The following is a 55,199-nucleotide window of genomic DNA, read 5'->3' on the forward strand; positions in this document are numbered from 1 at the left end:
CCTCGCCGAGGATATCCGCTATGCGCTCAATCATTGGCAGGGGCTGACCCGCTTCCTCGAAGACGGGCGTCTCGAGCTCGACACCAACCCGGTCGAGAACGCCATCCGGCCAGTCTGCTTGACCAGAAAAAACGCTCTCTTCGCCGGTCATGAAACCGGGGCAGAAAACTGGGCCTTGCTCGCGTCGATCGTCGCCACCTGCAAGCTCAACGACGTCAATCCGGCCGCCTACATCGCCGAAACACTCGAGGCGATCCTCGACGGCCATCCCCATAGCAGAATCGGCGACCTCATGCCGTGGCGCTTCCGCAAGGCGTCAAGCCAGGCTCAATAGGGCCCCGGCTGAGCGCTTACTTCCGAGACGATGTCGCCCACCTTTCCGATTTGATCTCGCCCAGCGGCGAGGCGTTCTGGCCGGCTGGTTCTCTGGCATCGGTCAAGCCGCGTGGTCAATCTGGAATCGCGACTTCGACCTGTTTTCTTCTTCTGCGGTTGCTGTGGGCATGTGGGCAACGCGATTGCGTTGCCCAAGCGCAGCGGCATGTCCACAGCGCCACGGGCTCAGGTCTTTCGGGCGGATTGTTCGCCGCAGGCTCTCACCGGTGAGGTCGAGCCGATGGGCATTGTGGACGAGACGATCGAGCACGGCGTCGGCATAGGTGGGATCTCCAATGAGCAGATGCCACTGGTCCACGGGGAGCTGGCTGGTGACGATGGTGGAGCGATGACCGTAGCGATCTTCGAGGATTTCCAGGAGGTCGTGACGGGCACCGGCGTCGAGCGGCTCGAGTCCCCAATCATCGAGGATCAGCAGATCGACACGGCCAAGGCCGCGCAACAGGCGTGGATGGCGGCCGTCGCCGCGGGCGAGCGCCAGATCGTCGAACAGTCGCGGGACGCGCTGATAGAGCACAGAGCGATTGTCGCGACAGGCCTTGTGGCCGAGCGCCGAGGCGAGCCAACTCTTGCCGACGCCGGCCGGGCCGCAGATCAGGAGATTGACGTGGTTGTCGATCCAACGGCCCTCGACAAGCTTAGCGAACAGCGGGCGGTCGAGACCGCGCGGGGTGCGGTAGTCGATGTCCTCGACGCACGCTTGCTGGCGCAGCTTGGCGTAGCGCAGGCGGGTGGCGAGCCGTTTGTCGTGCCGCAGCGAGGCTTCACGTTCGAGCAGCAGCGCGAGCCATTTGGCGTGACCGAGGCTTGCGGCCTCACCGGTGGCTTCGATGTCGGCGAAGGCCTTGGCCATGCCATGGAGGCCGAGGGCGTTGAGGCGGTCGAGGGTCGGATGGGTGAGCAAGGGATGATCTCCTAATTGTAGTAGCGCGGTCCGCGGATGTTGGCATGCAGGATCGGCGCATCGTCCGCGGAGCGCTGGTGAGCAGGACGCCGATCGAGATTGTTGGCGAGGATCGACTTGACCGAGCCATAGGTGCGCGCGCCGATGTCGATCGCCCGCGCAGCCGCAGCGTCCAGCCGTTCGCGTCCATAGGAGGCGGCGAGCCTGAGGATGCCGAGACAGGCGCGGAAGCCTTGCTCGGGGTGCGAGCGCTCGTCGAGAATGAGGTCGCACAACGCGCTGGTCGCCGGCCCGATCGCGGCGGCGTCCTGGCGGATACGCGCGATGGTCCAGCCGGCGTAGCGCCGATGGCTGGAGGCCATGTGCTCCGGCACCGGTGGTGTGTTTGTGATTGCCGCTCATGCGCTGATGCGCGGCGATCCGCTCGCCCTTGTGGAAGATCTCGACGGTGCGGGCCGTGAACCGCACCTCGACCTCGGCGCGGGCGAAGCGATGCGGAACGCTGTAGTAATGCTTCTCCACCTCGACGTGGTAATCGAGACTGACGCGGCGGATCCGCCACTCGGCGAGGACATAGGGGGACGCCGGCAATGGCTTGAGCGCCGGCCGGTCGACCTCCTCGAGCAACCGGCGGCGTGTCACGCCGATCCGCCGGATCGGCCGTTCCTCGTTCAGCCTCGTGAGCAGTTCGCCGATCGCCGCATTGACCTCGGCCAGGCTGTAGAAGGTGCGATGACGCAGGCGGCCGAGCAGCCAGCGCTCGACGATGAGGACGGCCTGCTCGACCTTGGCCTTGTCGCGCGGCTTGCGCGGCCGCGCCGGCAAGATGGCGGTGCCGTAATGCGCCGCCATCTCCGCGTAGGTACGATTGATCTGCGGGTCGTACAGGCTCGCCTTAATGACCGCAACCTTGGTGTTGTCGGGCACCAGCAGCGCCGGTATGCCGCCGATCGCCGCGAAGGCGCCAACATGGGCGCTGATCCAGTCGGCGAGCCCCTGCGTCCACGTCGCCTGCGCGTAGGTGAAGCTCGATGCGCCGAGCACGGCGACGAAGATCTGCGCCGTTCTGCGCTCACCGGTCAGGCGGTCGACCACCACCGGCACGCCATCGCCGGCATAGTCGACGAACAACTTGTCGCCGGCCGCATGGGCCTGGCGCATCGTCACCGACAGACGGCCTTCCCAGGCGCGGTAGAGCTCACAGAAGCGCGAGTACCGGTATCCGCCAGGCTCCGCGGCGATATATTCCTCCCACAGGATCGACAGCGTCACGTGCTTGCGTTTGAGCTCGCGGTGCACGCTCGCCCAGTCGGGCTCGGCGATGCGGCGGTGACCCTGACGGTTGCCATTGCCGGTCTTCGCGAACAGGCGAAGTTCCAGAACCGTGTCGGTGACGTCGTCTGGCAACGGCCAGCTCAAGCCCGCGGCCTCGAACCGCCGGAGCGCCAGTCGCACCGTCGAGGGCGCCGCGCCCACCCGTCGCGCAATCTCGCGGCTCGGCAGCCCCGCCGCCTTCATTCTGATCACATCGCGCACACGGCGCATCGCAAGCCTCTCTGTCGGCATCCAGGGTCCCCTTCGCAAAGCCGAAAGGGTTCATCCTATGGGAGTCAGAAGAGGCCTCGTCACCCGGGCGACATCATCCCGGAATGGTGGGCGACATCATCTCGGAACGGGTGGGCGACTTCAAATCGGAATGGTGGGCGAGATCATCTCGGAATCCTGGGCGACATCGATCGGAATCCGCAAGCGTTGGTCGAAACTCACCCGGCGGCGGGTTACGATGTGCTGAAAGGGCACGTGGACATCTCACCCGAAGTCCTCGATGCGGTCCGGCACCACCACGAATATCTCGACGGCAGCGGCTATCCTGACCGCCTCTGCGCCGAGAACATCACCGACATCGTTCGCATTCTCACCATTTCGGATATCTTTGCGGCGCACCAACTCACTGATGGGCATTTGCTTATTCCTATAGGTGAAAGCCGTCCCGCCCGATCACGAATGCATCGAGCATTTGCGCGAGGCCGGTCGTCAGATCGGTCGTAATGCCGTCGGCGAAATAGTCCTGCTCTGCGTCGTTGTTGACGTTTGCGAATGGCGGGACAACGAGAGACAAACGGGGAGCAACAAGTTCGGCGTCTCGCCAATGACCGTCTGCTCTTGAGCTGAACCTTCGCCGATCAAATCGCCCACGACCACCATACCGGTAGCGATGCCAACGCGAACCTGCAGCTCGGTGGCGGGGTCTGTCCGGAGGCTAGCCACGGCAATTCAGCAAGCAGCAGCTTTACGGGATACTGGCTGAGGCGGTCAAAAATACTGGCTAAGAGGTCACCGCGAATGCCGTTGCGCTGCGCTCAGTACCGGCTCGGCTCGACGGTTGGGGGTCGTGTACCCCCCAACCAAGCCTTCGTCCGAGGCTCTGAGGCGGCTGAGTCTTTGCGACGGTGCGGCGTTTGGAACGCTTCGCCGATTACCGAGTGTTCCCGGCACGCGTCCACTCGGCGCGCATGCGGAGCGTCCGCCAGAGCGCATCCTCTATTTCACATACTCCGCTGGCTACCGGCATGATGTCATACCGCTTTCCAAGGTAATCCTGACCCAGCTCGGAAGCAATTCGGGTGTCTTTGAAGTCATTGCAACGGAAGACACGTCCGAAATTTCTACCGAAAACCTCGAGCGCTACGCGGCGGTGATGTTCTACACAACCGGAGAACTTCCAATGAGCGACGCGCAAAAGAGAGCTCTTCTCAACTTTGTGCGCTCGGGCCGCGGGTTCCTCGGCGTTCATTCGGCGACGGACACATTCTACACTTGGCCGGACTATCTCGATCTGGTCGGCGGCTACTTCAATGATCATCCTTGGCATCAGGCCGTGAAGATCGAGGTGGTTGATCCTGGCGATCCCCTGGTGGCTTTTCTCGGGAATTCGTTGCAAGTCGAGGACGAGATCTACCAAATCAGCGACTTCGACTATCGTGGTTCACGCGTGCTCCTGCGCCTCGACCCAAGCTCGGTGGACCTTGGCAAGACCGGCGTGCATCAACGATTCTATGGCTGGCCTCTCACCTGGACCCGATTCTATGGCGAGGGACGACTATTTTATTCGGCGCTAGGCCACGAGCCGTCAGTTTGGCAGGACGCCCGCTACCAGCGAATCCTCACGAACGCTATCCTCTGGTCTGTGCGAAGATCGCCCTAGGAGATGCCGCCGCACTTCGCATTTGCGCCACCGCCGGATTCGTCGGGTGGTCTCCGTGCCAGAGGGTTGGCCAGAAACCGAAGAGCGGTTCAACCGCCCCAATGTCTGCAGTCGCTGGGATTGTGTTGCAAAAGTCGAAAGTTGCAGAGGTCAGGATTTTTCGCGAAAACGCCACGCAGCGAGCGCCCGCTGATTCGTATGATGCAAGAATGGCCTCAGCTCCAAGGGATTGGGGGAGCTGGGGCCCGACTGCATTACGCCACCAGCTTAATTGATCAAGTTATTTCAACGAGCGCGAATGCGCATATAACCAAAGGAAACATTTTTACTCTATGGAGATCCCGAGGCGGCATTACCTGAATTCGACGCCGCTCCGGAAGCCGACCCAAATCGCCGATTGCATACGCAACAAAGGGAATTGCACTTGTCACAGCGGGACGCGCGCACGAATCTTCGACCAGTTCAGATTGCTTTGCGCCTAAGCCCCAAAGAGGCGTGTAGCACCTGGCATTTCTTCCTGTGCCATGCTCACGTCCGTGTGCAGCAATACAACGAAGCCTTTGAAAAATGCAGGCGCTCTATCAATCTGAACAAATTATACTGGATGCCGTATGTGGATCTGATTTCAGCTTATGGAGCCACCGGCCAATTTGAAATGAACTCCCAAGTGAGGATCGAATTGGATGCAATCCTGCCGGACTTCACGGTCCAGTGGTTCCGCCAAATTGGCTACGCACGTTCGAGCAATGCGCAGTTCCGTCGTGAGTACGACAACATCCTTGATGGACTTAGAAAGGCTGGCGTACGCGAACAGTGAGGTCGCCAGAATCTTCGTTGCTTGCTCACCAGAAGAGTCTCTTCTGGCCCTAAGCCGAAAAGCGCTTGAGGCGCGGTAACGTCCGCTGTCGCTGAGGGCCAGACGCCTCAACAAGCACCTGTCCCCGAAAACCCACATCCGTGCCGCGTCGACAGTATTCACCAATGTCCCTTACCCACTCGCGCCAGGGCTATGTGCAAGCTGGCAGGGGGTTGTGCGAGTGTGGTGCTTTGCTCGCCGATAGCGTTCCCACATCGCCTTTCCGTCCAGATTTTCAACCAGCTCAAGTCCAGCAGAGGCGAGATCGTTGACGATGTCATCCTGATAGAATCCCGAAATCCAAGGTTCGCCGGTCTGCGCTACCAGATTGGCATTCTCGTTGTGTGGTGCTTGAGATGTGTTCTGGGCGAACTCCGCTTGGTCAATATAAGTGAATACAAGTTCGCTTCCCGGGGCACCGCAAGTTGCCACTGCACGCAAGGTTGCCAGATTGGCTTGACGTGTCAGGTACACCGAAACGCCGAGCCACGAGAAGAATGTTTTCTTGTCTTTCCCGGAAGCAAGAGCAAGCCAAAGCAGACACCAAATCCTCGTTCGTGAGGTCGGCAGCGATGAAATGCACCGACGGCGGAAGCGATATGCCGCATTCTTTAATAGGCTGGATCTTCATCGTTTGCATCGCCGGATGGTCTATCTCGAAGATCGTCAGGGCGTCGGAAAAAGCAGGGCCGCGAAGCACGAAGCTATCCAGCCCGCACCGATAAGAACGTACTTACTTATGCCCCTGATTGTCGCCGCGCGCAACGCGTCCTCCGCATAACGAGAGCGGATTACCACTCCTGGCAGTGCGGTATTGGTCAGCAGGAAGTCGTCCAACACTGAACCGGGTCCCTGCAGGGCACGGGCACGCGCGTCCTTATCCATGCGGGCCAATACCCGCTCAGTCATCCTTTCGCGTTCAGCTTCGGGAACGAGTCGATCACCCCAGGGATCGTCGAAAAGGGGAGACGGGTCGAACCGCGAATGCAGCTCTCTCATCAGCGACGTTGTCAGTGCGGTGCGGCTGGGCAATGACTCCATCATCCCGATCCTTCCTGGGACGGCTTGTCTCGCTGAGTACTAGGGCGATCTGGCGCGTACGGACAATAGACTAGAATAGGCGATGAAAGCTGGCCATCGACTGAACAGAGCGCCAACAACTTACGCCAGCCGCACTGACACAAGGCTTCGGAAGGAAACGCGATTTAGAGCGCACACGCGGGGACAACGCCATCATCGCGGTGAGCGGACCGACCGACGGTCTCAGCCCCGCCGACGTCGATGCGGCGGCGGACGCGATCCGCACTAGCCGCGTCTTCGTGACCCAGCTCGAGCAACCCGTCGCAGCTGCGCAGCTCGGCCTCGAGATCGCGCGCGCCGCGGACAGCATCACCGTGTTCAACCCGGCACCCGCGGGCGCATTCGACGACAGCCTGTTTGCCTTATGCGACTACGTCGTTCCCAACGAGACTGAGGCCGAGGCGCTGACTGGAATCCCGGTGAGCGATCTTGCCGGCGCCCGCCGCGCCGGAGATGCGCTGCTGGGCAAAGGAGCGGGTACCGTGCTGATCACGCTCGCGAAGCCTGAGCATTGTTTCACGGGCAGGATCGCTCGCTACACGTGCCGTCGTTTGCCGCCGGCAAGGGTGGTCGAAACCGCCGGCGCGGGCGATGCATTCGTCGGCGGCTTCGCAAGCGCGCTCGCGGGTGGCGCCGGTCCACTGGAAGCGGCGCGCTTCGGTTCGGCGACAGCGCGGATTTCCGTGACACGCGCGGGCGCTGCGCCTGCCATGCCGCGGCGCGCTGAGATTGAAACTTTGTTGAAGGGATGACCTGCTCATGATGCGGAACGATCCGATCAAGCATGTCTCTATCTGGTCGGCGGTGCGGCGAAGGGCGGATGCGGGCGGTCGGGTCCGGTGAGCTGACGATGCGCTCCCGTCGCGACGTTCGCGCAAGCGAGGTCGGTACCCAGCGTGCCGCATGCCCGAGCATGCTGGCTACAATGGGAAAGGCAGCATGCGCCAAGACATGAGAATAAGCTGCTGAAGGTTGGCGACGGCGCATCCTGCCGTATTCACGCGGCGCCGATCGACAAGCTAAGTCGTTGATCGGCTGAGTGGTGAAGGGAGCAAGTCAGATTGTTCGCTCGCGTCTTCTGCCCAAGAGCTGTGACGGTCAACCCCGCCCATCCGGCCGCGGCCTCCGTTCTGCATGGCCGGTGCTGAGGAACTCGCTGGCAGCTGTCCAGCAAATCCGCCATCAATGTGCTGTCCATTTCGACTCCGGTAGCGCGCGCGGAACATCGCCGACATCGTCAAGGTCAGGCGCCTGGCCGTATCCCATGCGTTTCATCTGCTCATGTACCTGCGCCATTTCAGCGTCGCTGAGGCGCGGCGGCTCGCCGATAGCCAACGCATGGACATACATCTTCGCCAGCGTCTCCACCTCAAAGGCGAGCCAAAGCGCCTTTTCAAAGGTCTGGGCCGTCACGATCAAGCCATGATGGCCAAGGAGGCAAGCGTCGCGATCTTCGAGGGCCTTGAGGGCGTAGTCCGATAGTGCCTGCGTGCCGAAACAAGCATATGGCGTACACCGGACATCGTTGCCACCCGCAACTGCGACCATATAGTGGAAGCAGGGAATGTCACGTTCGTGAACGGCGAGAATCGTGCTGAAGGTGGAATGCGTATGCAGCACGACGTTGACGTCTTCGCGTGCTCGCAGAATATCGCGATGAAAGCGCCATTCGGATGAAGGCCGATGGTTGCCCTGGTAGTTCGCGGCAAAATCCATCGCGACAATGTCCTCTGGCTGCATCCGATCATAGGGCAGACTGGTAGGCGTGATCAGCATGCCGTTTGGAATCCGGTGCGAAAGATTGCCGGATGTGCCCTGATTGAGACCGTTTCGATTCATCTCCCTGCAGGTATCGACAATGCCTTGGCGGAGATCGGCATGATTACGGTCTGTCATGAAGCGGGCTCCGAGAAAGCGATCCAGGACTGGTAAGCGGTGGAAAGGTCGCGCGGTTCGAACCTATCGTTGCTGAGTGATGTGACGGCTTCAAGGATCACGCTTGAAACCGGCAGCGTACGCGAGAACCGCCGCCACAGCAGCGCAGCGCCAAGCGCCGTTCCGTCGGGAGATCGACTCACCCAGACACTCTGCGAGGATCGCAAAGTCGCAAGACAACGGGCGAAGGGCAGGTTTGCGGCAAAGCCACCATCGATGACTATGCGTTTTGAGCTCTCGAGCGCATCAAGGCAGCGGTTTGCGCTGAACGCTGCGTAGAGCACCGCCAATGCCTGCCATTCGGCAGGCGTTTCGGGGGGCGGCCCGATGACCCGTCCGCGGCGAGCAGCGCCCGGAAACAATCCATCATCGCCGACGAATGAGGGGAGCGCCAGGGTTCCTCTCGACAGCAGGGTGGGCAATGCGGCAAGGACGGCTGCATCAGAAGCAAAATGTTCCCCGCGGATGAGGTCGTATTCGCGGCCGGCAGCGATCAACGTCGAAGGTGCATTCTCCCCATCGACATCGATATTGAGAACCATCGCGCGCGCGCAATCGAGTTTGTCCAGGGGGAGGCCGCGCTGAAAGCCAATCATCCAAGTACCGGTCGATAGGATCGAGGCATCGGCCATGCCGGCGGCCTTGTAGCGAAACAGGTTGGCGTTGGAATCATGCACTCCGCAGAGGATCTCGGTCGATTGCGCCAGGCCAGTGCGCCTGGCTACAGATTCCGAAACCGTCCCCAGCACCTCACCGGCGGGTACGCATTCGGGCAACAGATGGCTCCAACCGCGCTTACGCATAAGAGAAGAAGGCTGACGGTGGATGAGGTCCCAGATATGGCTCTGAGCCGCGAGCTGCGAGATTTCACTGGCCGCACGTCCACCAAGCCGCAGGGCGAAAAACTGCGCGGTGGTCAGATAGGCTTTTGCGCGAGCGAATTCGACGGGAAACGCGCTTTCCTGCCAAAGCAGCTGTTTTCCGAGCCGCATCGCCCCTCCGATTCCGCAAAACACCTCATCGTAACCAGGCGCGATCCGGGCATATGCTTCATCGATTGCGGGCGGAGAGACGGCATCATAGTCCATCATCGGTAGCACTGGCGTATCACCGTCGACGAGAACCGCGCCGCATCCATGCGCAGCCACGATCACGGCGCCAATGGCATGGCGTTGAGACACGTCGGCAAGGGTATCGAGAAACCACTCTTCTAACCCGGCAAGGTCATAGGCGAGGTACGAGCCCTGAGTCATAGGCACATTTGGAAGCCCATGTGCTTCGAGCGGCCAGCCGTCGTCGCTCGCCACGACCAGTTTGAGATTGGTCTTGCCGATGTCGAGAACTGCAATAGGGTTCGAGACGATCGAGCGCATCATCGCCGGCTACCGCGGCGCTTTGCCGGCGACATGAGGAACCGCCGCGACGGCAATCAAGATTCCACCCCAGATCGCCAGAGTGAGGAATTGGCTGAGGTTCAGAAGGTTGAATGCCGAGGAGATCACCTGAAGGATGATCAACGCAAGCAATAGCCCGCCGACTTTGCCGAAGCCGCCAAACGGATCGATGCCGCCGAGCACGGCCGCGAGAATGGTGACCAGCAGATAGCTCTCGCCGTATGCCGCGTTGGCCGAATTGAAACGTGCCAACATGACGACCGCCGCCACGCCCGCGAGCAAGCTGGAAAATACATAGAGTTTGAGGAGGACGGCGCGGGTATTGACGCCGGAGTAACGGGTCGCCTTCTCGTTCGAGCCGATCATGTAAACCTTTGCACCGAACGGCGTCGCGTTCAGCATGAGCGCGACGGGCAAGGCGCAGAACGCAAGTACGATCAGAGCAAAGGGTACCCCGAAAACCGTTCCGTTGCCGATAAACACAATCGGCTCCGGGAACCCGGAGATGACGTTACCGCGCGACAGGCCGATCGCGAGACCCTTGCAGAGCGTCATCGTGCCGAGCGTGGCCAGGATCGGCGAAACGCCGAGATAGGCGATGACAAAACCATTGAGGAGGCCGACCAATGCAGCCACTGCAAATCCTGCAGCGATCGCAAACACCTGAATGCCGACCCAGGCAAGGCCCTGGCTCCCCGGGATGTAGCGCGTCAGCAGGAAGGCGATGGTCAGTCCGGACAGATTGGCGGTCGCGATGATGGAAAGGTTGAGTCCACCAGATAGCAGGGCCAGCATCATCGCCAGTGAGAGGATGCCAAGTTCGGGCATCTGGAAAGCCATGGATTGCAGCGTGTTGACCGAGAAGAACCGGTCGCCGATCGTGATCGCGAACACGACCCAGAGTGCGAACAACAGGAGGATGAGGGTGGCGACTGTGCCGCTGCTGGCGAGACCGACCATGCGCCGGCGAAGCGAGAGGGCAGGGGCGTTGCTCATCGGGGCGCGCTCCGGGTTCGCCGCTCGCGCTGCGACCAGGCGGTCGCAGAGACCGAAATGAGAATAACCAAGCCGACGAAGAACGGCGACCAGTAGGACGAAACGCCCAGCAAAATGATACCATTTTGGAGTACCGCGAGCAGTGTCAGGCCCAAAAACGTGCCGAAGACCGTGCCGACGCCGCCCATCAGGCTGGCGCCGCCGAGCACGACGGCAGCGACCACATCGAGTTCCTTGCCCACCAGCACCGTCGGGGCAACGGACTGCGCGAGTTGTGCCTGAATCAGGGAGGCGATTCCGGCCATGACACCCATGTAGCAATAGACCAGTATATTGAGGCCGAAAATGTGGAAGCCGAGCCGCTGTGCGGCGTCGGTATTGCCTCCCATGGCATAGATTTGCCGGCCGATATTGGTTCGGTTAAGCAGGAGCCAGGTGACGAGAAATGCCAGCACGAGCGCGAGGATCTGCAGATTGACACCGTACGAGCTATCCTTGCCCCATTCGAACTCGAACCAGAATATTCCGGTCGCAAACCAGTCGGGCAACGAATAGATGTATTTGCCGCCGGTGAAGAAGATCAGAAGCCCATAGAAGATGTTCAGCGTCGCGACCGAAACGATGATCGATGGTATTCGAAGTTTCTGGATGAAAATCGCGTTGAGGGCACCGAGCGCACCGCCAATTCCAATCGCGATGGCGAAGACGCCGATCCAGTTCGCCCCGTAAGCATTGGCAAGCGAAAGTGTGACATATTGCGCCACCGACGCGGTCGCGGTGAATGAGATGTCGATTCCTCCGGCGATCAGGACGACCAGCAGCCCGAGCGCTAGGATGCCGACAAATGCATAGGAGGTCAGCAGATCAAACAGATTCTGCATGGTCAGGAATTGGGCGTTCGCGAAGCCCAAGCTGGCGCAGAGCCCAAGGATGACTATCAGCAGCCAGAACTCATGGCTGCGACGAAACCTGCCGAATGATGCCATGTGCGATTCAGGCATTGACGGCCTGCCGAAGCGCATCTTCGGAAGTGGCTGCGGCAGGCACGTCGGTTGTCAAACGACCTTCCCGCATCACCAGGACGCGATGACTATGATAAAGGACCTCGGGGATTTCGTCCGATATCATCAAGACCGCGACGCCGTCGCGGGCCAACCGCCGGATGATTTCGTAAATGCCGTCCTTGGCGCTGATGTCGACGCCCACCGTGGGGCTATCGAGGATAAGCACCCGCGGATTGGTCGCCATCCATTTGGCGAGCACGACCCGCTGCTGGTTGCCCCCGGAGAGCGTCTTCACCGGGTTGGCGGGATTGGAGACCTTGATCCCGAGTTCAGCAACCCACCGAGCGACATGGGTCTGTCGCGCGCGTGTGGCAATCAGGCCGAACGCGCCAGCCAGACGATCCAGCACCGTAAGTGTGACGTTCGCCGTGACGGACTGATTCAGGATGAGACCAAGCGTAAGCCTATCTTCGGATACGTAGGCGATCCCTCGATCGATCGCCTCTGCATTTGTACGGAGGGCGATGGGCCGCCCGTCAAGTGCGATAGTGCCGCGATCGGGCGGCTTCATGCCGAACAGGGATAGCGCCAATTCGGTTCGCCCTGAGCCGAGCAGACCGGTGAGACCCACTACTTCGCCCGCGCGCAACTGCAAGCTTACATCCTCATACTCGCCCTCGCGGCCCAGGCCCTTAACTTCCAGCACAACCGGGCCAGCGGCAAGCTCAGGCGCCTGTATCTGATACTCGAAGGACTTGCCAGTCATCAGCTGGCTGAGTTTCCGCCCATCGATTGTGTCTGCAGCAAAAGTACCGACTTTGGCGCCATCCCGCAGCACCGTTACGCGTTGGGCGATTTCAAGCACCTCATCGAGACGGTGGCTGACGAAAACGACGCAGATGCCGGCACGCTTCAGCTCGCTTACGAGCGCGATCAGGGCGTTAACCTCGTGGCGGGTCAACGATGCCGTCGGCTCATCCATAATCAGGAGTTTGGCATCCGCAGCCAAGGCGCGGCAGATCGCGACCAGCTGGCGTCCGGCAATGCTGAGCTCTGACACTTTCGCGTCCGGGTCGAACTCAACGCCGATCTTTGCCATTGTGGCCTTCGCGGTGGCGCGCATTGAGGCCCAGTTCACCGAATGGAGGCCGCCAAGATGGTGCGCCATCGCGATATTCTCGGCGACGTTGAGGTTGGGGAATAGCGAAAGATCCTGGTAGATGACCTGAATGCCGCAATGCGTGGAGTAGACCGGGTTCAGTTTAGGATATTCCTTGCCGGAAATTGCGATACGGCCGCCAGGCTCCGCTGCCTCGACGCCCGAAATGATCTTGATCAGGGTGGACTTGCCGGAGCCGTTTTCACCGACCAGGCAATGCACCTCGCCGACTTCCAGAGTGAGATCGACGTCGCGGAGCGCGTGCACGCCGCCGAAGCGCTTCGATATGCCGGACATCTCAAGGAAAGTCACCAAAGGTTCGCCTGCAATGGAGTCGTGCGATCACTCGAGTGGTACCGCATTCCCGACCGGAAGGGCCGGGAATGCAGCGCGATGAGGCGACTAAACCGGTCCGGCCTAGAGCCCTCCGGCGATCAGACCCTCGATGGTTTCCTTGTTGATGCGCATGATCTTGTCCACCTTGATCTGCTTTCCTGCAACGTCGACGGCTGCCTTGCCAAGGCCGGGTACATCGACGCCATCCGTGATCGGCTTGCCATCGAGCACGAGTTTGGCCACCGCGACCATCGCGTAACCCGCATCGGTGGGATTCCACAGAAAACCCTCGCGGATCGTATCATCCGCGATAAGCGACTTCGCCTGGCTTGGCAGCACGGTGCCGACAACGGCGATCTTCTTGCCAAGACGTTGCTGACGCACAGCATTTCCGGCCCCGATTGGTCCGTTCGAACCGAAGCCGAGAATACCACGCAGGTTGGGATAGGCCTTGATCACGTCAAGCGTCGTGCGCTGGCTGGTGTCGATCTCGTCGGCGCCAGGGAAGCGGTCGGCGACGAGCTTCATTTTCGGAAAATTCTTCTGCTGGTAGGCAATCGCGGCATCGGCCCATTTGTTGTGAAGTGGCGTCGTAAGAGTCCCGACATAGACCACATAATCACCTTCGCCGCCCATGTCCTTGGCGAGACGTTCCATCTGCACCTCGCCGAAGCGAACGGAGTCGATCAATTCCACATTCCAGTCGCGGCCTTCCTGTTCCGGACCCTCATGCGTGATGACCTTGATTCCGGCGGCCTGGGCGCGCTTCAGCACGGGCTCGCAGACTTTTACATCAAGCGGCACCAAGCCGATCACGTTGACCTTCTTGGCAATCAGATCCTCAAGGAGCTTTACTTGCTGTGCCGGATCGACGTTCGCCGGGCCAATCATAGTGGCATTAATGCTGAAATCCTTCGCCCCCTTCTGGATTCCCTTTTCAAGTGCGTTGAACCACGGAATTCCCGCGATCTTCACGACCGTGACCATTTCCTTTTGGGCTTGCGCAAAGGCAAAGCCCGGAAAACCGGCACCGGCCAACGCGGCCGTACCACCGATCAGCTTGAGCGTCTGGCGTCTGTCCATTGTTCCCTCCCAGGAAACGATCTTGGATTCCGCACCCTTGACCTGACAGTCGCTGGGTGGGGCAGTCGAGCCTGTTCTTGCTTGGGGGCAGAAAGTGTTGCCTGTCCAACCGCAGGACCTTGAAGGACATTAGAGACCGGCTTCAGAACGTGTCAAGCAAGTGACATGTTCGCCAGCCACCGTCGCGGTGTGATACCTGATCCCGCCATCGAGTTGCTGAGTGAGGAGCTGCGAGCGATCGGCGTTACTACAGCCATTATCTTAGCGGAGGAGCGCCAGGCCGCCGGACGAAAGCAAGTAGTCCCAGCCTCTGGTTTCAAAACCCGGCTTCAGCAAGCGGGCTTCGTTCGGCTTCGCCTAGCGATTCACACTTTTCCCTGAGTGTCATTTTTTTCGTCACGCGCGTGGATGCCACCATGAAAGCCCGGCCATCGCCAGCTTCGCCGCTGCACAATCCCTTGCCGCCCACGAACATCCGACTGTCATTGTTACGTTTTCTGCTTCCACATTTGCCGTCGGTTTGGCCGTGCGTTCAGATCGTGTCTCGCGCCGGAGCGTCCGCCCTCGGCTTGTCAGCAGCGCAAGTTGCGTGCCATCCTAGCGCGACACGCGCACGGGAAGGTCAATTCCCGGCATGGCTACGCGCCGCGTTAGGGTGGAACACAAACGCTCAGGGAGACACGACATGGTGTGGACGCTTCGTCTGGCGGGGCTGGCTTGCGCCGGCTTGCTGTTGTCATCGGTGAGTGCTCTGGCAGGTCCCAAGGTCGTCTCCGGCCCCGGCGCCGACCCCGCCTGCTTCAAGCCGTGGTCGTCCGAGACCAAATTCTTTCAGTGGCCCAAGAAGGCGGGCCCCTACAGGATCGCGCTGGTGAACGGTTTTGTCGGCAACACCTGGCGCATCCAGATGGTGAAGACTGCCAAGGCTTTCGCCGATCAGCCGGGTATCAAGGAGAACATCAAGGAGTTCAAGGTTGTTTCCACCGGGACCGATGTGGCGGCGCAACTTGGCGCGATGGAGGACTTCATCAACCAAGGCTTCGACGCAATCGTTACTATTGCGGTCGCTCCCGACGGTTTTGATCGCATCATCCGTCTTGCCGACAAGAACAACGTCGTGGTGGTGCCGTTCGACAACGTCCTCGACACCGACAAGGTGATGATGGTCAACGAGGACCAGAAGGAAATGGGCCGCATGTCGGCCAAATGGCTGATCGACGAGAGTGGCAAGAAATCCGGCGACATCCTCGAAGTCCGTGGCCTTCCGGGAAACTCCGTTGACCGCGACCGTCATCTCGGTTTCCGCGAGGTAATAGAATCGCCCGGCAACAGCTTCAAAATCACCGAGGTGGTTGGTAATTGGGACACCGGCACCTCGCAGAAGGTGACTGCGGATGCGTTAGCTGTGCATGGTCATTTCGACGGAGTATTCACCCAAGGCGGATCCGACGGCACCGTGCAGGCACTGATGGCTGCCAAGCATCCCTTTGTGCCGATGTCGGGAGAGGGCGAAAACGAGTACCGCAAACAGATTGCCGATCACGCCAAGGACGGACTAAAGGGAATGTCCTACGGCCAGTCGCCGGCGCTGGTGGCGATCGCGACCAAGGCGGCGATCTCGGCGCTGCAGGGCAACATTATGCCGCAGCTGATCTCGATCCCGATTCCAGTGGCGACCTACAAGGATCTCAAGCCGGGCACGAATTACTGGCCCGAGCTCAATGCCAACTTCTTTGCGCCGAACCAGTTCACACCGTGCGGCGTGAACTTCACTGCACCGGAGATCATGTCGCAGAGCGAGAAGAACACCCAGTGAGGCCTGTAGCGATGTCCCAGTCACGGCCCGGCATTCGCCGGGCCGTCGTTGCGTGAAGGCCCGGCGATGCCGGCTGCCGATCCGACGCAATCCGCCTTCCTGGAGCTTGCCGGCATCTCCAAGCGCTATGCCGGCGTTCGCGCGCTGGAAGGCGTCGATTTCGCCTGCGAACCCGGCAAGATTCATGCCGTGCTGGGTGAGAACGGCGCCGGCAAGTCGACCTTGATCAAGATCATTGCCGGTGTGGTGCAGCCCGACAGCGGTCGCATGCGCCTCGCGGGGAGCGAAGTCAGCTTCGCCACGCCGTCGGCGGCTAATGCGGCCGGTGTCGTCTGCATCTTTCAGGAACTATCGCTGATGCCCGACCTCTCGGTCGCGGACAACATCTCTATTGCATCACCGCCGCGGCGGTTCGGCCTGATCGATGCGAAGGCCCAGCGCCGCCGCGCCGAAGAGCTTTTGTCCGAGATCGGCTGTGAGGACGTCAACCCCCTGAGGCGCGTGCGCGATCTGCCCCTATCGAGGCGCCAGGTGGTCGAGATCGCGAAGGCGCTCGGCAAGCGGCCGCAGTTGCTGATCCTCGACGAGGCGACATCGGCACTGACGAGCGCCGATGTGGAGAAGGTTTATGCGATGCTGGCGCGGCTCAAGGCCGAGGGCGTCGCAATCCTGTACATCTCGCACCGCATGCACGAGGTCGAGGCGCTCGCCGACCGGGCCTCGGTGTTTCGCAACGGCCGCCATATCGAGACCTTCGACAAGGGGAGGCGTTCGACCGCCGATATCATCCAGCTCATGATTGGGCGTGACATCGCGGCCCAGTATCCGCCCAAGCCGGCGCGAAATGCCGCGAAGCCGGTGCTGGCGCTAGAGAACCTGTGCTGGGAGAGGCAGCTCGATCGCATTTCACTGAGCATCGGCGCCGGCGAGATCGTCGGGCTCGGCGGTCTCGACGGGCAGGGCCAGAAATCCCTGTTGCTTGCGCTGTTCGGTGTTTTGCGCGGCGTCACTGGTCGCCTCACGGTGGCAGATCGCGAGGTACGTCCCGGCTCCCCGGCGGCGGCAAAATCGGTCGGCATCGCACTCGTGCCTGAGGACCGCAAGACCGAAGGACTGATGCTGCCGATGTCGATCGCAGACAATCTTGCGATCGCATCGCTCGACGCGCTTTCCACTGGCCCATTCATCGATACCGGGAAGGAACGCACCGCGATCCAGCGAGCCATCGCGAGGCTGCAGATCAAGTTGGACGCAGCGAGTGATGCGGTCTCGACGCTGTCGGGTGGAAACCAGCAGAAGGTCGTGCTCGCCAAATGGCTGATGACCGATCCGCGCATCATCCTGCTCAACGATCCCACGCGCGGAATCGACGTAGGCACCAAGCAGGAGCTCTACCGGCTGATGCGCGAACTCGCCGACCAGGGCGCCGCAATCCTGTTCTACTCAACCGACTATGACGAGCTGATCGGCTGCTGCGACCGCGTCGTCATCATGTATGACGGCCGCATCGTGCGCGAGCTCGAGGGCGACGACCTCACCGAGACCAACATTGTCGCAAGCTCCCTGAATGTCGACACCGATACCGCAGCGGGGGCGGCGCATGCTTGACGATCTCGCGATCAGGATCCGCCAGAACATAGGTCTGGTCACCGCCATCCTGTTGTTCTGTGCCCTCTACATTTTCTACAACGCCGCGCATCCCCGCGGTTTCTCCTCCGCCGTGCTGGTGCAGAATGGCGACGAAATCTTTGCGCTCGCCATGCTGGCGATGGCGCAGACAGTGCCGGTCTTAATGTCGGGCCTTGATCTCTCCGTCGGAGCGGTCATGACCATGGTCGGCTGCTTTGCGAGCTACCTCCTGACCGGCGCGGCAGGTGGTGCGCCGCTGCATCTCGACCTGTTCGGCGTGCATCTCGGCCTCGGCACCTTTCCGGGCGGCGTGAGCGGCATTCTGCTCGGGATCGCCGTGTGCCTTGTGATCGGCGCGGCTGCCGGCTTTATCAATGGTTGCGTCGTCGTCTATGGGCGCATCCAGCCGATCATCGCGACGCTTGCGACCGGTGCGGTCTACATCGGCATCGCGCTTTTCCTGCGTCCGACCCCGGGCGGCAAGATCGATGTTGATCTGAACTGGGCGCTGACTAACTCGCTCGGCGATTTCGCCTCGACCGTGCACATCTTCGACGATGGCGCGGCTGCCTGGTTTGCGCCGTTCGCCTGGATCCCGGTGCCCTTCGTGCTTCTCGTTCTCATTCCGCTGCTGGTATGGGTGCCGTTCCGCCGCTCCGTTCTCGGCCGCGCCGTCTATGCGATCGGCTCGGCCGAGGGCGCAGCCTATATGTCCGGCCTTCCGATCGAGCGCGCCAAGATCGCCGCCTTCACGCTCGCGGGCTTCTTCGCCGGCTGCGGCGGTCTCTTCCTTGCTATCCAGACTTCGTCTGGGAATGCGGACATTCCGCAGGCCGGCGCCTATACGCTCAACTCGATCGCCTCCGTGGTGATCGGCGGCACTTCGCTGCTTGGCGGAACCGGCAGTGCGATCGGGTCGATCTTCGGCGCCATGGTCTTGCGCGTGATTTCCTTCTTCTTCCGCATCTTCGACATTGCCCCTCTTCTGCAGCCGCTGTTCGAGGGCGTGATCCTGCTCGCTGCCGTCAGCATCGGCGCGTTGGGTATGCTGCGCGTCAAGAACACGTTGGAGCTGTTTCGATGACGGCGGCCTCATTCAGCCTCTCGCGCGACGATCGCCCGATCCTGATTGCGGCGGTGTTCATCGTCGTCATTCTCGTCGCGGGTACGGTTTACACATTCGCCCGTTTCGGCAGCGCTCCCCTGTTGTCTCCGACCTATCTTCTGCAGCAATTGCAGATCGGTGCGTTCCTCGGGATCGTCTCGGCCGGCATGATGATCGTGATCCTGATAGCGCAGATCGATCTGTCGGTGCCGTGGACGCTCGCGGCCGCGGCCATGATGGCGACCTCGGTCGGCGGTCCTCTCGCAATTCCGGTCGGGCTCGGGGTCGGCGTTCTTGTCGGGCTCGTCAACGGCGTCGGGGTCGCGTATCTGCGGGTCCCCTCGATGATCTTTACGCTGGGCGTGAATGCCGTGATGCGCGGCCTGATGGTCGCGCATACTGGCGGCTACGCACCTCAGACCGGGGCGACCGACCTGATGCGGATGCTGGCGGGCGATCGTACGCTCGGCATTCCCAACGCGCTGTTCGTCTGGGCCGGGGTGTCCGTGCTGGTGGTCGTGATCCTGCAGCGCATGTCGCTCGGCCGCTACATCTACGCCATCGGCAACAAGGAGGCGGCGGCCTATCTCGCCGGCGTCAACACGCGCCGCGTCACGGTGGTCTGCTTCGTCCTCTGCGGCCTTGCTGCCGCGCTCGCGGGCGTGCTGCTCGCCGGCTATTCCACCAAGGCCTACCAAGGCATGGGAGACGCCTATCTGCTGCCCTCGATCGCCGCCGTCGTGATTGGAGGCACCAACATCCTCGGCGGCCGCGGCCGCTATCTCGGCACGCTGATCGGCGTCGTCCTGATCGTGCTCCTGAACAGTGTATTGTCGATCATGGAGATGCCGGAGGCGGGCCGCCAAGTGATCTATGGTCTCGTTATCATCTTCATGCTGCTCGTCTACGGGCGGGGCGAACGCGTCACGAGCTAGATGGCCGGCCTAAAGGTGGCCCACCTTCTTTACAAATTGGAAATCATCGTAAATCAAAATTTTAGCGAAACGAACTGCCTTGCTCGACACCGTATCAGCGAGCTCGGAGACCGGCAAGTTCGGATCGCGCGCTATCGAGGAACTTGAATCCGATCTGCAGGGCGACGAGGGCACCGACGGCCGGCGAAAGCGCGGTCAGAACGGCTGAGGATGGCGCCGCACGCCGCCCGCGCCGCCTTTTCCCTTACACGGCCGCGCGCGTATTGAGGAAGATCGAATACAGCGATGTCTGTCCGCAAATGTAGAGACGGTTGCGCTGCGGACCGCCGTAACAGACATTCGCCACGATCTCGCCGATGGGAATGGTGCCGATATGTGTCCCGTCGGCTGCGTAGCAGAACACGCTCCGTCCCGCCGACGTCCAAACGTTGCCATGGATGTCGCAGCGAAATCCGTCGTAGAGGCCGTCGGGGCAGGTGGAAAACAGCGAGGGCCCAGCGACCTTGTTTCCCTGGACCTTGTAGGACCAGATCGTCGCGGGCAGCCCGTCGACGTGGGTCGCGCCGGTATCGGCGACATAAAGCAGCTTCTCGTCTGGCGAGAACGCCAGCCCGTTCGGCTGCACGCGGTCAGAGACGACGAGGCTGATCTCGCCGCCCGCTGGATCGATCCGATACACGTTGGAGGCGCCAATCTCGGATTTGGTCTGCTGGCCCTCGTAATCGCTGTCGATGCCGTATGTCGGATCCGAAAACCAGATCGAGCCGTCCGATTTCACCACGGCATCGTTGGGCGAGTTCAGCCGACGCCCTTCGAACTGCTCGGCAAGCACCGTGATGGAGCCGTCATGCTCGGTCCGGGTGACGCGGCGCATGAAGTGCTCGCAAGTGACCAGCCGCCCCTCGTGATCGGTCGTGTTGCCGTTCGAGTTGAAGCTCGGCGAGCGGAACACCGACACCGACGAATCCGTCTCGTCGAAGCGCATCATCCGGTTGTTCGGAATGTCGGACCAGATCAAATAGCGGCCGGCCGGAAAGTAAGCGGGTCCTTCGGCCCAGCGGCAGCCGCTGGTGAGTTTTTCGAGATTGGCGTGACCAAAGACCAGGCGGGCAAAGCGTGCGTCGTGCGTAACATAGGGGAGCATCGTTCCTCCTCGTTGCCGCAGGCCGTGAAGTGCCCGCGTGCCGGTTCCGCTTTTCTTAGCAACCCGAATGTATGAGCGGAATAGTCTTGTACGAGACCCGTAATCCTCGCGTTGACACCTGACGGCAAATACATACGCTGCGCGTCGCTGCAATGAGACTAGCGCGGATCGAGGCGCGGAGAAGGGAGAGCAATCCACCATGGTTTCGCAATCAGCTCTGCCGCGCCGCACACTTGGCCGGACCGGTCTCGAAGTTTCCATCCTCGGGTTCGGAACCGCACCGCTCGGCGATCTCTTTCTCGAGCTCGACGACCACACTGCAATTGCCGCGGCGAGCCGTGCCTTCGAGCTCGGCATCAATCTGCTCGATACATCGCCGCACTATGGCAACGGCCTGTCGGAGCATCGCTGCGGAACGGCGCTCCGGCGCGTGCCGCGCAAGGATGTGGTGCTTTGCACAAAAACTGGTCGCTGGATGGATCCATTTCACCAGCCGGAGACTCGGTCCGGATTTATTGGTGGACAGCCGCACCGAGCCGTCGTCGACTATTCCTATGACGGCACCATGCGCTCGGTCGAGCAGTCGCTGTTGCGGCTTGGCACCGACCGGATCGACCTGTTGCTGATCCATGATGTCGATGTGTGGACCCACGGTAAGGACGCGATCGAGGATCGGTTTCGCGAAGCGATGTCCGGGGCCTATGTAGCGCTGGACAAACTTCGTTCCGAAGGTGTGGTCGCGGGCATCGGGATCGGCGTCAACGAGGCGGAGATGTGCGTGCGCTTTGCGCAGGCCGGGTCCTTCGAGGTGATGCTGCTCGCCGGGCGTTATTCGCTGCTGGAGCAGCCAGCACTCGAGGAGTTCATGCCGCTGGCGCTGAAGCAGGGCATCGCGGTGCTGCTTGGCGGCGTGTTCAATTCGGGGATTCTGGCGACGGGCGCCATCAAGGGCGCCAAGTACAATTATCAAGACGCACCGCCGCAGATCCTTTCGAAGGTTGCTGAGATCCAGCGTATCTGCGCAGCTCATGACGTAGCGCTGCCGACGGCCGCTCTACATTTTGCGCTGGGTCATCCCGCGGTCGCGAGCGTGGTTCTCGGGGCGCATAATGCGCAGGAGGTCGAGCGCAATGTGGCAGCGCTGACCACCACAGTGCCGGGCGCGCTCTGGAGCGATCTCAAGGCCGCGTCCCTGCTGGAATCGGAAGCGCCTGTTCCGAGATAGACCGGATAAACACGCTTGAATCGGTTCAAGCCGAGGACTCGGATTACCGGGAAAACACCTCCCCACCGCTCGAGCTCGCCCCGTAGGTGTGCGGCACGTGGGACTGGCTCAGTGCCGATTGCGGCGCGGATTGTCGGCCGTGCGTTGAAGTCCGCGATCGATCTGAGCAAGGGGGTCTATGTTGTCCGCTAGGTTTGGCCAAGGCGTTCGAAATCTGCGCGGGCGTCGCGGGCCGTGTGGATCAGACCGCCATACCTGTCCGCGATTGGCTTAAACGATCCAGGCAATCGATCATCGATGACGAGATGGTGGCAGTCGTCGAGGTGGCCGCCCCGGACCGTCGCATTGCGACCGAACTTGGTGATGTCGGCCACTAGCACGGACGTTCGCGAATTGGCCGCAATGGATTGACGCGCCGTGACTTCATCGGCATGGAAATCGAGCAGCGTGCCGTCCTCATCAATCCCCCCGACGCCGAATATACCAAAGTCGGCGCGGAAACCTGCGAAGAAGCGTGCAGCCGACTCGCCAATGATATCGCGATCGAGTTGCCGCAGCGTGCCGCCCGCGATGCTGATCTCCACGTCCGGATTGTGCGCGAATGCTGCGGCCACGTTCAGGCTGTTGGTGATCACCCGCAGATCCCGACGGCGGGAGAGCGCCTGCGCGACGTATTCGGGCGTCGTGCCAAGTCCGATCATCAGTGACGTCCCGTCAGGGATGAGGTTGGCGGTTGCGTGCGCGATCCGCCGTTTCGCGCTGGCGTTCAACCTGTGCCTGCTGCCATAGGCGAGGTTCTGGTTCTGGACCGGGAGGCCGACCCCGCCATGCACCCGCCGGAGCAGGCCCTGGTCGCAGAGTGCATTCACGAGGCGGCGAATGGTCTGCTGAGTGACGTCGAAACGCACCGCGAGCTGCTCGATGGAGGCGAAGCCTTGCTCGCGCACGATCTCTAGTATGTAGGTCTGACGGGTCGTGGCGGTCCTGAGCATAGGCCCTCCGTTCTAAACGAAAGTATCATTTGAACTCCAAGGACGCAATTTTCTGTTTCATATGGTGTTACGCTATGTTCAAATGAACATCGTAGTGGCTACGCCGACGAATGCGCGTGGCACGAGGGAGGGCGCATGGACCGGTCTGTCTGCGGTGAGCGGCGTTGCATTGGTCCGTTGCAGCGAGCCGTCGCCAGCGGCGTGGCTGCATCACGGTGAGAGCGAACAGGCCATGTCAGCGATCACGCTGAGTCATGTCTCCAAGTTCTGGGGCGCGATGCGCGCCGTCGATGACGTCAGTCTGACGGCGAACGAGGGCTCGCTGCTTGTGCTGCTGGGACCGTCCGGCTGCGGTAAGTCGACCACGCTGCGGCTGATCGCCGGCCTTGAGGATGCTGATGCGGGTACGATCGCCATCGGCGGCGTCGACGTGACCCATCTGACCCCGGCGCAGCGGAATATCTCCATGGTCTTCCAGTCCTATGCGCTGTTTCCGCATTTGAGCGTAGCCGAGAACATCGTCTTCGGACTGCGTGTGCGTCGCGTGTCGCGCGCGGAACGAGACGAGCGGCTCCGGCGTGTGGCCGAGATTGTTGGCCTTGCGCATCTGCTTGAACGCAAGCCGTCGCAGCTATCTGGCGGCCAGCGCCAGCGGGTTGCACTGGGACGAGCCATCATTGCGGAAGCGCGGGTCTGCCTCATGGACGAGCCGCTTTCAAATCTGGACGCCAAGCTGCGGCATGAGATGCGGACGGAGATCCGCGCCCTGCAACAGCGGCTCGGAATGACGATGGTCTACGTGACCCACGATCAGACCGAAGCCATGACGATGGCGGATCGCGTCGTGCTGATGCGCGATGGTCGTATCGAGCAGAATGGCACACCAGAGGAGCTATATAACCGGCCGGCGACGGCATTCACGGCGCGGTTCATCGGCACGCCGCCGATGAACCTGTTGCGCCAGGGTGATCATCTCATCGGCATCCGGCCGGAGCATATCCGCATCGTGTCGGGCGGGGACCGTTTTGCGCGCGTCAGGGCGATCGAGCATCTTGGGGCCGACAGCATCGTTCTGTGCGAGGTCGACGGTCAGCCCATCTCGGTGCGGCTCGAAGGTTTCAGCAAGGTTCGGCCAGGCGAGGATGTCCGGATCGCGTGGGAACCCGGGCTCGAGCATCGGTTCGATTCAAGTTCGGAAACTCGCTTGGAGACCATCGTCACAGAGGGCCAGCGGGCGATATCCGGTCGATAGCAGCGGCTGTTTCAAACGCAGTAACGAAGGAGATTGTCCCATGTTTGCGCGACGAACGATGTTGATGGCAGCGGCGTTTGCCGTACTCTCGATGGCTGCACGCCCGGCCGCCGCGGTGGATCTGACCATGTACTATCCGGTCGCGGTCGGCGGTCCCGTCACCAAGATCATCGACGACATGGTCTCGCGCTTCGAGAAGGACAATCCCGACGTCAAGATGACGGCGGTCTATGCCGGCAACTACACGGATACGATGACTAAGGCGATGACCGCCATGAAGGGCGGGCAGCCGCCGCAACTGTCGGTGTTGCTGTCGACCGACGTGTTCACGCTGATGGACGAGAACGCGATCGTGCCGTTTGACGATCTCGTCGGCGACAAGGCCTGGTTCAAGGAGTTCTATCCGGCGTTCATGGCGAACGGGCAGATCGACGGCAAGACCTGGAGCGTGCCGTTCCAGCGTTCGACCATCGTGCTGTACTGGAACAAGGACGCCTTCAAGGAGGCGGGCCTTGATCCCGAGAAGGCGCCGGCGTCCTGGGACGAAATGGTCGAGATGTCGAAGAATCTGGTCAAGAAGGATGGCGGCAACACGACGCGCTGGGGCATCGAAATTCCCTCGACCGGATATGCCTACTGGATGCTGCAGGCGCTGGCAATCGAGAACGGGCAGAAGATGATGAACGAGCCCGGCAACGAGGTCTATCTGACCGCTCCGAAGACGGTCGCCGCCCTCGAGTACTGGGTCGACCTGTCGCGCAAGCACAACGTCGCCCCGGCCGGCAGCATCGATTGGGCGACGCTGCGCAACGATTTCCTCGAAGGCAAGACGGCGATGATGTGGCACACCACCGGCAATCTGACGGCGGTCAAGGACGCCGCGAAATTCCAGTTCGGTGTGGCCATGCTGCCGGCCAGAGAGCGGCGCGGATCACCGACCGGCGGCGGCAATTTCTACATCTTCAAGAGTGCGTCTCCCGAACAGCAGAAGGCGGCCGTCAAGTTCATTCAATGGATGACGGCTCCGGATCGCGCGGCCGAATGGAGCATGAAGACCGGCTACGTGGCAGTGTCGCCGGCCGCCTACAAGACGCCGACGATGGAGGCCTACGCAAAGGCCTTCCCGCAGGCCACAGTTGCGCGCGATCAGCTGGAGCACGCGGTGCCGGAGCTCTCCGTTCATGAGAACGGCCGCATCTACAAGTTCATCGGGGATGCCGTGCAGGCCGCGATCACGGGCGCGCAGAAGCCGCAGGAAGCGCTGGCCGCCGCGCAACAGCAGTCCGACCGCGTCTTGCGCGCCTACAAATAGGGACGTGGCGGGATGGCGCGCCACCGCCATCCCGCCGGCTCACAGATGTCCGACTCCATGGTCTCATCGCCAATAGCCCCGCGCCGTGCCCGATCGCAAGCGTGGTGGAACACCGTGAATGCCTGGCTGCTGCTGCTGCCAGCGGCCGTCCTGCTACTCGCATTCACGCACTTTCCGATTCTGGCGACGATCCGGCATTCGCTGTTCGTCACGCGCCGCAATGGCACGGAGGCCTTCGTCGGGCTTGACAGCTATCGGTCCATGGCGGCCGATCCGATCTTCTGGAAGGCGCTGGTCAATAATTTCTGGTTCGCGCTCGGCACGATCCCGACCTCGATTGCCCTGGCCCTGGTGATGGCGATCTGGGTCAATCGCAACATACGCGGCCGCGGCTTTCTGCGACTGGCCTATTTCACGCCGACCGTGCTGCCGATGATCGCCGTCGCCAATATCTGGCTGTTCTTCTACACGCCGGATTACGGGTTGCTGGATCAGTTGCGCGGCCTTTTCGGTTTCGGCGGCTGGAATTGGCTGGGCGATCCCTCGACGGTGATGAGCTGTCTGGTCGTGATGGTGATCTGGAAGGAGGCCGGCTTCTTCATGATCTTCTACCTGGCGGCGCTGCAGCAGCTCTCGCCGGACCTCGAGGAGGCCGCTTCCATCGAAGGCGCGAGCCGGTGGTACACGTTCCGCCGGATCACGTTCCCATTGCTGATGCCGACCACGTTGTTCGTGGCGATCAACGCAGTCATCAACTCCTTCAAGTTGGTGGACCATCTGGTCATCATGACCAAGGGCGGTCCGAACAACGCCAGCACGCTGCTGCTCTACTACATTTATGAAGTTGCCTTCACCTTCCAAGATTCCTCTTACGCGGCAACGCTGACGGTTGTGCTTCTGATGCTGCTGAGCTCGGTTGCGCTGATCAAGTTCGGTTATCTCGATCGCAGGATCCACTATCAATGAGAGGCCGGACACGCCCCATTGAGGCCGTCGCAGCATGGCTCCTGGCTTTGATCTGGCTTGCCCCATTGGCCTATGCCTTTTGGAGCGCGCTGCATCCGGCCGCTTACGCCACGTCGTTCAGCCTGTCCGCGCCGTGGACGCTGGAGAATTTTGCCCGGGCCTGGAACCAGGCGCCGTTCGCTCGGTACTATCTCAACACGGTGGTGCTGGTGACGCTGATCCTGGTTGGTCAGCTCATCCTGTCGACGCTGGCCGCCTATGCCTTTGCGCGCTTCAGGTTCAGGGGCAGCGGCATCGCTTTCGCCCTCGTTCTGCTCCAGCTGATGATCATGCCCGACGTCCTGATCGTCGAGAACTACCGCGCGATCGCCAAGCTGGGATTGCTCGATACGATCCCTGCGATCGCGCTGCCCTATCTCGCGAGCGCCTTCGGCATCTTCCTGCTGCGGCAGACCTTCAAGGGTGTGCCCCAGGAGTTGGTTGAAGCCGCCCGGGTCGAGGGAGCGGGTCCGCTCGGAATCCTGTGGCGGGTCTATGTCCCGCTGGCTCGCCCGACCTACGTCGCCTTTGGCCTCGTCTCCGTCAGCTATCACTGGAACAATTTCCTGTGGCCGTTGATCGTCACAAATTCGGTGGAAGCGCGGCCGCTCACCGTGGGGCTGGCCGTGTTCGGCGCGCCTGAGACCGGCGTGGATTGGTCAGTGATCACGGCGGCAACCGTGATGACGATGGCGCCGCTGCTGATCGCGTTTCTGCTGTTCCAGCGTCAGTTCGTCCAGTCATTCATGCGTGCAGGCATCCGTTAATGAGACTTCTCACCTGGAACATACAGTGCGGAAAGGGCTGCGACGGCGTGACCGATCTGGCAAGGATCGTTGCCGTCGCCCGACAGACGCTCGATGCGGACGTGTTCTGCTTCCAGGAGGTGAGCGCGAACTTCTCGAGATTTGGTGATGGAGCGGATCAGAGCGAACAGCTGGCAGCCCTTTTGCCCGGCTACTCCGCAATATTCCGGCCCGCGATCGAAACTGTCGATCCTGATGGCAATCTCCATCGCTTCGGTAACATGACGCTGTCGAGGTTGCCGGTGCTGCAGATTGCAAACCATCTGCTGCCATGGCCCGCCGCAGCCGCGGTGCGGAGCATGCGCCGTCACGCCCTGGAGGTGACGGTTCAGGCCTCGTTTGGCGTGGTCCGCGTCGTCAACACGCATCTCGAGTTCCATTCGGCCGGCCAGCGCGAGGCACAGATCGCTCGCCTGCTGGATTTGCAGGAGGACGCGTCAATGAGTCCGAAGCAGGCCGGCTCCCGGCACGATGAGCCGTATGAAAGTCAGACCGTCGCGGCGTCGAGCCTGCTGTGTGGTGATTTCAATTTTGACGTTGCCGACCCTCAGCACGCATTGATTGCCCGATCTGGCCGGCCTGGTCTGGCGTATCGGGATGCATGGACCGCCGATCGTCCCGGCCGCGCGCGTGCGCCGACTTGCGGAATCTACGACCGCGCGCAGTGGGCCGAGGGGCCCGACTGCCGCGACTTCATTTTCGTGACGGAAGATTTGACCGGCTACGTTCGCAGCATCGAGGTCAACGAAGCGACGGACGCATCCGATCACCAACCCATTGCAATCGAAGTTTCGGAATAGAGGAGCTAGTAAAAAGTTGTCGTTGCAAGGGGGGCTTCTTCGGTCTAGGGGGCCATTACGTGGCGATACGTCCGAACTCGGTCAAACAAAAGAATGGCACGCCACGATGAACGCGACGGCGGCTGACCTCAAAGCAGCGCCTGAATTTATTTACTCTGGCAGGTGGGCCGACAACACGTGATTGATTCAGAAGGCGTCCAATGCCCTTTTACGTTTGGCCGAGATTAGAAAGCGCGAAGGCGGCAAGCAAGCCGACAATAACAAGCACGCCGGCCAGCTTCTGTTCGCCTTCGACAGCTTCCGGCACCTGCCGAGGCGTGCGCGCAGGCATCGAGGAGGACGCGGGCGTCCGGAGACTGGTACGCGAGGCTAGGCGGGCGCCTTCAGAGAATTGAGACGCTTGCGGAGAAATGCCAGCACCACGATCTCGTCGGGAGTGAGCTTGGCGTACTGGCGCTTGAACTTCTGCGCGATCTTGGCATCAATCATCTTCACGAGGTCACCAGACATGTAGGCGTTCAGGACTTCCGGGTGCACGTAGCACTTGCGGCAGATCGCCGGTGTGTTGCCGAGTTGCTTCGAGACGCTTTCGATGGCGGCGACGACGTTGCGCTTCGCCTCGGCCTGGTTATCGTACTTCTTGAATTCGGTCAGGGCCAACGCCGCCAGAACCGTTCCCGCCCAAGTCCGAAAATCCTTCGCACTGAAGTCCTCGCCCGTGATATCCTTGATGTAGGCGTTGACGTCGCCGGAATCGACGGTGCGGGGCTGTCCGTCGTCGTCCAGGTACTTGAAGAGCTCGTGTCCGGGGATCTCCGCGCAGCGCTTCACGATCGCGGCTATCCGCTTGTCCTCGACGCGAAGCTTCCACTGTTTGCCCGACTTGCCCGTAAAGTCGAACCGAAGGACGCCGCGCCCGACCGCGACGTGCTTGCGACGCATAGTGGTGAGCCCGTAGGACTTGTTTTTCTCGGCATACTCGGCGTTGCCGACCCGGATCAACGTCTTCTCCAGAAGACTGACGATCGTGGCCAGCACCTTCTCGCGGGGCAGTCCGTCCCGCTTCATGTCGGCGGCGACCCGCTCCCGCAGCGCTGGCAGCGCGGCTGCGAACTGGATGATGTGCTCGTACTTGTTCTGGTCGCGCAACTCGCGCCATTTTGCGTGGTAGCGGTACTGCTTGCGGCCCCGCGCATCGAGCCCGGTTGCCTGGATGTGGCCGTTCGAAGACGGGCAGATCCACACGGATTCGTAGGCCGGCGGGATGCCGATTGATTTGATGCGTCGGATGACGGCGGCATCGGTGATGCGCTTGCCGTCCTTGTCGTAGTAGCTGAAAGTGGTTCCAGTCCGCTTGCGCGTGTACCCCGGCGCGGAGTCGCTGACGTACCGGAGGCCTTCTTCCGCGATGGTGGCCGCGACCTCGGCGGTGCGGTCCAGAACCTCTTCTTCGTTGCTGGTTTGTCGGAGCATGGGCCGGTCCCCTCGGAAGCACCCTGGGATCGAGGCTCCACTCATTCTAAAGGGATGAAGACACCGGTTGGTTCCGCTCGGAGGTCGGTGGACGCGAGGCGGGATCAGTGGCCTCCAGAACAGCGGGACCTCAGATGGAGAGCCGGTCCGGTTCTTTCGACAAGGCGCTGCGCAGTCGATGACGGCATGGTCTAGCTTCAGACAATCGCCACAAATTTCACCGACACGCTTCTCGCAGTCAATCTTCAGGAAGGCCGCCATGTCCCAGTATTCACTCGATGAATTGCGGCGGCGCTATGTCGTCGAGAAAAGACCCCTCGAGGCCAGCGTCGAGCAGGTCTTACGGGCCGACGCCCGCGCGGGAGCCCGTGCCATCCTGGCTTCCATCGATAAACGGCGCTCCGAAAACAGGTCCGAAGGGCAGCGCCTGCGAAAGATGCTCCGCTTCGAGACCTCTCTCTGGGCAAGCGGCCATCATATTGTGGCAGGCGTGGACGAGGCGGGAATGAGCCCTCTCGCCGGGCCAGTCTCCGCCGGCGCCGTGATCCTGAAACCCGGCACGCGGATAATCGGAATTGACGACTCGAAAAAACTCGATGCCGCCGCTCGCGAAGAACTCGCGAAGGAGATCAAGGAAAAGGCAGAGAGTTGGTGTGTGGCATTCGTCGAGGTCGAGGAGATCGACGCGATCAACATCTATTGGGCAGGCATCCAGGCGATGCAGCGTGCGGTCCGGGGGCTAGGGTTGGCGCCGCAGCACTTGCTGATTGACGCGAAGCGGTTGAAGGAAATCGAGATCCCTCAGCAGTCCATCATTAAAGGCGACGCCAAGTCCGCCAGCATCGCCGCCGCCTCCATCCTCGCGAAAGTCGAGCGCGACCGCATAATGCGGACGCTCGATGTGCGTCACCCCGGCTACGGATTCGCGGATCACAAGGGCTACCCGGTGCCGGCTCATTATCAGGCGCTCGCCAGGCTTGGTGCATGCGCAGCTCACCGGAGGTCGTTCGGACCAGTACGTAAGGCCCTCGGACTGCCGCCCCTGCCGCCGTGGCCTTCGGCATCCGAGCGCACCGCTGGTTGAACTCCTGGGGTCCACGTTTCGTCTCGGCATACTATTTTCGCGGCCATTTCTTTTCGCGAACGACGTCCTTGGCCAATTTGTCCGACCTCAGGCCGAGATAGACTTGCTGGCGCAGCTCGCCCTTGCTGGTCCACTCCGCTAATTTCACTTCCGCGACCAACGAAGGATGCACCCAGGTCGTGACCCGCTCATCCTTTACTTTGGCCGGGGAAGGGCGACTTGGCTGTCTTGAGCCTCACGAGCTTGCGGTGAAGCTCTTCGAGAACTTGGTGGCTGAAGCCGGTGCCGACGTGGCCGATGTACCGCCATGCATCGTCGTCGCGTACCGCCAGCACGAGGGCGCCGAAGAAGGGCCGGGTTCGCCTCGGCGCCGTGAAGCCGGCGATCACTACCTCCTGCCGCTGTGCGGTCTTTACCTCAGCCAATCGGCGGTCCGGCGTCCGGACGCGTATGGGCTGTCGGCGCGCTTGGCCATGACGCCTTCGAGATGTCTCAGATCGGCTTCTCTGCAAAGAATTTTGTGCCGCTGCCCTTGCGGTGCTTGCTGAACGCGGTCAGCTTGTGGCGTGGCAGGAGGGCCTTGAGCCGCTTCTTGCGCTCGAGAAGCGGCAGCGCCCATTCTCGCCTACAGTTCGGCCGACATCGTCAGCCCGCAGGTCCGTCAGGGCAACATTGAGGCGTGCACCTATAATCGTCAGCAGGCCAAAGGTCAGCGCGGGGCGAGAACAATGAAGGCAGGGGCGATGAAAGCGCAGCTGCAACATTCGTTTGCGGCCGCGCCTGTTCGAAACGTACAGACGTCACGTTTTCGGACTTGGCTGAGGCATAGGTGCGGCTTGAGGAGTTTGAGGAGGTGTCGGATTGCTCTGCTGCTGAAGCGCCGCGGGGTCGCCGCCCGCATGAGGAACGCACGTACCGATGTTGCTGAGCAGGCGTTTGGCCTGGAGGTCGCGGACCTTTGAGTATTCGCGTCGTCGCTCGATATTGGCCGCGGCCCATCGGTCCCAGGCCTCGAAAGCGTCCGTATAGTGCTTTCGCATCTGCTCCTCGGCGGCAAGGCAATCGGCGAACTTGTCGAAAACCAGGTCGGTGTTGACCGGGGTCATGCCTCCCACCAGGACAACGAGCATCCATTTCATCTTGCCGATCGCCTTTCACACCGGGCGAATTCTCCGCTAACGCGCAGAATTCCGTTCACTGTGGTTAGATGGCCCGACGGCTGCGACCGGCTACAAAACCGTAGACGAAAAGCACGATGATGGCGCCTACCACTGCCCCCACTAGTCCTGCGCCTTCTCCTGGCCGGTACCAGCCGAGAGATTGGCCAAGATAGGTCGCAACGAACGCGCCCACTATTCCCAGGATGGCGGTCAGGATGAAACCCGAGGGCTCGTTGTCGCCGGGCATGATGAACTTCGCGATGACGCCTGCGATGAAACCGATGATGATCGTCCAGATAATGCTCATGTCTCTCCCTCGATCGCTGTGGTGTTATCCCGCCGATGAAGCCGGAAGACGTCCATCAGGCGTGTATTTGTCCACGGCAGTCGGAAGCTCTCGGGACAAACGGTCGAGAATCTCCTGCTGCGACAAGCCGGTCTGCTGCTCCAGTTTTTGAAGGACGTCCGGACCGATAGCCTGCTGGAGTTCGGGCGGGGTGACTTCGCGGTTCGGCCCCTGATTGATCCAGGATTGAGCCGTATCGCCTTGCCCGTTCTGCCTGAAGTGCTCGAGCAATTCGCCGATCCCGCCGTTCAGCAGCGAACCCACGCCTCCGGTGCCCGCTAGGCCGCCAAGCATGCCGCTCAGGGAATCCTTGGCACCCGCCGGCTGGCCGGAGGTCGCATTGCGAAACATGTCCGCCAGCTTGTCCCGATTTTGATACCCCGCGATTGCGAGCATACCCAAGAGGGCGGTCATCGATGGCATTCCGCGGCTCATTTTCGGCTCCTGAGTTCAACGATCGGCAACCAACCTACGCTGGGCTGAGAAGTTCCAAGTTTTCCCGAGCCGTGGGTTTTGGAAAGGAGGATCTAGAGAAGCATCTGCAAGAAAATGGGAGCGGGCTCCGGGCGAAAGTCCGGAGCAAACCAGCTCGCGCGACGTGCGCCAAATGGCCGCTTTGCTCATGCGGCGCGACGAAGCCTTCGTGCAGGCGGTCGAGGAAATGAAAATGGAAAAGCCCACCAAGTTGGAGCCGCGATGCTGCGTCGCTCGCGTTCGTTCGGCCTCGCGCTCGCAACAGCTTCTTTGAAGGAACTCGCGATTCCTTGAAGCGTCGCACCGCGATGAGTTTCGCGGACGGAGGAGCAGATGGCAGCGAAGAAGAAGACCGCACGGGGACGCAAACAAGATCGCGCCCGCGTGGCTAACGGGCCAGGACTACGAAGTGCGATACGATTCCTCCTGACTTGAACGCGCCAGCTGCCCGACTTGAGCTTCTTAAAGGTCGGCACCGCGTGTGCGCTCCACCCGGATTTCATGTGCGCTAGTGTGCACCGGGAGATCAAACGCGGTACAAACGTGTGCAATTTTGGCTAGTTTGGAGTGCACACGTGTGCACTTGTTCCTGCTCTAGTCCATTGTAAGGATAGGATAACTACTTGGAATATCAAGAATATCGCTTTTCCGTGGCGCCCATGATGGATTGGACCGACCGGCATTGCCGGGTGTTCCACCGTCACCTGACGAGGCGGGCGCTGCTCTATACGGAGATGCTGACCACTGGCGCCATCATTCATGGTGACCGGAAGCGGCTGCTTGGGTTCGACCTGGTCGAGCACCCGGTCGCGCTTCAGCTCGGCGGGTCGGATCCACGCGAGCTGGCGCTGGTGGCGCGGATCGGCGAGGAGTTCGGTTATGACGAAATCAACCTCAACGTCGGCTGCCCCTCCGACCGCGTGAAGGACGGCCGTTTCGGCGCTTGCCTGATGGCAGAGCCTGATCTCGTGGCGAGGTGCGTCGAGGCGATGAAGGGTGCGGTGGCCGTGCCCGTGACCGTGAAGTGCCGCATCGGGATCGACGACCAGGATCCCGAAGTCGCGCTCGACAACCTTGCGCACGCAGTCGTTGACTCCGGCTGCGATGCGCTGATCGTACATGCCCGGAAAGCATGGCTCAGCGGTTTGTCACCAAAGGAGAATCGCGACATCCCGCCGCTCGACTATGATCGCGTCTATCGCCTCAAGCGCGCGATGCCGGATGTGCCTGTCATCATCAACGGCGGCATCCCCGGTGTCGACGAGGCAAGGGCACATCTCGATCACGTTGACGGCGCGATGCTTGGACGAGCCGCCTATCAGGAGCCGTGGCGGCTGCTCTCGGTCGATACTGGCATTTTCGGCGAGGCGGCGCCGCATGCCTCGATGCAGGATGCGCTCGAAGCGATGATGCCCTACATCGAACAGCAGCTCGCGCGCGGCACGAGGCTGCACTCCATGACGAGGCATTTCGTCGGCGCATTCCACGCCGTCCCCGGCGCGCGCGCCTTCCGCCGGCATCTTGCCGAGCAGGGGGTGAAGCCGGGCGCTGGCCTCGAGGTGCTACGCGAAGCGATTGCGCGTGTCGGTGCGCGCGCACTGGCGGAGGCGGCGGCCTAGCCGTAATCGCATGACGAGCCGGATTGCAAGAGTCTAGTCGACTGCCAGGCGCGAGCGGCGGCGACTGGTCTGGAGCTCCGGATAACCCGTGAGCATCAGCCTGTCGGCGCGCACGCCCCAGCTCTCCAGGCGATCGAGGAAGCTCATGCCGAGCAGATTGGTCTTCATCTGTCCGCGCTGCACGACGAGGGCCGGCACCGACTTCTCGACGAGGTTGCCGACGGAGAGGCGGTCGATCGTGAGGCGGGCCGCCTTGGTGTGACCGCCCGCGGTTTCGAGATCGACATCGTATTCGAGCATCTCGAGCGGCAGCCCGATCGCCTTCGCGGTTTCCCAGGTCAGCACCACCGAGGTCGCGCCGGTGTCAATGACCATCGGTGCGGCCACGCCGTTGATCTTCGCGCGCAGCGCGAATTCGCCGCCCTGGCCGCGCGGAATCTGCACGGCGGGCGCGGGCGCTGCGGTCTGCGTGCGAAAGATATGCGAGACCTTGCTGCTTGCGCGCGCGATCTGGTCGGAATCGCCATAGGCGACGACGGCACCGGCCGTGCAGGCGAGCATGATGAAGACGAGCAGAAAGCGGATCATTGCGCATTTCCAGATGCGCGCCGACCGGTCAGGTGTGTTTCGGCGATCCCGCGATGGGCGGAAGTCCAGCCTGATTCATGCGCGCCGGCAACAGCGCCATGAGGGCGAGCCGCTCCGCGCTCTCCATGGCGTGCCAGCGCGCGATCTCCGGCAATGTGCGTCCGCAGCCGAAGCACAGCCTGGTCTTGGGGTCGATCATGCAGACCGCCACGCACGGCGTTTCTTTGCTCATTGGGGCATAGTGGCGGATGGTCGGGCATGTCTGCAAGCATCTCGTTACGAGCCCGTACCCGCGCTCATGATCGGCTTGCGGCGGGGCCGGCGCTTCTCGTCCGCCACCGCGGAACTCTCGGGTTGGAGCGGCGGAGAATCATCCGACATCGGCGCCAGCGCGCTCATCACGCGCTCGGGCGGGAAGGTGACGATCACTTCGGTGCCGATGCGCAGCTTCGATTTCAGCGTGAATGTACCGCCATGCAGGTCGACCAGATTCTTGGCGATCGGCAGGCCGAGACCGGCGCCCTGTTCGGCCGACTTGATCGAATTGGAACCTTGGCCGAACGATGCGAGCACGACCGGGATCTCGTCCTCGGGAATCCCGGAGCCGGTGTCCTTCACCGAGAGATATTGTCCGCCTGAGGCCGTCCAGCCGGCCTTGAGCCAGATCTCGCCGCCCTGCGGAGTGAACTTGATCGAGTTGGAGAGCAGATTGAGCACGACCTGGCGGATCGCGCGCTCGTCGGCCCACAGCCGCGGCATCGCCTGCTCGAACACCTCGTGGATGGTGATGCCACGGCTCGAGGCGCGCAGCTTCATCAAATGATGGCAGTCGGCGACGATGCCGACCAGCGAGACCGCTTCCTCGTTGAGCTCGTAGCGGCCAGCCTCGATCCGCGACAGATCGAGGATCTCGTTGATGAGGTTGAGCAGGTGGACGCCGGAATTGTGGATGTCGGCCGAGTACTCCTTGTAGACCGGCACGGCATGCGCGCCGAAAATCTCGCTCTTCATCACTTCCGAGAAGCCGAGGATTGCATTGAGCGGCGTCCGCAGTTCGTGGCTCATCTGCGCCAGAAAGCGCGACTTGGCCACATTGGCGGATTCGGCGCGGTGGCGCGCTTCGTCCGAGATCGCCTTGGCTTGTTCGAGCTCGCCGATCAGCGCGTCCTTCTCGGCCCGCGCCTCGAGCGTGGCGAAGGTCGAAGAGTGCAGGCGGTGAGCCAGCAACACGAAATAGCCTTCGGCGGCGACGGCGAGCGCGGCCAGGATGTAATTATCCAGCGAGCCAGTCATCACGAAGCTCAGCGCCATCGCGACCGCGACCGGTGCGGTGGCGGCGAGGGCGGCGATCGGCAGATTGGCGGCCAGCATGCTTGATACTGCGATCACCAGCAGCATCAGGAACATCATCAGCGTTTCCGTGATCATGTCGAGCACGGGATGGATCAGGATCGCCATCCAGCAAAGGCCATAGAGCAGGTCGAGCACGACGAAACGCGTCTGCCATGCGCGCGTTGCCGCGGGCGAGGCGGGCTCGGCCAGGAAGCGGTGGCAGCTGCGGATCATTGCGGCATGAATGCAAAGCATGCCGGCGGTCCAGGCCGCGGCCGGGATCGGCTGCATCCACAGCCCAAACAGCACGCCTGTCGCGACCACAAGCAGCATCACGACATAGGAGGCCGACAGCCGCGTCTGGGCGTACTGGCGCAGCATTTCGGCATCGAAAGCCGGCCGGGTTCCACTGGTCGACGTTAACTTATCGCGCGCCTCGCGCACCCGCTGTGCCGCAGCCCGGCGATTGCTCGCCGACGGCACGCTCACCGGCTCGGCCGGAAGCTGCACAACCTCGGGCTTTTCAGCGGGTTTACTCATCGCACAACAACAATTCCTGCCCGCGCGGGACGGGCCTTCTGCATTCTCTATCTCTGGCAAGAAATCCTTAAGAGGTGACTTAAGGAGCTAAAGAATTACGTTAACCCGGCGTTAATTTTGGATCCGGCGTGAGCCGCTCAATGCAGCGCCGCGTGCTGCGCGATGTACACCACGGCGCCCGCCAGATAGCCGGCGAGCGCGGGAACGGCGATGCGGCGGGCGTACCAGAGGAACTCGATGCGCTCGAGCCCCATGGCGGCGACGCCTGCGGCCGAGCCGATGATCAGGATCGAGCCGCCGGTTCCGGCGCAATAGGCGATGAACTCCCAGATGAAGCTGTCGGGTGGATAATGCGCGAGGTCGTACATGCCCATCGTCGCGGCGACCAGCGGCACGTTGTCGATGACAGCACTGAGCAGGCCGAGCACGATCACGATGATGTCCTGTCGGCCGATCGCGGTGTCCAGCCATTTGGCCACCATGGAGAGCAGGCCGGCATGTTCGAGGCAGGCGACCGCGAGCAAGATGCCGAGGAAGAATACGATCGAGCCCATGTCGATCCGCGTCAGCGCATTCGCAAGCGTGAGGGGACCGCGGACATGCTCATCCTTTTTGCGATGAACGATCTCGCCGACCAACCACACGATGCCAAGCCCGAGCAGGACGCCCATGAAGGGCGGCAGGTGCGTGACCGTCTTGAAGGCGGGCACCGCGATCAGTACGCCGAGTCCGAGATAGAACATCACGTTCCGCTCGAACGGATCGACGCCCTGCAATCCGTCCTCTTTCGGCGGTGGTGCGATGGTCTTGCCCTTGAGTGAAAAGCTGATGAATGCGAGCGGCACCAGCAGGTTGAGCAAGGAGGGCAGGAACACCGCGCTCATGATTTTCAGGGGCGAAATCTGTCCGCCGATCCACAGCATGGTCGTGGTGACGTCGCCGATCACGGTCCATGCGCCGCCGGCATTTGCGGCGATGACGATGAGGGAGGCGAACAGCAAGCGGTCGTCGCGCTTGGCGATCAGCCGCTGGATCAGCGAGACCATGACGATGGTGGTGGTCAGATTGTCGAGGATTGCACTGAGGAAGAAGGTAACGAAGCCAATCAGCCATATCAGACGGACCTGGCTGGTCGTGCTGATGCGGGAGGTGATGACCTCGAAACCGTCATGGGCGTCGATGACCTCGACGATGGTCATCGCGCCAACCAGGAAGAACACGATCTGCGCGGTGGCAGCGACGGACTCGTCAAGCTGACGGCCGACCAGCGTGTGGTCGCCGGTCGCGAGCGCGTAGATTGTCCAGAGCACGCCCGCGCCGAGTAGCGCAGACGCGCTCTTGTTCACCCCGATAGGATGCTCGAGCGCGATCGCCGCATAGGCGAGGATGAAGATTGCGGCGAGTGCGGTCAGCAAGGCAGGATCACTTCGTGAGGTGTCAGCGATTCAGGCGCGCGAGCAGGCTCGATGTATCCCAGCGCTTGCCGCCCATCTTCTCGACCTCGGCGTAGAACTGGTCGACGAGCGCGGTCACCGGCAGATTGGCGCCATTGCGACGGGCTTCGGCCAGCGAGATCGAGAGATCCTTGCGCATCCATTCGACCGCGAAGCCGAAATCGTATTTGTCCTCGTTCATGGTCTTGTAGCGGTTCTCCATCTGCCAGGACTGCGCGGCGCCCTTGGAGATGGTTTCGATCACGGCGGCGACGTCAAGGCCACTTTTCTTGGCGAAGTGAATACCCTCGGAGAGGCCCTGGACGAGGCCGGCGATGCAGATCTGGTTGACCATTTTGGTCAGCTGGCCGGAGCCGGCGGGCCCCAGCAATTTGCACATCCGCGCATAGGCGCCTGTGATGATCGGCTCGGCGCCGGCATAGGCGTCCTGCGCGCCGCCGCACATCACCGTCAGCACGCCGTTCTCGGCGCCGGCCTGGCCGCCGGACACGGGTGCGTCGATGAACTTGAAGCCGGCCTTGGTCGCGGCCGCATCGAGCTCACGCGCGACCTCGGCGGAAGCGGTGGTGTGGTCGACGAAGGTTGCACCCTTCTTCATGCCGGCAAACGCGCCGTCGGCACCGATCGTGACCGCGCGCAGATCGTTATCGTTGCCGACGCAGCACATCACGAAATCCTGGCCCTCGGCCGCGGCCTTCGGGGTCGCCGCGGTCTTGCCGCCGAACTTGTCCGCCCACTCCTTCGCCTTGGCCGCGGTGCGGTTATAGACGGTGACCTCATGGCCCCCTTTTTTCACGAGGTGTCCGGCCATGGGGAAGCCCATCACGCCGAGACCGAGGAAAGCGACTTTAGCCATCTGTAGTACCTTGTCCGTAGTTTGGGTTTTACGGTTCTTGCCGGGCGAGGGCCGTCCGGTTCCGCCATTGCGGCAGATCGGGCGCACCATAAACCCTTGAGGCCGGAGGGCAACGGGTTCGTTTGGCCCCCGCCTGTGTTAGGATGGTGGACCTAAGGACTTCAAAAAAAGGGAGCGAAGGCATGGGCGGCGTAAGCGTGGGCGTGCTCGATCATTTCAATGTCCGGACCCGGAATCTGGCCGAAACCGTCCGCTTCTACGAGGACGTGCTGGGCCTGGAAAAAGGCGCCCGGCCGAATTTCGCCTTCCCCGGCGCCTGGATGTACAGCGAGGGAAAGCCGGTGGTGCACCTCGTCGATATTTCTCCGACTGCCGAGCCACAAAAGCCGGATTCCGGCGTTGTCCACCACGTCGCCTTCGCCAGCCGCGGGTTTGACGGCATGAAGCAGCGGCTGGCCTCAAAGGGGATGAAGTTCGACTCCCGCCAAGTGCCCGGCGGTGAGCTCTGGCAGATCTTCGTCCACGACCCCAACGGGGTCATGATCGAGCTCAACTACGAGGCGGCCCTGGAGCAGGGGGCCGCGCCCGCCGAGATGGCTGACGATATCGGCAGGCAGTAGCCTTTTGGGCGTTTCCGCTCTAATGGGGCATCTTGAATTCTAGGAGATGCGCTTTGAGCGTGACGCAGCAACAGGTTCTCGACAGCCTCGCCAGGATCAAGTCGCCCCGCGGGGTCGCGCTCACCAATGCCAATGTGCTGAGCGCGATCAGCGCGGCCGACGGCAAGGTGTTCTTCTCGATCAATGTCGATGCCGCCGAAGCGCGAGCCTGGGAATCCGTCCGGGCCGAGGCCGAGGCCGCGGTGCGCGCCATTCCCGGCGTCACCACCGTCATGGTGGCGCTGACCGCCGAGCGGAAGGCCGGCGCGGCGCCGCCACCGCCGCCAACTCCCAGCCGCGGCACGCCGGGCGTGCAGCCCGTCCACGCCCACAAGCCGCCGCCGCAGGGCGGCGCCCAATCGCCGATGGCGCGGCAGTCCGAGATTCCGGGCGTCGCGGCCGTGATCGCGGTCGCCTCGGGCAAGGGCGGTGTCGGCAAATCCACCACCGCGCTCAACCTGGCACTCGGTCTGCGCGATCTCGGCCTCAAGGTCGGGCTGCTCGATGCCGACATCTACGGCCCATCGGTGCCGCGGCTGACGGGCCTGCACGAGAAGCCGGAGCTGAACGACGAGCGCAAGATGATTCCGCTCAGGCGCTTTGGCCTGGCCATCATGTCGATCGGCTTCCTGGTGGAGGAAGAGACCGCGATGATCTGGCGCGGGCCGATGGTGATGTCGGCAGTGACGCAGATGCTGCGCGACGTCGTATGGGGCCAGCTCGATGTGCTCGTCGTCGACATGCCGCCAGGCACCGGCGATGCCCAGCTCACGCTGGCGCAGAACGTCCCTTTGAAGGGCGCCGTGATCGTCTCGACCCCGCAGGACCTGTCGCTGATCGACGCAAGGCGGGGGCTTGCGATGTTCAAGAAGGTCAACGTGCCCGTGCTCGGCATCGTCGAGAACATGAGCTATTTCCAGTGCCCGCAATGCGGCACGAAATCCGACATTTTCGGCCATGGCGGCGCGCGCCACGAGGCCGAGAAGCTCGGGGTACCATTCCTGGGCGAGATCCCCCTGCACATGGCGATTCGCGCCACCTCGGATGCGGGCACGCCCGTAGTGGACAGCGAGCCGGATGGTCCCCATGCGGCGATCTACCGCGCCATTGCGGGACAGGTGCGGGACCAGCTCAAGGGCGTCATCGCCGCGGCCTAAGCGGATCCAAGCCGATCCCTTGAAACCAATACCTTGGGGACATGCGACTTTCGTAGAGCCCTGTCATGCCAATGTCGCGTTTCGAAAGCAGGGCTTCCGTGTTAAAGGCCCACGGCAGTCAAGCCCCTTCGGTTCGACGCGGCCCAAGAACGCGTCGCCGGAATGAGCGGCAGCAAAGAGGAAGTTAGGGGAAACGCCCCAACAAGGAGAGACTGAAGATGAAGCGTCGTGATTTCCTGAAAGTGTCGGCAGCCGGCGCGGCGGCGACCGCCGCGGTGGCCTCGCCGGCGATCGCGCAGTCCTCGCCCGAGATCAAGTGGCGCCTGACGTCGAGCTTCCCGAAGTCGCTCGACACCATCTATGGCGGTGCCGAGCAGATGGCGAAGTACGTCGCCGAGATGACCGACAACAAGTTTCAGATTCAGGTCTTCCAGGCGGGTGAAATCGTCCCGGGCCTGCAGGCGCTGGATGCGACCCAGAAGGGCACCGTCGAGATGTGCCACACGGTGTCGTATTATTACGTCGGCAAAGACCCGACCTTCGCGATTTTCGCGTCGGTGCCTTTCGGGCTGAATGCACGCCAGCAGAATTCCTGGCTGTACCAAGGCGGCGGGAACGAGCTCGCCAACGAGTTCTTCAAGAAGACGAACGTGGTGGGCTTCCCCTGCGGCAACACCGGCACCCAGATGGGCGGCTGGTTCCGCAAGGAGATCAAGACCGTTGCCGACCTGTCGGGCCTGAAGATGCGCATCGGCGGCATTGCCGGCCAGGTGCTTCAGAAGGTCGGCGTGGTGCCGCAGCAGCTCGCCGGCGGCGACATCTATCCGTCGCTCGAGAAGGGCACCATCGACGCGGCCGAATGGGTCGGTCCCTACGATGACGAGAAGCTCGGCTTCGCCAAGGTCGCTAAGTACTACTACTACCCGGGCTTCTGGGAAGGCGGTCCGACCGTTCACGCCTTCGCCAACATCGACAAGTGGAACGAGCTGCCGAAGAACTATCAGGCGATCCTCACCAACGCGACCGTCAACACCAACACCTGGATGGCCGCGCGCTACGACATGGTGAACCCCGGCGCGCTGAAGCGTCTGGTCGCCGGCGGAACGCAGCTTCGCCCGTTCACCAATGAGGTTCTGGAAGCCTGCCTCAAGGCGACCAACGAATTGTGGGGCGAGATCTCGGCCAAGAATCCCGACTTCAAGAAGTCGATCGACGCCATGCAGGCCTACCGCTCCGACGAATATCTGTGGTGGCAGGTCGCCGAATACACCTACGACAGCTTCATGATCCGCTCGCGCACCCGCGGCTGATCTTCGAGCAAGTCGCAAGACGACACGCCCGGTCTCGTTCGCGAGGCCGGGCTTTTTCTTTGGGGCGACGCTGCGGAGCGGCGTTGTCGCCGCGGTACGGGCGGGCGTCCAACAAAAAATCTGAAAAACAACCCCATGCACAGTAGACGAGGGGTGAGAGGACAAGGCGTTGCGAGTGCAGCCAACAGCTTGATGCGATGGAACTAATTGGCAGGCAGCCCAAGCATCGCGCGGGCGATGGCAATTTCGTATTGTTGGGCGTCAAAGCGGGCAGGCGCGAGTACTTCAGCGCGCCCGTTTGACTCGTCGGGCAAAACAGTGGCATAAAGGCATTATCGCATAATCCGAAATTTCCGCCTCGGTGGTCTGGGGTTGATGATGAGCTTCGATCCCGATGAGGTTCAAAGCGCGCTGCGCAAGGCCTGGTCGTTGGCAACCGCCAGTCAATGGACGGCTAGCAATCCGGCGGCAGGGCAATGCAACGTCACCTCGCTGCTGATTCACGAGCTCTTCGGCGGCGAGTTGCTGAGGACGCCGCTGCCGGCCGGCGACCATTTTTACAATCGCATCGGTGGTCGGCGGTACGACTTTACGGCCAGCCAGTTCGATCAGCCGATTGCTTACAGGGATTTACCTGCAAGCCGTGCCGATGTGGAATTGGGAGCGACAAGCGATGAACTGGCCGAACTCAGAGAGGCTTTTCAGGAGCGTCGTACGAAGTAAAGCCAAGGGCCAATCGCAGACGGGTGACAGGAGTGGGCGCGGGAAATCAGCTCAACATCAATTCGCAAGACGGTCTTTGCTCATGCGCAGGATGACCACCACACCCTCTTCCGACCAGTCAAAAGTTATAGTCCCGCCAAGCTGGGCGGCCATACTTCGGTGCACCAACTGGCTTCCAAAGCCTTCGAGCTTTGTTGGAGCGACAACGGGGGGACCACCCCGCTCCGTCCACTTGACCACGACCTCGTCCTCGTGAGCGTTGCACGATACGTCCAGGGTGCCACTTGAAAGGGACAGCGCACCGTATTTCGCAGAGTTGGTTGCCAGTTCATGCATCACCAAGGCGAGTGCTGTGCTGGAAGCCTCTCCCACGTTCATCTTGGGGACCGAGACACGAATACGAACGCTGGCTCCTTCCTCATCGTACGGCGCAAGCAGAACAGAGATGAGGTCTCCGAGAAGCGTCCCTTCTCTATTTCGTCCCGGTACCGGGCGCACAAGGTCCTGAGCACGTCCAAGAGCCATCAGGCGACTGGTCAGCTCCTGGGCCATATCCTCTTTTGATGCTGCCGAGCGTGAGCTCATTTGCGTCAGCGCCGTTGCGACGGTGAGAAGGTTTTTCAGCCGGTGGCTCATCTCGCCCGCCAGGAGTTCGTTGGCTTCCTCGGCTTGCTTGCGTTGGGTGACGTCCAGGAAAATACCGAACATCGTTCGATCCGCGATGTCGACATCGTCGCCCTGGCCCCGCGCGGAAATCCAACGGATATCGCTGCCGGTCAGAATACGAAAATCTATCTCGTAAGAGCCAACGACTGCGCGAGTAGCGGCAAATGCCGATCTCACCCTCTCAAGATCGGCGGGGTGGATGTTCTTGGACAGTATCTCGAACGTAATTTTCTGCTCGCCCTTGGGCACCTCCCAAAGGTCGTACGCGGGTTCATCCATGGTGATTGCGTCGGTATCAACGTTCCAGGACCATAGAGCGACACCGGCGGCGCGAGTGGCAGCCCGGAGGTGCTTTTCGTGCCACAAGGGCATCGTCACCTGGCTAGGAACCATTGTGCTTCGTTTTCCCGCTTTATCTGACCAATCGGCACCTCGGCCAACGGGCGATCGACAGATACCATACCCGGTCGAAAAGGTCTCCGTTCGACCGAGAGGGCGGGTTGAAGTGTGGTCCCGCGCCCGAGTTGGCTCAGAAGCGATCCTCCGCAAACGAGCCGTGAGGTTCGCCGACGGCGATCAGCGGCGTTGTTCGTGAGCGATTACGCGTTGCTTCGCGAAACGCCTGGGCCTTCCCGTCCATGGGTCAACACGGCCTCGGCAGCAGCTTCGTCGATGGCCGCCATCACATCAGCGGTTGCGGAATGATGAATCATGTGTCCCGCTCCGTCGATCCGGTGCAATTTGCTCTGCTTGACCTCGCCATGCAGCCTGACCGACTGCTTGATATCGATCAGACGATCGTTCTGGCCCGCGATAATGATCGTCGGCATCTTGAGTTCTGCATAAGTCTTCGAACCTGAGAATGCGGCGGAGATCAACATGGTCGCTTCGGCCGCTGTGGCCCGCATCTGTGATGGGCGCAACGCCATTTCTTTCGGAAAGCCGGCGAACTTGTTCGGGACCGGCCGGGGGCCAAACAGCTTGCGCAACATCGCGGGCCACATCATCCGACCGGCTAGCGGCGAAATCGTGGAGCTGATGACGTCCCCGACCACCGGTAGGGCGGACAGCACCGACGCCGCGCTGTCCGCGCGGGGAGTCGGGAAATAATAGCCCGAGGCCAATACGAGAGCCTGCACGAACGAAGGATGTCTTGTCGCCAGCGCAACCGCAACCGACGCTCCCCATGAATGGCCAAGGACAATCGCTTGAGAGACGCCCAACTGATCGAGGGCCTTCTTGAACAGGTCCGCCTGGGCATCCGGAGTCCAGACGACGTGCCTTGGCCGCGAGCTATGCCCAAAACCGGGACGATCGAACACCATGACCCTGTAGTTCTCGGCTGCGAGATCGATCAATCCACTCGAGACGAAATCCTGGACCATGCTGCCATTGCCGTGAAACAAGACCAGCGGCTTGCCTCTGCCGCGTTCCAAATAGTGCAGGCGAACCCCCTCGACGTCGATGAACCGACCCTGCGGAGGATTATCGCGTTGCGCTTTGTTCGCGAGCCGCCGGTTTATGATTGCGGTAGCCGCAACGATGGTACCTGCGGCAGCAAACGCGGCGGCGCCTGGATGTCGCGTGATGGCGCTCAAGCAATCGGATAGAAGGGAGCTGGAACGTGTTCGTCGTGCAAGGCGCATGTGCATTACCTTAGGTGGTCTGCACGACGCCCCATCAAATGAGAAATGTTGCAGCTGAGTTGAACGGTTCGCGGGGGTGTTCGTTCCTCGGCAGGGCCGACGGCGGCGGGGCCCAAGGAGGTAAATTTCCGGGCCATCCGCGACCTCATCCGCTCGTGCCCGGACTGGCTTACAGGAACCTGACGGAAGGGAGCGGCCGGCCCGCCGGGTGCTTTTTCGCTGGCCGAGATGCCCCGGATGATGGAAGACAGCGAAGATGCGGCGGAAGCCGTGCGGTGACACCGGAACATCCCGCGGGAAAATGCGATGCGCCTTCTGATCGTCGAGGACAATGCCGAGCTGTCGCGGCTCGTTGCCGGCGGGCTGTCGGCGGCCGGCTATGAGAGCGACATCGTCGGCAGCGCTGCCGAAGCGCGCGAGGCGGTCAGCAGCGTCAGCTATGCCGCGATGATCCTCGACCTCGGACTACCCGACGGCGATGGCCTGTCGGTGCTGCGTGAGCTTCGCCGGCAGATGGAGCCGTTGCCGGTGCTGGTGCTGACCGCCCGCGGCGGCTTGCAAGATCGTGTCAGCGGCCTGCGCAGCGGCGCCGACGACTATCTCGCAAAACCGTTCGCGATGGAGGAGCTGGTGGCGCGACTGGAGGCGATCCTGCGCCGTCCGGGCCAGTTGCTTGGCCGCTCGCTGCGCCTCGCCAACCTCGTCTATGACACCGAGAGCCGCCAGATCTTCGTCGACGACCAGCCGCGCATCATCTCCGCGCGCGAGACCTCGGTGCTCGAGATCCTGCTGCGCCGGCAGGGGCGGGTGGTACCGAAGAAGAACGTCGAGGACCACATCTTCGGCCTCGATGGCGAGGTCGCCTCCAACGCGGTCGAGGTCTACGTCTCGCGGCTGCGCAAGCAGCTCGCCGAGCATGGCGCCAAGGTCGTGATCCACACCATCCGTGGCGTCGGCTATCTCATGGCCGAGGAGAAATAGCGTGGCCCGGATCGGATCTCACGCCGGATTCCGCGCCGGGATCCATGGGAGGTCGCCGACGTTCAAATCGCTGATCTGGCGCATCGTGTTCCTGCACATCGTGGCGGTCGCGGTGGTCGCGATCTTCCTGCCGCTGGTGCTGTTCTGGCTGCTCAATTCAGAGATCGACCAGCTGCATCGCGATGCCATGCGCGCGCAGGCCGAGGTGTTGGCCGAGCGCATCGTCGCCCAGCCCGACGGGCTGCTGACGTTCAACCTGCCGGACAGTCTCAAGGGCCTTTATTCAGAAGCCTATGGCCGCTACCAGTACGACATTCGCGATGCCGGGGGGAATCTGCTGTTTTCGTCGCGGCGCAAGACCGGCACTGCGGCGGCCGCGCCACCGCCGCTCTCCGAAACGATTTCCGGGGCCGGAGTCACCCGCACCATCGACGGCAAGGTGATACGCATTCGCGTCGCGGAGGACCTCGCGCACCGCGACGTCATCATCGACGACATCGTATCGAACTTCTTCCGGCGGGTCGGATGGATCACCATTCCGATCCTGCTGGTCCTGCTCGGCATCGACATCATCATCTTTCGCCGCGCTGTTGCGCCGCTATGGAAGGCCTCCGAGGAGGCGAGCAATATCGGCCCGGCGCGCACGGACATCCGCCTGCCGACGGAGCAGATTCCGCGCGAGATCATGCCGCTCGTCACCGCCGTCAACCAGGCGCTCGACCGCCTCGAGGACGGCTTTCGGGTGCAGCGGCAGTTCACCGCCGACGCCGCGCATCAATTGCGCACGCCGCTCGCGATCCTGCGCACGCGGATCGAGACGCTCGGCGATGGCGCCGCACGGCATGCGCTGCATGCGGACATCGAGGGCATGAGCCGCATCGTCGCGCAGCTACTGGAGATCGCCGAGCTCGACACGCTGGTGCTCGATCCCGGCGAGACCGCGGATTTGCGCGCGGTCTGCGCCGAGGTGGTCGGTTCGATCGCGCCGCTCGCGATCGCGCAGCACAAGGACATCGCGCTGAGGGGCACCGAGGCGCCGGTGCTGATCCACGGCAATTCCGTGATGCTCCAGCGCGCGATCTTCAATCTCGCCGAAAACGCCATCAAGTTCACGGCAAAGGACACGTCGGTCGATGTCGATGTGAGCGAAGACGGTGCGGTGCGCGTGCGCGATTGCGGACCGGGAATTGCGGAAGCCGAGCGCGAATTGATCTTCCTTCGCTTCTGGCGCGCCGACCGCCAGCGCAGCGACGGTGCCGGCCTCGGGCTGTCGATCGTGCGCGCGGTGGCGGATGATCACGCGGCGACGGTTGCGGTGGAGAATCTTCCGGGGGGCGGCGCGCAGTTCACGCTGCGGTTCAGGCTGGCGGATGGCGTGCAGCCAGCCGGCCCCAATTCGGCGGCCGGATCGGCGGCAGGTTGAACCTGCGCCGTCTCGATGGCGCCGTGTGGTCGCCAGCCGTCCAACGGGTGTGCACCACTTCGTGCTCCGTCTTCCGATCACCGGCTATAGATCTAAGCCTAAAGTCGTAGGACCGGATGGCGCGGGAGCTGGGCATTTTCGTCCCTCACATCGTGAGGGATGGAAATCGGACGACACATGTTCCATGCTGGCCTCCAAGCCTCGGCAAGAAGGCCCATCGTCACAATCCATCAGGGTAGGACATCATGAAAAGACGAGATTTCATCAAGGTCACCGGGCTTGGTGCGGCGGGTGTCGCCACGCTCGCCGCTCCAGCGATCGCGCAGACGACGCCCGAGATCAAATGGCGCATGCCGACGAGCTGGCCGAAATCGCTCGACACGCTCTATGGCGGCGCCGAGATGATGGCCAAGATGGTCGCGGAAGCGACCGACAACAAATTCCAGATTCAGACATTTGCCGGCGGCGAGATCGTGCCGGGCCTTCAGGTGCTCGATGCCGTGCAGAACGGCACCTGCGAAATCGGCCACACCGCGTCTTATTATTATTTCGGCAAGGACCCGACCTTCACCTTCGGCTCGGCCGTGCCGTTCGGACCGAACATGCGCATCAACCAGGCTTGGTACATGCTGGGCGGCGGCAGGGAGATCCTCAACGAGTTCTACAAGAAGTACAACGTCGTCTCGCTGCTTGCTGGCAACACCGGCTGTCAGATGGGTGGCTGGTTCCGCAAGGAGGTCAAGACGCCCCAGGACTTCAGCGGGTTGAAATTCCGCATCGGCGGCTTCGCCGGAAAAGTGATGGCCAAACTCGGCGCGGTGCCGCAGCAGATCGCCGGTGGCGACATCTATCCGGCGCTGGAGAAGGGCACCATCGACGCAGCGGAATGGGTCGGGCCCTATGACGACGAGAAGCTCGGCTTCGTGAAAGTCGCGCCGCATTATTACTTCCCGGGCTGGTGGGAAGGCGGGCCGATGCTGCTCGCCTTCGTCAACCAGGACAAGTGGAATGCTCTGCCGAAGCACTATCAGAGCATCCTCGAGCAGGCGGGGCACTACGCCAACAACTGGATGATGGCGAAGTACGACCAGGCCAATCCACCGGCGTTGCGGCGCCTGCTCGCGGCCGGCGCCAAGCTGCATCCGTTCTCGCCCGAGGTCATGCAAGCCTGCTTCAAGGCGGCAAAGGAGCTGCACACCGAAGTCTCGGCTACCAACGCGGACTTCAAGAAGGTCTACGAATCGCTGACCGCGTTCTCGAACAACGGATATCAGTGGTTCCAGGTCGCCGAAGTCGGCTATGACAACTTCATGGCGCGCAACTCGCAGAGCTGATCGCAGAGCGCACGATCGGCCCAAACGAAAAAACCCGGAGCTTTCGCTCCGGGTTCTTTTTTGCAGGCGGGCCGGGCGCTATTGCTTCGGCTGGCCGAAGTCGAGCGGCGGCAGATCGATCTGGGGAATATCGATCTTGATGCTGTTGGGATCGACGGTGGACTGCACGCCCTTGTAGTGCATCACCATCGACGGGAACATGATCACGAGCAGCACCATGATCATCTGGATGACGACGAACGGCACCGCACCCCAATAGATCTGTCCCGTCGTGACCGGCTCCATGCGTTTGCCGGTGACGCGATCGGTATAACGTTCCTTCGGCGCGACCGAGCGCAAATAGAACAGCGCAAATCCGAACGGCGGATGCATGAACGACGTCTGCATGTTGACGCCCAGGATGACGCCGAACCAGATCAGGTCGATGCCGAGATGCTCGGCAGCCGGCCCGAGCAGCGGGATCACGATGAAGGCGAGTTCGAAGAAGTCGAGGAAGAACGCCAGCACGAAGACGAAGGCGTTGACGAAGATCAGGAAGCCGATCTGGCCGCCGGGCAGGGAGGTCAGCAGGTGCTCGACCCAGACGTGGCCGCTGACGCCGTAGAAGGTGAGCGAGAACACGCGTGCCCCGACCAGGATGAAGACGACGAACGCGGACAGCTTCGCCGTCGATTCGGTAGCCTGACGGATCAGGTCCCAGGTCAGCCGCCGCTTCGCGGCTCCGAGAATGAGGGCCCCGGCTGCACCCATCGCACCGCCTTCGGTGGGCGTCGCGACACCGATGAAGATCGTGCCCAGCACCAGGAAGATCAGGAATAGCGGCGGCACCATGACGAAGGTGGTCTGTTGCGCCATCTTCGAGAGAAAGCGGTAGCCCGTCAGCTTGTCGAGGACCCAGTTCGCGACGGCGACGAAGAACGCGAAGAGGATGCCGAAGAACATGCTGAGCACGACGAAGTCGGCGCCGTGTGTCTCCGAATTCCGCATCATGAACCAGCCGAAGACGCAGCTCGCCAGGAACAGCACGCCGAGCGACTTGAGGCCGCGGTCGCCGCTCTCCTCGCGGAAGCCGATCGCCTCCTTGGGAAGACCAGGCGCCGCCTTCGGGAAAATCATGGTCACGAGGAACGCGTAACCCGCATAGAGGCCGGCGAGCACCAGGCCCGGAATGAACGCGCCCTCGTACATGTCGCCGACCGACTTGCCGAGCTGGTCGGCCATCACGATCAGGACGAGCGACGGCGGAATGATCTGCGCCAGCGTGCCGGAGGCCGCGATGATGCCGGTCGCCACGCGGCGGTCGTAGCCGTAGCGCAGCATGATCGGCAGCGAGATCAGGCCCATCGAGATCACCGAGGCCGCCACGACGCCGGTGGTCGCCGCAAGCAGCGCGCCGACGAACACCACCGCGTAGGCGAGGCCGCCGCGGATGGTGCCGAACAACTGGCCGATGGTGTCGAGCAGATCCTCCGCCATGCCGGAGCGCTCGAGCACCAATCCCATGAAGGTGAAGAAGGGAATGGCGAGCAGCGTGTCGTTGTTCATGACCCCGTAGACGCGCTCCGGCAGGGCCTGGAGAAAGTCCGGGTGGAATTGGCCGAGCTGAACGCCGATGATGGCGAAGAACAGGCCGACGGCGCCGAGCGAAAATGCTGCCGGGTAGCCGAGCAGCAGCACGATCACGAGCGTCGCGAACATGATGGGCGCCAGATTGGCGATAATAAACGCGGTCATGACTTCCCCCTAAACCGTCGCCAACGGCTACTTCTTTTCGATCGCTTCGACGAGGTGCTCGACCTCGGCCTCCAGTGCGGACACCTGCGACTCGTGTGGGTCCGGGATCATGCCGCGCATGATCGCGATTCGCTTGATCAGCTCGGATATGCCTTGAACGAGCAGGAGGGCGAAGCCGATCATGATCAGCGCTTTTGCCGGCCATTGTGGCAGGCCGCCCGCATTGCCGGATTGCTCGTTGATCTGGAGCGAGCGCAGGAAGAACGGTATTCCGGTCACGATCATGACAACGGTCAGCGGGATCAGGAAGAAGATGTGCCCGATGATGTCGATGATGTTGCGAGCCCGTTTCGGCATCATGCTATTGAAGATGTCGATCCGGATGTGCTCGTTGTCGAGCAGCGTCCAGGACGCGCATAGCAGGAACACGATGCTGAAAAGCACCCATTGCAGCTCGAGCCACGAGTTGGAGGACGTGTCCAATGTCTTTCGGATGATCGCATTCAGCGCCGAGATGACGACGGCGAGCAGGATCAGCCAAGCCAGACGCTTGCCCGTCCAACGTGTGAACGCGTCAATTCCATTGCTCAGCTTCAGGAGCGCTTGCAAGATTGGTCCTCCCCGATTTGCCCCGGCCGTCTTGACTGCGCCGAGTGGGCGCGTTGGCTTGTCTCGCCGCGCAGGCATGAGGCTGCCGCACCAAACCAGCGAGCGTGCCGCCAGTCAATCGGAAGTTTGTTGATAGTTAAGGGGAATAAGCCGCGGCCGGCCAGCCGATGTTAGCCGCCGGTGACGCTCATGTGCCTGGAAACGCTGGGGCGGTCGTGGCGGCGGTCGATAATGAAATCGTGGCCCTTGGGCTTCAGCCCAATGGCGCGGTCGATCGCATCCGCAAGCAGCGAATCGTCGTCCGATGCACGCAGAGGTTTGCGCAAATCGGAGGCATCCTCGTGGCCGAGGCAGGTGTGCAACGTTCCCGTGCAAGTGACGCGCACGCGATTGCAGGATTCGCAGAAATTATGGGTCATCGGGGTGATGAAGCCGAGCTTGCCGCCGGTCTCGGCGACGCTGACATAGCGCGCCGGCCCCCCGGTGCTCTCGGCCAGATCGGTCAGCGTGAACTGCTGGGCAAGGCGCGCGCGCACCAGCGACAGCGGCAGATATTGGTCGATTCGTCCCGATCCGATCTCGCCCATCGGCATGACCTCGATCAGCGTCAGCCCCATGCCCTTGCCGTGGGCCCAGCGCATCAGGTCGGGAAGTTCGTCCTCGTTGAGGTTCTTCAGCGCAACGGCGTTGATCTTGACTGCGAGGCCCGCGGCGCGTGCCGCCTCGACGCCTTCCAGCACCTTGTCGATCTCGCCCCAGCGGGTGATCTCGCGAAACTTTTGCGGGTCGAGCGTGTCGAGCGAGACGTTGATGCGGCGGACGCCGCAATCGGCGAGCTCGCTGGCATGTTTCGCAAGCTGGGTGCCGTTGGTGGTCAGCGTCAGCTCGCTCAGCGCGCCGCTCTTGAGATGCCGCGACAGCGAGCGCACCAGCGTCATCACGTTACGGCGGACCAGCGGTTCGCCGCCGGTGAGCCGCAGCTTCTTCACACCCTTGGCAATGAAGGCCGAGCAGAGCCGATCGAGTTCCTCCAGCGTCAGCAGGTCCGCCTTGGGCAGGAACGTCATGTCTTCCGACATGCAGTAGAAGCAGCGCAGGTCGCAGCGGTCGGTGACGGAGACGCGCAAATACGAGATGGTCCGTCCGAACGGATCGGTCATCGTGCTCGACAGGGGGCTCGCGGAAAGTCCGTTCATACCAAATGCCTTGTCACTTGCGGCAACGCGAGCAGTTTTGCTTCAGCGGTGTCCTGGAAGCAATCTAAGCATCGAATGCGTCAGAGACAAATGGGGGATGACGGAGGTCAGCGCTTGCCCGCGTTCGGATCGGGGAAAGGCGAGCCCGCAGCCGGTGCGGCAGCAGCCGGGGCGACCGCGGCCGCCGCCGGTTTCGGTTTCTTCGGGCGGTGCGGCTTGCGGACCGTTTTGGCGGAACGGCCGGCTGGAGCTCCGCGAAAATCGGGTTGGGGTCGGTGGTGATCGAGGCGGGCGTGGTGAAGTCGCCGGGATTCCTGATGACATTCACCGGTACGCTCACCGGCTGGTATTTTGGGAGCGCGAAAGCGACCGTGAAGGGGGCGTCGGGGGCGGGAACCGCGACGGAGCAGGGCGTCTTGCAGCCGGCACCCAGTGAGGTCGTGGCGTCAGCACCCGGGGGATTGGATTCGAGCCGGACCTGCACGGTCGGCGGGGCCGATTTGAACATGTCCCAGGACGTCGAAGACATCGAGGAGCAGCCGGCAAGGCTCGCTGCTCCCAAGAGACTGACCCCAGCTAGCGCAATCGCGATGACACGACGCATGACCATCGACCTATTGCGACGAACCGCCACATCCCCGGACAAACTTAGGAGTGTCGTTCCGACCGAGCAACCGGCCGGCCGCACATAGTTAGTAGATGGTTAACGCCGGATTCCGTGGAATAACTAAGCTATCTCAGCTACTTGAGAGCTGCCTGCGCGGTCATCAGGCTGCTGGCGGCGGCCGGCAGGTCGCGCATGTGATGAATCAGCCGGTCCGGCTTCAACTCGGCAATCGGGACGTCCGTATAGCCGAAGCTGACCCCGATCACGGGAACTCCGGCGCGCCGGGCCACGCCGACATCGGGTCCGGCGTCGCCGACCATGATGCTCGCTTTGACCTCGCCGCCGGCCCGCGCCACCGTTTCCCGGAAAATGGTCGGATCGGGCTTCTGGACGCCAAAAGTGTCAGCGCCGCAGATCGCGGCGAAGCGCCGGCTCAGGTCGAGCTGATCCAGCAGGCGCTTCGATAGCCATTCCAGCTTGTTGGTGCAGACCGCGAGACGATGGCCTTGGACCGCAAAATGGTCGAGCGCGGCCTCCAGCCCCTCGAAGGGCCGGGATTCGACGGCGATATTGTCGGCGTAATAGCCGATGAAATCGGCCGTCATCCGGTCCATGTCGGCCACCGTGACGCTGCGGCCCTCGGCCTCCAGCCCCCGCTCGATCAGCTTGCGGGCGCCGGCGCCGATCATGTTGCGGGCCGAGGCCATCGGCACGGGCGGCAGCCCTTCACGGTCGAGCACGTAATTGAGCGCGGTGATCAGGTCGGGCGCGGTATCCACAAGCGTGCCGTCGAGATCGAAGACGATGGTGTGGGAGGGGGTCATGGTCCAGCGCTACCGGCCCGGCCCCGCCCGCGCAAGGGCCGAAGCCATAAGATCACCTTATAAGGTGGGTCCGGAGGCCTGTTCCCCCAGACCCTGTTCTCCGAGGGAAAACGAGGCTACACAGGCCGCCGCAAGCCTAACACTCGTAATTCAGGGACGGCGCAAACGTGAACATGGACCAGTTGAAGCGGCAGGCTGCGGCGCGCGCCCTCGAGGACGTCCGTGACGGCATGCAGCTCGGGCTCGGTACCGGCTCGACTGCAAAACATTTCGTCGAGCTGCTCGGCGAGCGGGTCCGCGCCGGACTGAAAGTGATCGGCGTGCCGACCTCCGAGGCGACGCGTCTCGATGCAATCCGCTGCGGCGTGCCGCTGACCACGCTGGATGAGATCGATCATCTCGACATCACCGTCGACGGCGCCGACGAGATCGATCCCGAACTCAATCTGATCAAGGGCGGCGGCGGCGCGCTGTTGCGCGAGAAAATCGTGGCGGCCGCCTCGGATCGCATGATCGTGATTGCCGACGACACCAAATGGGTGCCGACACTCGGCGGCTTTCCGCTGCCGGTCGAAGTCATCCCGTTCGGGCTCGGCGCAACGCGTCGCGCGATCGAGAAGGCGTTTGCGGAATGCGGCGTTTCCGGGCAGATGGCGGTCCGCAACGGCAAGGACGGCCACGTTTTCGTCACCGATGGCGGCCACTGGATCCTCGATGCCCAGCTCGAAAAGATTGAGGATCCCGCCCGCCTCGCCACGGCGTTGAGCGCGATCCCCGGCGTCGTCGAGCATGGTTTGTTCATCGGCTTGGCCAGCTCGGCTGTCTTGGCGGGTGGCGAGGGAATTCGCGTGATTGAACGGCGAAAGCCGAAAGGAGACTAGGAATGAAGAGCGTTTTGAAATTGTTGCCGGTCGCGACCCTCGCTGTGGGACTGGCCCTCTCGGTCGCCCCGGCCGGGGCCCAGCAGGCGGCTCCGCCGAAATCGTCGCCGACGGCCATCGCGGCCGCCAAGGAGATCCTCGCGATCAAGAACGC

53 protein-coding genes and 6 pseudogenes (1 of these 59 running past the window's edge) are annotated in these 55,199 nt (G+C 62.1%); 29 read left to right on the forward strand and 30 right to left on the reverse strand.

The genetic code is table 11. From position 1 onward, the window contains the following. On the forward strand, positions 1-334 hold a 334-nt coding region (locus IVB13_RS36090), incomplete at its 5' end, for a transposase (RefSeq protein WP_247492307.1). Between the two features lie 249 nt (positions 335-583). Here the strand turns inward: IVB13_RS36090 and istB are convergent. Further along, a pseudogene (istB, locus tag IVB13_RS36095) lies at positions 584-1,300 on the reverse strand (IS21-like element helper ATPase IstB); the annotation flags it as partial. 11 nt (positions 1,301-1,311) lie between these two features. Then, a pseudogene (gene istA / locus IVB13_RS36100) lies at positions 1,312-2,845 on the reverse strand (IS21 family transposase). A gap of 201 nt (positions 2,846-3,046) precedes the next feature. Between istA and IVB13_RS36105 the strand changes: the two are divergent. Further along, positions 3,047-3,241: pseudogene (locus IVB13_RS36105) on the forward strand (HD domain-containing phosphohydrolase); the annotation flags it as partial. Positions 3,242-3,272: 31 nt separating this feature from the next. Here IVB13_RS36105 and IVB13_RS36110 read toward each other — a convergent pair. Further along, entirely contained in the window at positions 3,273-3,419 is a 147-nt protein-coding gene (locus IVB13_RS36110; RefSeq protein WP_346731662.1) for a hypothetical protein, read from the reverse strand. Between the two features lie 273 nt (positions 3,420-3,692). On the opposite strand from IVB13_RS36110, the gene IVB13_RS36115 reads away from it, so the two are divergent. Beyond that, positions 3,693-4,505, forward strand: coding sequence for a ThuA domain-containing protein (locus tag IVB13_RS36115; RefSeq protein ID WP_247492309.1), 813 nt, complete (start codon positions 3,693-3,695; stop codon positions 4,503-4,505). A gap of 424 nt (positions 4,506-4,929) precedes the next feature. Continuing rightward, positions 4,930-5,322: a hypothetical protein gene (locus IVB13_RS36120; RefSeq protein ID WP_247492311.1), complete on the forward strand. Its 393-nt coding sequence runs from the start codon at positions 4,930-4,932 to the stop codon at positions 5,320-5,322. Between the two features lie 171 nt (positions 5,323-5,493). Here the strand turns inward: IVB13_RS36120 and IVB13_RS36125 are convergent, their stop codons facing one another. Together IVB13_RS36125 and IVB13_RS36130 are read right to left on the reverse strand one after the other, a co-directional pair. Then, positions 5,494-5,835, reverse strand: a complete 342-nt coding sequence (locus tag IVB13_RS36125) for a hypothetical protein (protein WP_247492313.1) — start codon at positions 5,833-5,835, stop codon at positions 5,494-5,496. A 192-nt stretch (positions 5,836-6,027) separates the two neighbouring features. After that, positions 6,028-6,405 (reverse strand): class I SAM-dependent methyltransferase, encoded by a 378-nt coding sequence (locus tag IVB13_RS36130; protein WP_247492323.1) that lies wholly within the window; start codon positions 6,403-6,405, stop codon positions 6,028-6,030. Between the two features lie 188 nt (positions 6,406-6,593). On the opposite strand from IVB13_RS36130, the gene IVB13_RS36135 reads away from it, so the two are divergent. Next, entirely contained in the window at positions 6,594-7,193 is a 600-nt protein-coding gene (locus IVB13_RS36135) for a PfkB family carbohydrate kinase (protein ID WP_346731712.1), read from the forward strand. Between the two features lie 430 nt (positions 7,194-7,623). Here IVB13_RS36135 and IVB13_RS36140 read toward each other — a convergent pair whose 3' ends face one another. From IVB13_RS36140 to IVB13_RS36165, 6 genes are all read right to left on the reverse strand, one after another. Beyond that, positions 7,624-8,337, reverse strand: coding sequence for a class II aldolase/adducin family protein (locus IVB13_RS36140; protein WP_247492328.1), 714 nt, complete (start codon positions 8,335-8,337; stop codon positions 7,624-7,626). Continuing rightward, positions 8,334-9,752, reverse strand: a complete 1,419-nt coding sequence (locus IVB13_RS36145) for an FGGY-family carbohydrate kinase (protein ID WP_247492339.1) — start codon at positions 9,750-9,752, stop codon at positions 8,334-8,336. Before IVB13_RS36145 ends, IVB13_RS36140 begins: the two co-directional genes overlap by 4 nt. Before the next feature lie 6 nt (positions 9,753-9,758). Further along, entirely contained in the window at positions 9,759-10,766 is a 1,008-nt protein-coding gene (locus IVB13_RS36150; RefSeq protein ID WP_018459498.1) for an ABC transporter permease, read from the reverse strand. Beyond that, positions 10,763-11,767, reverse strand: a complete 1,005-nt coding sequence (locus tag IVB13_RS36155; protein WP_018459499.1) for an ABC transporter permease — start codon at positions 11,765-11,767, stop codon at positions 10,763-10,765. The genes IVB13_RS36150 and IVB13_RS36155 overlap by 4 nt, the downstream gene beginning before the upstream one ends. After that, a complete protein-coding gene (locus IVB13_RS36160) occupies positions 11,760-13,244 on the reverse strand; it encodes a sugar ABC transporter ATP-binding protein (RefSeq protein WP_247492350.1) in 1,485 nt (494 codons plus the stop codon). The genes IVB13_RS36155 and IVB13_RS36160 overlap by 8 nt, the downstream gene beginning before the upstream one ends. Positions 13,245-13,346: 102 nt before the next feature. Then, positions 13,347-14,348, reverse strand: coding sequence for an autoinducer 2 ABC transporter substrate-binding protein (locus IVB13_RS36165; RefSeq protein WP_247492352.1), 1,002 nt, complete (start codon positions 14,346-14,348; stop codon positions 13,347-13,349). A gap of 685 nt (positions 14,349-15,033) precedes the next feature. Here IVB13_RS36165 and IVB13_RS36170 point away from each other — a divergent pair. From IVB13_RS36170 to IVB13_RS40270, 5 genes are all read left to right on the forward strand, one after another. Beyond that, on the forward strand, positions 15,034-16,164 hold the full coding sequence (locus tag IVB13_RS36170) for a sugar ABC transporter substrate-binding protein (protein WP_018459502.1): 1,131 nt from the start codon (positions 15,034-15,036) through the stop codon (positions 16,162-16,164). Between the two features lie 66 nt (positions 16,165-16,230). Continuing rightward, entirely contained in the window at positions 16,231-17,772 is a 1,542-nt protein-coding gene (locus IVB13_RS36175; RefSeq protein WP_247492371.1) for a sugar ABC transporter ATP-binding protein, read from the forward strand. Then, positions 17,765-18,877 (forward strand): ABC transporter permease, encoded by a 1,113-nt coding sequence (locus IVB13_RS36180; RefSeq protein WP_018459504.1) that lies wholly within the window; start codon positions 17,765-17,767, stop codon positions 18,875-18,877. The genes IVB13_RS36175 and IVB13_RS36180 overlap by 8 nt, the downstream gene beginning before the upstream one ends. Beyond that, positions 18,874-19,833, forward strand: coding sequence for an ABC transporter permease (locus IVB13_RS36185; RefSeq protein ID WP_247492374.1), 960 nt, complete (start codon positions 18,874-18,876; stop codon positions 19,831-19,833). The genes IVB13_RS36180 and IVB13_RS36185 overlap by 4 nt, the downstream gene beginning before the upstream one ends. 79 nt (positions 19,834-19,912) lie before the next feature. Next, entirely contained in the window at positions 19,913-20,041 is a 129-nt protein-coding gene (locus tag IVB13_RS40270) for a hypothetical protein (protein ID WP_018459413.1), read from the forward strand. A gap of 36 nt (positions 20,042-20,077) precedes the next feature. Here IVB13_RS40270 and IVB13_RS36190 read toward each other — a convergent pair whose 3' ends face one another. Continuing rightward, positions 20,078-20,977, reverse strand: a complete 900-nt coding sequence (locus IVB13_RS36190) for an SMP-30/gluconolactonase/LRE family protein (protein ID WP_247492375.1) — start codon at positions 20,975-20,977, stop codon at positions 20,078-20,080. 199 nt (positions 20,978-21,176) lie between these two features. On the opposite strand from IVB13_RS36190, the gene IVB13_RS36195 reads away from it, so the two are divergent. Continuing rightward, positions 21,177-22,202: an aldo/keto reductase gene (locus IVB13_RS36195; RefSeq protein ID WP_018459411.1), complete on the forward strand. Its 1,026-nt coding sequence runs from the start codon at positions 21,177-21,179 to the stop codon at positions 22,200-22,202. A gap of 188 nt (positions 22,203-22,390) precedes the next feature. Here the strand turns inward: IVB13_RS36195 and IVB13_RS36200 are convergent, their stop codons facing one another. Beyond that, on the reverse strand, positions 22,391-23,194 hold the full coding sequence (locus IVB13_RS36200; RefSeq protein ID WP_247492386.1) for a DeoR/GlpR family DNA-binding transcription regulator: 804 nt from the start codon (positions 23,192-23,194) through the stop codon (positions 22,391-22,393). A 232-nt stretch (positions 23,195-23,426) separates the two neighbouring features. Here IVB13_RS36200 and IVB13_RS36205 point away from each other — a divergent pair, with 232 nt between their 5' ends. The 5 genes from IVB13_RS36205 to IVB13_RS36225 are packed head-to-tail and all read left to right on the forward strand — an operon-like array spanning position 23,427 to position 28,369. After that, complete coding sequence (locus tag IVB13_RS36205; RefSeq protein ID WP_247391186.1) at positions 23,427-24,446, forward strand: ABC transporter ATP-binding protein; 1,020 nt, start codon at positions 23,427-23,429, stop codon at positions 24,444-24,446. Positions 24,447-24,504: 58 nt separating this feature from the next. Further along, positions 24,505-25,758 carry an ABC transporter substrate-binding protein gene (locus IVB13_RS36210; RefSeq protein ID WP_247401418.1) on the forward strand — a complete coding sequence of 418 codons (1,254 nt, stop codon included), beginning with the start codon at positions 24,505-24,507 and terminating at the stop codon, positions 25,756-25,758. Between the two features lie 45 nt (positions 25,759-25,803). Beyond that, on the forward strand, positions 25,804-26,724 hold the full coding sequence (locus tag IVB13_RS36215) for a sugar ABC transporter permease (protein ID WP_247401422.1): 921 nt from the start codon (positions 25,804-25,806) through the stop codon (positions 26,722-26,724). Continuing rightward, complete coding sequence (locus IVB13_RS36220; RefSeq protein WP_085352716.1) at positions 26,721-27,530, forward strand: carbohydrate ABC transporter permease; 810 nt, start codon at positions 26,721-26,723, stop codon at positions 27,528-27,530. The genes IVB13_RS36215 and IVB13_RS36220 overlap by 4 nt, the downstream gene beginning before the upstream one ends. After that, positions 27,530-28,369, forward strand: a complete 840-nt coding sequence (locus IVB13_RS36225; RefSeq protein WP_085385585.1) for an endonuclease/exonuclease/phosphatase family protein — start codon at positions 27,530-27,532, stop codon at positions 28,367-28,369. The genes IVB13_RS36220 and IVB13_RS36225 overlap by 1 nt, the downstream gene beginning before the upstream one ends. Positions 28,370-28,738: 369 nt before the next feature. Here the strand turns inward: IVB13_RS36225 and IVB13_RS36230 are convergent, their stop codons facing one another. Further along, a complete protein-coding gene (locus tag IVB13_RS36230; RefSeq protein WP_247492388.1) occupies positions 28,739-30,103 on the reverse strand; it encodes a DNA topoisomerase IB in 1,365 nt (454 codons plus the stop codon). On the opposite strand from IVB13_RS36230, the gene IVB13_RS36235 reads away from it, so the two are divergent. After that, positions 30,102-30,926, forward strand: coding sequence for a ribonuclease HII (locus IVB13_RS36235; protein WP_018459402.1), 825 nt, complete (start codon positions 30,102-30,104; stop codon positions 30,924-30,926). The genes IVB13_RS36230 and IVB13_RS36235 overlap by 2 nt on opposite strands. Positions 30,927-30,957: 31 nt before the next feature. Here IVB13_RS36235 and IVB13_RS36240 read toward each other — a convergent pair. The 4 genes and pseudogenes from IVB13_RS36240 to IVB13_RS36255 all read right to left on the reverse strand — a co-directional run. Continuing rightward, positions 30,958-31,535: pseudogene (locus IVB13_RS36240) on the reverse strand (DNA ligase); the annotation flags it as partial. Between the two features lie 191 nt (positions 31,536-31,726). Next, on the reverse strand, positions 31,727-32,065 hold the full coding sequence (locus tag IVB13_RS36245) for a hypothetical protein (protein ID WP_247492390.1): 339 nt from the start codon (positions 32,063-32,065) through the stop codon (positions 31,727-31,729). A 64-nt stretch (positions 32,066-32,129) separates the two neighbouring features. Further along, positions 32,130-32,393: a GlsB/YeaQ/YmgE family stress response membrane protein gene (locus tag IVB13_RS36250; RefSeq protein ID WP_247396544.1), complete on the reverse strand. Its 264-nt coding sequence runs from the start codon at positions 32,391-32,393 to the stop codon at positions 32,130-32,132. Between the two features lie 24 nt (positions 32,394-32,417). Further along, entirely contained in the window at positions 32,418-32,867 is a 450-nt protein-coding gene (locus tag IVB13_RS36255) for a YidB family protein (protein WP_247492392.1), read from the reverse strand. Positions 32,868-33,039: 172 nt separating this feature from the next. Between IVB13_RS36255 and IVB13_RS36260 the strand changes: the two genes are divergently transcribed. From IVB13_RS36260 to dusA, 3 genes and pseudogenes are all read left to right on the forward strand, one after another. After that, positions 33,040-33,180, forward strand: coding sequence for a hypothetical protein (locus tag IVB13_RS36260; RefSeq protein ID WP_247492394.1), 141 nt, complete (start codon positions 33,040-33,042; stop codon positions 33,178-33,180). Between the two features lie 59 nt (positions 33,181-33,239). Next, positions 33,240-33,330: pseudogene (locus tag IVB13_RS36265) on the forward strand (DUF3606 domain-containing protein); the annotation flags it as partial. A 199-nt stretch (positions 33,331-33,529) separates the two neighbouring features. After that, on the forward strand, positions 33,530-34,525 hold the full coding sequence (dusA, locus tag IVB13_RS36270; protein ID WP_256467317.1) for a tRNA dihydrouridine(20/20a) synthase DusA: 996 nt from the start codon (positions 33,530-33,532) through the stop codon (positions 34,523-34,525). A 33-nt stretch (positions 34,526-34,558) separates the two neighbouring features. On the opposite strand, the gene IVB13_RS36275 is transcribed toward dusA, so the two are convergent. From IVB13_RS36275 to IVB13_RS36295, 5 genes are all read right to left on the reverse strand, one after another. Further along, on the reverse strand, positions 34,559-35,113 hold the full coding sequence (locus IVB13_RS36275) for a TIGR02281 family clan AA aspartic protease (RefSeq protein ID WP_247492404.1): 555 nt from the start codon (positions 35,111-35,113) through the stop codon (positions 34,559-34,561). 28 nt (positions 35,114-35,141) lie between these two features. After that, positions 35,142-35,345 (reverse strand): DUF1289 domain-containing protein, encoded by a 204-nt coding sequence (locus tag IVB13_RS36280; RefSeq protein ID WP_018459394.1) that lies wholly within the window; start codon positions 35,343-35,345, stop codon positions 35,142-35,144. Positions 35,346-35,389: 44 nt separating this feature from the next. Next, a complete protein-coding gene (locus tag IVB13_RS36285) occupies positions 35,390-36,985 on the reverse strand; it encodes a HAMP domain-containing sensor histidine kinase (RefSeq protein ID WP_085352721.1) in 1,596 nt (531 codons plus the stop codon). A 137-nt stretch (positions 36,986-37,122) separates the two neighbouring features. Next, entirely contained in the window at positions 37,123-38,400 is a 1,278-nt protein-coding gene (gene nhaD, locus IVB13_RS36290) for a sodium:proton antiporter NhaD (protein WP_018459392.1), read from the reverse strand. Between the two features lie 22 nt (positions 38,401-38,422). After that, the gene (locus IVB13_RS36295; RefSeq protein WP_026233796.1) at positions 38,423-39,295 is read right to left on the reverse strand and encodes an NAD(P)-dependent oxidoreductase; all 873 of its coding nucleotides are present in this window, start codon (positions 39,293-39,295) and stop codon (positions 38,423-38,425) included. A gap of 182 nt (positions 39,296-39,477) precedes the next feature. Between IVB13_RS36295 and IVB13_RS36300 the strand changes: the two genes are divergently transcribed. The 4 genes from IVB13_RS36300 to IVB13_RS36315 all read left to right on the forward strand — a co-directional run bounded on the left by IVB13_RS36300 (position 39,478) and on the right by IVB13_RS36315 (position 43,144). After that, positions 39,478-39,915, forward strand: coding sequence for a VOC family protein (locus IVB13_RS36300; protein ID WP_018459390.1), 438 nt, complete (start codon positions 39,478-39,480; stop codon positions 39,913-39,915). Between the two features lie 53 nt (positions 39,916-39,968). Further along, entirely contained in the window at positions 39,969-41,111 is a 1,143-nt protein-coding gene (locus IVB13_RS36305; protein ID WP_018459389.1) for an Mrp/NBP35 family ATP-binding protein, read from the forward strand. A 218-nt stretch (positions 41,112-41,329) separates the two neighbouring features. Continuing rightward, positions 41,330-42,421 (forward strand): TRAP transporter substrate-binding protein, encoded by a 1,092-nt coding sequence (locus IVB13_RS36310; protein WP_018459388.1) that lies wholly within the window; start codon positions 41,330-41,332, stop codon positions 42,419-42,421. 378 nt (positions 42,422-42,799) lie between these two features. Beyond that, positions 42,800-43,144 (forward strand): hypothetical protein, encoded by a 345-nt coding sequence (locus tag IVB13_RS36315; protein ID WP_085353024.1) that lies wholly within the window; start codon positions 42,800-42,802, stop codon positions 43,142-43,144. A 57-nt stretch (positions 43,145-43,201) separates the two neighbouring features. Here the strand turns inward: IVB13_RS36315 and IVB13_RS36320 are convergent, their stop codons facing one another. Both IVB13_RS36320 and IVB13_RS36325 read right to left on the reverse strand, forming a co-directional pair. Beyond that, positions 43,202-44,203, reverse strand: coding sequence for a sensor histidine kinase (locus IVB13_RS36320; RefSeq protein ID WP_247492406.1), 1,002 nt, complete (start codon positions 44,201-44,203; stop codon positions 43,202-43,204). Positions 44,204-44,409: 206 nt separating this feature from the next. Then, entirely contained in the window at positions 44,410-45,456 is a 1,047-nt protein-coding gene (locus IVB13_RS36325) for an alpha/beta hydrolase (protein ID WP_085353026.1), read from the reverse strand. Positions 45,457-45,762: 306 nt separating this feature from the next. On the opposite strand from IVB13_RS36325, the gene IVB13_RS36330 reads away from it, so the two are divergent. The 3 genes from IVB13_RS36330 (at position 45,763) to IVB13_RS36340 (ending at position 49,194) form a co-directional block, all read left to right on the forward strand. Further along, the gene (locus IVB13_RS36330) at positions 45,763-46,437 is read left to right on the forward strand and encodes a response regulator transcription factor (protein WP_007592584.1); all 675 of its coding nucleotides are present in this window, start codon (positions 45,763-45,765) and stop codon (positions 46,435-46,437) included. Between the two features lies 1 nt (position 46,438). After that, positions 46,439-47,860 carry an ATP-binding protein gene (locus tag IVB13_RS36335; RefSeq protein WP_247406590.1) on the forward strand — a complete coding sequence of 474 codons (1,422 nt, stop codon included), beginning with the start codon at positions 46,439-46,441 and terminating at the stop codon, positions 47,858-47,860. A 245-nt stretch (positions 47,861-48,105) separates the two neighbouring features. Beyond that, positions 48,106-49,194: a TRAP transporter substrate-binding protein gene (locus IVB13_RS36340; RefSeq protein WP_085395849.1), complete on the forward strand. Its 1,089-nt coding sequence runs from the start codon at positions 48,106-48,108 to the stop codon at positions 49,192-49,194. 78 nt (positions 49,195-49,272) lie between these two features. Here the strand turns inward: IVB13_RS36340 and IVB13_RS36345 are convergent, their stop codons facing one another. The 5 genes and pseudogenes from IVB13_RS36345 to IVB13_RS36365 form a co-directional block, all read right to left on the reverse strand. Further along, complete coding sequence (locus IVB13_RS36345; RefSeq protein WP_247406586.1) at positions 49,273-50,928, reverse strand: TRAP transporter large permease subunit; 1,656 nt, start codon at positions 50,926-50,928, stop codon at positions 49,273-49,275. 27 nt (positions 50,929-50,955) lie between these two features. Next, entirely contained in the window at positions 50,956-51,537 is a 582-nt protein-coding gene (locus IVB13_RS36350) for a TRAP transporter small permease subunit (protein WP_018459380.1), read from the reverse strand. 170 nt (positions 51,538-51,707) lie between these two features. After that, positions 51,708-52,733 carry a GTP 3',8-cyclase MoaA gene (gene moaA / locus IVB13_RS36355; protein ID WP_085352728.1) on the reverse strand — a complete coding sequence of 342 codons (1,026 nt, stop codon included), beginning with the start codon at positions 52,731-52,733 and terminating at the stop codon, positions 51,708-51,710. A 107-nt stretch (positions 52,734-52,840) separates the two neighbouring features. Further along, positions 52,841-53,337 (reverse strand): annotated as a pseudogene (locus IVB13_RS36360) (hypothetical protein). Between the two features lie 137 nt (positions 53,338-53,474). Further along, the gene (locus IVB13_RS36365; RefSeq protein WP_247297648.1) at positions 53,475-54,164 is read right to left on the reverse strand and encodes an HAD-IA family hydrolase; all 690 of its coding nucleotides are present in this window, start codon (positions 54,162-54,164) and stop codon (positions 53,475-53,477) included. A gap of 167 nt (positions 54,165-54,331) precedes the next feature. On the opposite strand from IVB13_RS36365, the gene rpiA reads away from it, so the two are divergent. Both rpiA and IVB13_RS36375 read left to right on the forward strand, forming a co-directional pair. Continuing rightward, positions 54,332-55,045: a ribose-5-phosphate isomerase RpiA gene (gene rpiA / locus IVB13_RS36370; RefSeq protein WP_085352729.1), complete on the forward strand. Its 714-nt coding sequence runs from the start codon at positions 54,332-54,334 to the stop codon at positions 55,043-55,045. Positions 55,046-55,047: 2 nt separating this feature from the next. Next, on the forward strand, positions 55,048-55,199 hold the start of the coding sequence (locus IVB13_RS36375; protein ID WP_085352730.1) for a DUF2059 domain-containing protein. Its footprint extends 367 nt past the window's final position; only the first 152 of its 519 coding nucleotides appear in the window; it begins with the start codon at positions 55,048-55,050; the stop codon falls past the right edge of the window.

Source organism: Bradyrhizobium sp. 17 (assembly GCF_023073515.1).
In the GTDB taxonomy this organism is placed as follows: domain Bacteria; phylum Pseudomonadota; class Alphaproteobacteria; order Rhizobiales; family Xanthobacteraceae; genus Bradyrhizobium; species Bradyrhizobium canariense_D.

What these genes read in the sequence shown, in the direction of transcription:
- IVB13_RS36130 (WP_247492323.1), bottom strand. Translation starts at nt 6,405, where the DNA reads ATGATGGAGTCATTGCCCAGCCGCACCGCACTGACAACGTCGCTGATG.
- IVB13_RS36140 (WP_247492328.1), bottom strand. Translation starts at nt 8,337, where the DNA reads ATGACAGACCGTAATCATGCCGATCTCCGCCAAGGCATTGTCGATACC.
- IVB13_RS36145 (WP_247492339.1), bottom strand. Translation starts at nt 9,752, where the DNA reads ATGATGCGCTCGATCGTCTCGAACCCTATTGCAGTTCTCGACATCGGC.
- IVB13_RS36150 (WP_018459498.1), bottom strand. Translation starts at nt 10,766, where the DNA reads ATGAGCAACGCCCCTGCCCTCTCGCTTCGCCGGCGCATGGTCGGTCTC.
- IVB13_RS36155 (WP_018459499.1), bottom strand. Translation starts at nt 11,767, where the DNA reads ATGCCTGAATCGCACATGGCATCATTCGGCAGGTTTCGTCGCAGCCAT.
- IVB13_RS36165 (WP_247492352.1), bottom strand. Translation starts at nt 14,348, where the DNA reads ATGGACAGACGCCAGACGCTCAAGCTGATCGGTGGTACGGCCGCGTTG.
- IVB13_RS36170 (WP_018459502.1), top strand. Translation starts at nt 15,034, where the DNA reads ATGGTGTGGACGCTTCGTCTGGCGGGGCTGGCTTGCGCCGGCTTGCTG.
- IVB13_RS36175 (WP_247492371.1), top strand. Translation starts at nt 16,231, where the DNA reads ATGCCGGCTGCCGATCCGACGCAATCCGCCTTCCTGGAGCTTGCCGGC.
- IVB13_RS36180 (WP_018459504.1), top strand. Translation starts at nt 17,765, where the DNA reads ATGCTTGACGATCTCGCGATCAGGATCCGCCAGAACATAGGTCTGGTC.
- IVB13_RS36185 (WP_247492374.1), top strand. Translation starts at nt 18,874, where the DNA reads ATGACGGCGGCCTCATTCAGCCTCTCGCGCGACGATCGCCCGATCCTG.
- IVB13_RS36190 (WP_247492375.1), bottom strand. Translation starts at nt 20,977, where the DNA reads ATGCTCCCCTATGTTACGCACGACGCACGCTTTGCCCGCCTGGTCTTT.
- IVB13_RS36195 (WP_018459411.1), top strand. Translation starts at nt 21,177, where the DNA reads ATGGTTTCGCAATCAGCTCTGCCGCGCCGCACACTTGGCCGGACCGGT.
- IVB13_RS36200 (WP_247492386.1), bottom strand. Translation starts at nt 23,194, where the DNA reads ATGCTCAGGACCGCCACGACCCGTCAGACCTACATACTAGAGATCGTG.
- IVB13_RS36205 (WP_247391186.1), top strand. Translation starts at nt 23,427, where the DNA reads ATGTCAGCGATCACGCTGAGTCATGTCTCCAAGTTCTGGGGCGCGATG.
- IVB13_RS36210 (WP_247401418.1), top strand. Translation starts at nt 24,505, where the DNA reads ATGTTGATGGCAGCGGCGTTTGCCGTACTCTCGATGGCTGCACGCCCG.
- IVB13_RS36215 (WP_247401422.1), top strand. Translation starts at nt 25,804, where the DNA reads ATGTCCGACTCCATGGTCTCATCGCCAATAGCCCCGCGCCGTGCCCGA.
- IVB13_RS36220 (WP_085352716.1), top strand. Translation starts at nt 26,721, where the DNA reads ATGAGAGGCCGGACACGCCCCATTGAGGCCGTCGCAGCATGGCTCCTG.
- IVB13_RS36225 (WP_085385585.1), top strand. Translation starts at nt 27,530, where the DNA reads ATGAGACTTCTCACCTGGAACATACAGTGCGGAAAGGGCTGCGACGGC.
- IVB13_RS36235 (WP_018459402.1), top strand. Translation starts at nt 30,102, where the DNA reads ATGTCCCAGTATTCACTCGATGAATTGCGGCGGCGCTATGTCGTCGAG.
- IVB13_RS36230 (WP_247492388.1), bottom strand. Translation starts at nt 30,103, where the DNA reads ATGGCGGCCTTCCTGAAGATTGACTGCGAGAAGCGTGTCGGTGAAATT.
- IVB13_RS36245 (WP_247492390.1), bottom strand. Translation starts at nt 32,065, where the DNA reads ATGAAATGGATGCTCGTTGTCCTGGTGGGAGGCATGACCCCGGTCAAC.
- IVB13_RS36250 (WP_247396544.1), bottom strand. Translation starts at nt 32,393, where the DNA reads ATGAGCATTATCTGGACGATCATCATCGGTTTCATCGCAGGCGTCATC.
- IVB13_RS36255 (WP_247492392.1), bottom strand. Translation starts at nt 32,867, where the DNA reads ATGAGCCGCGGAATGCCATCGATGACCGCCCTCTTGGGTATGCTCGCA.
- IVB13_RS36260 (WP_247492394.1), top strand. Translation starts at nt 33,040, where the DNA reads ATGGCCGCTTTGCTCATGCGGCGCGACGAAGCCTTCGTGCAGGCGGTC.
- IVB13_RS36275 (WP_247492404.1), bottom strand. Translation starts at nt 35,113, where the DNA reads ATGATCCGCTTTCTGCTCGTCTTCATCATGCTCGCCTGCACGGCCGGT.
- IVB13_RS36280 (WP_018459394.1), bottom strand. Translation starts at nt 35,345, where the DNA reads ATGAGCAAAGAAACGCCGTGCGTGGCGGTCTGCATGATCGACCCCAAG.
- IVB13_RS36285 (WP_085352721.1), bottom strand. Translation starts at nt 36,985, where the DNA reads ATGAGTAAACCCGCTGAAAAGCCCGAGGTTGTGCAGCTTCCGGCCGAG.
- IVB13_RS36295 (WP_026233796.1), bottom strand. Translation starts at nt 39,295, where the DNA reads ATGGCTAAAGTCGCTTTCCTCGGTCTCGGCGTGATGGGCTTCCCCATG.
- IVB13_RS36300 (WP_018459390.1), top strand. Translation starts at nt 39,478, where the DNA reads ATGGGCGGCGTAAGCGTGGGCGTGCTCGATCATTTCAATGTCCGGACC.
- IVB13_RS36310 (WP_018459388.1), top strand. Translation starts at nt 41,330, where the DNA reads ATGAAGCGTCGTGATTTCCTGAAAGTGTCGGCAGCCGGCGCGGCGGCG.
- IVB13_RS36315 (WP_085353024.1), top strand. Translation starts at nt 42,800, where the DNA reads ATGAGCTTCGATCCCGATGAGGTTCAAAGCGCGCTGCGCAAGGCCTGG.
- IVB13_RS36320 (WP_247492406.1), bottom strand. Translation starts at nt 44,203, where the DNA reads ATGGTTCCTAGCCAGGTGACGATGCCCTTGTGGCACGAAAAGCACCTC.
- IVB13_RS36325 (WP_085353026.1), bottom strand. Translation starts at nt 45,456, where the DNA reads ATGCGCCTTGCACGACGAACACGTTCCAGCTCCCTTCTATCCGATTGC.
- IVB13_RS36330 (WP_007592584.1), top strand. Translation starts at nt 45,763, where the DNA reads ATGCGCCTTCTGATCGTCGAGGACAATGCCGAGCTGTCGCGGCTCGTT.
- IVB13_RS36340 (WP_085395849.1), top strand. Translation starts at nt 48,106, where the DNA reads ATGAAAAGACGAGATTTCATCAAGGTCACCGGGCTTGGTGCGGCGGGT.
- IVB13_RS36345 (WP_247406586.1), bottom strand. Translation starts at nt 50,928, where the DNA reads ATGACCGCGTTTATTATCGCCAATCTGGCGCCCATCATGTTCGCGACG.
- moaA (WP_085352728.1), bottom strand. Translation starts at nt 52,733, where the DNA reads ATGAACGGACTTTCCGCGAGCCCCCTGTCGAGCACGATGACCGATCCG.
- IVB13_RS36365 (WP_247297648.1), bottom strand. Translation starts at nt 54,164, where the DNA reads ATGACCCCCTCCCACACCATCGTCTTCGATCTCGACGGCACGCTTGTG.